Origin of the sequence: Pseudomonas rustica (assembly GCF_049959085.1) — a bacterium.
Classification (GTDB): Bacteria; Pseudomonadota; Gammaproteobacteria; order Pseudomonadales; family Pseudomonadaceae; genus Aquipseudomonas; species Aquipseudomonas rustica.
In genome coordinates, this window is the sequence record NZ_CP188200.1 from 3408496 (window position 1) to 3465410 (window position 56915).

The 56915-nt window shown below is 59.7% G+C and carries 48 protein-coding genes and 5 tRNA genes (2 of these 53 only partly in view); 14 read left to right on the top strand and 39 right to left on the bottom strand.

What is annotated here, in order from left to right; genetic code table 11:
* The 12 genes from ACP3TY_RS15565 to leuC all read right to left on the bottom strand — a co-directional run.
* Window positions 1–164, bottom strand: the beginning of a protein-coding gene (locus ACP3TY_RS15565; protein WP_282354448.1) for an SPOR domain-containing protein. Its footprint begins 499 nt before the window's first position; 164 of the gene's 663 nt are visible here — the first part of the coding sequence; it begins with the start codon at window positions 162–164; its stop codon lies beyond the left edge, outside the window.
* A complete protein-coding gene (folC, locus tag ACP3TY_RS15570) occupies window positions 148–1455 on the bottom strand; it encodes a bifunctional tetrahydrofolate synthase/dihydrofolate synthase (RefSeq protein ID WP_426617925.1) in 1308 nt (435 codons plus the stop codon). The genes ACP3TY_RS15565 and folC overlap by 17 nt, the downstream gene beginning before the upstream one ends.
* Complete coding sequence (gene accD, locus ACP3TY_RS15575) at window positions 1452–2372, bottom strand: acetyl-CoA carboxylase, carboxyltransferase subunit beta (protein WP_008083214.1); 921 nt, start codon at window positions 2370–2372, stop codon at window positions 1452–1454. The genes folC and accD overlap by 4 nt, the downstream gene beginning before the upstream one ends.
* Before the next feature lie 356 nt (window positions 2373–2728).
* Window positions 2729–3349 carry a phosphoribosylanthranilate isomerase gene (locus tag ACP3TY_RS15580; RefSeq protein ID WP_426617926.1) on the bottom strand — a complete coding sequence of 207 codons (621 nt, stop codon included), beginning with the start codon at window positions 3347–3349 and terminating at the stop codon, window positions 2729–2731.
* A 65-nt stretch (window positions 3350–3414) separates the two neighbouring features.
* Window positions 3415–4239, bottom strand: a complete 825-nt coding sequence (truA, locus tag ACP3TY_RS15585) for a tRNA pseudouridine(38-40) synthase TruA (RefSeq protein WP_077571926.1) — start codon at window positions 4237–4239, stop codon at window positions 3415–3417.
* A gap of 227 nt (window positions 4240–4466) precedes the next feature.
* Window positions 4467–7142, bottom strand: coding sequence for a FimV/HubP family polar landmark protein (locus tag ACP3TY_RS15590; RefSeq protein ID WP_426617927.1), 2676 nt, complete (start codon window positions 7140–7142; stop codon window positions 4467–4469).
* A gap of 208 nt (window positions 7143–7350) precedes the next feature.
* Window positions 7351–8361 (bottom strand): aspartate-semialdehyde dehydrogenase, encoded by a 1011-nt coding sequence (locus ACP3TY_RS15595; protein WP_426617928.1) that lies wholly within the window; start codon window positions 8359–8361, stop codon window positions 7351–7353.
* 244 nt (window positions 8362–8605) lie between these two features.
* Window positions 8606–9718 (bottom strand): aspartate-semialdehyde dehydrogenase, encoded by a 1113-nt coding sequence (gene asd / locus ACP3TY_RS15600; RefSeq protein ID WP_212550458.1) that lies wholly within the window; start codon window positions 9716–9718, stop codon window positions 8606–8608.
* Window positions 9719–9784: 66 nt separating this feature from the next.
* Complete coding sequence (leuB, locus tag ACP3TY_RS15605) at window positions 9785–10867, bottom strand: 3-isopropylmalate dehydrogenase (protein WP_053118931.1); 1083 nt, start codon at window positions 10865–10867, stop codon at window positions 9785–9787.
* A gap of 54 nt (window positions 10868–10921) precedes the next feature.
* Window positions 10922–11689 carry a class I SAM-dependent methyltransferase gene (locus ACP3TY_RS15610; RefSeq protein WP_400750451.1) on the bottom strand — a complete coding sequence of 256 codons (768 nt, stop codon included), beginning with the start codon at window positions 11687–11689 and terminating at the stop codon, window positions 10922–10924.
* Window positions 11690–11827: 138 nt separating this feature from the next.
* Window positions 11828–12472 (bottom strand): 3-isopropylmalate dehydratase small subunit, encoded by a 645-nt coding sequence (gene leuD / locus ACP3TY_RS15615; RefSeq protein ID WP_053118928.1) that lies wholly within the window; start codon window positions 12470–12472, stop codon window positions 11828–11830.
* A 10-nt stretch (window positions 12473–12482) separates the two neighbouring features.
* Complete coding sequence (gene leuC / locus ACP3TY_RS15620) at window positions 12483–13901, bottom strand: 3-isopropylmalate dehydratase large subunit (protein ID WP_053118926.1); 1419 nt, start codon at window positions 13899–13901, stop codon at window positions 12483–12485.
* 147 nt (window positions 13902–14048) lie between these two features.
* Here leuC and ACP3TY_RS15625 point away from each other — a divergent pair, with 147 nt between their 5' ends.
* Window positions 14049–14939 (top strand): LysR family transcriptional regulator, encoded by an 891-nt coding sequence (locus ACP3TY_RS15625; protein ID WP_053118923.1) that lies wholly within the window; start codon window positions 14049–14051, stop codon window positions 14937–14939.
* A 69-nt stretch (window positions 14940–15008) separates the two neighbouring features.
* Complete coding sequence (locus ACP3TY_RS15630; protein WP_053118921.1) at window positions 15009–18287, top strand: sensor domain-containing protein; 3279 nt, start codon at window positions 15009–15011, stop codon at window positions 18285–18287.
* 45 nt (window positions 18288–18332) lie between these two features.
* Here ACP3TY_RS15630 and ACP3TY_RS15635 read toward each other — a convergent pair whose 3' ends face one another.
* The 10 genes from ACP3TY_RS15635 to gltX form a co-directional block, all read right to left on the bottom strand.
* On the bottom strand, window positions 18333–18776 hold the full coding sequence (locus ACP3TY_RS15635) for an Hsp20 family protein (protein WP_426617929.1): 444 nt from the start codon (window positions 18774–18776) through the stop codon (window positions 18333–18335).
* 121 nt (window positions 18777–18897) lie between these two features.
* The gene (locus ACP3TY_RS15640) at window positions 18898–19857 is read right to left on the bottom strand and encodes a tRNA dihydrouridine synthase (protein ID WP_116031011.1); all 960 of its coding nucleotides are present in this window, start codon (window positions 19855–19857) and stop codon (window positions 18898–18900) included.
* Between the two features lie 164 nt (window positions 19858–20021).
* On the bottom strand, window positions 20022–20459 hold the full coding sequence (locus ACP3TY_RS15645) for an acyl-CoA thioesterase (protein WP_053118910.1): 438 nt from the start codon (window positions 20457–20459) through the stop codon (window positions 20022–20024).
* 45 nt (window positions 20460–20504) lie between these two features.
* Entirely contained in the window at window positions 20505–21338 is an 834-nt protein-coding gene (locus ACP3TY_RS15650; RefSeq protein WP_426617930.1) for an alpha/beta fold hydrolase, read from the bottom strand.
* Between the two features lie 30 nt (window positions 21339–21368).
* Complete coding sequence (locus tag ACP3TY_RS15655) at window positions 21369–21908, bottom strand: TetR/AcrR family transcriptional regulator (RefSeq protein WP_053118906.1); 540 nt, start codon at window positions 21906–21908, stop codon at window positions 21369–21371.
* 181 nt (window positions 21909–22089) lie between these two features.
* Window positions 22090–22165: transfer RNA gene (locus ACP3TY_RS15660), tRNA-Glu, on the bottom strand.
* Window positions 22166–22244: 79 nt separating this feature from the next.
* Window positions 22245–22320: transfer RNA gene (locus ACP3TY_RS15665), tRNA-Ala, on the bottom strand.
* Between the two features lie 52 nt (window positions 22321–22372).
* Window positions 22373–22448: transfer RNA gene (locus ACP3TY_RS15670), tRNA-Glu, on the bottom strand.
* A gap of 80 nt (window positions 22449–22528) precedes the next feature.
* Window positions 22529–22604, bottom strand: a tRNA-Ala gene (locus tag ACP3TY_RS15675).
* Between the two features lie 257 nt (window positions 22605–22861).
* Entirely contained in the window at window positions 22862–24343 is a 1482-nt protein-coding gene (gene gltX / locus ACP3TY_RS15680; protein ID WP_159812938.1) for a glutamate--tRNA ligase, read from the bottom strand.
* A gap of 228 nt (window positions 24344–24571) precedes the next feature.
* On the opposite strand from gltX, the gene ACP3TY_RS15685 reads away from it, so the two are divergent.
* Window positions 24572–25621: an HlyD family secretion protein gene (locus ACP3TY_RS15685; RefSeq protein WP_426617931.1), complete on the top strand. Its 1050-nt coding sequence runs from the start codon at window positions 24572–24574 to the stop codon at window positions 25619–25621.
* A gap of 49 nt (window positions 25622–25670) precedes the next feature.
* A complete protein-coding gene (locus tag ACP3TY_RS15690; RefSeq protein ID WP_178124178.1) occupies window positions 25671–27161 on the top strand; it encodes an MDR family MFS transporter in 1491 nt (496 codons plus the stop codon).
* Between the two features lie 120 nt (window positions 27162–27281).
* On the opposite strand, the gene uvrB is transcribed toward ACP3TY_RS15690, so the two are convergent.
* Window positions 27282–29297 (bottom strand): excinuclease ABC subunit UvrB, encoded by a 2016-nt coding sequence (gene uvrB / locus ACP3TY_RS15695; protein ID WP_008083013.1) that lies wholly within the window; start codon window positions 29295–29297, stop codon window positions 27282–27284.
* Between the two features lie 337 nt (window positions 29298–29634).
* On the opposite strand from uvrB, the gene ACP3TY_RS15700 reads away from it, so the two are divergent.
* Window positions 29635–30831, top strand: a complete 1197-nt coding sequence (locus tag ACP3TY_RS15700) for an amino acid aminotransferase (protein ID WP_426617932.1) — start codon at window positions 29635–29637, stop codon at window positions 30829–30831.
* A 228-nt stretch (window positions 30832–31059) separates the two neighbouring features.
* Window positions 31060–31260 carry a hypothetical protein gene (locus tag ACP3TY_RS15705; RefSeq protein ID WP_426617933.1) on the top strand — a complete coding sequence of 67 codons (201 nt, stop codon included), beginning with the start codon at window positions 31060–31062 and terminating at the stop codon, window positions 31258–31260.
* On the opposite strand, the gene ACP3TY_RS15710 is transcribed toward ACP3TY_RS15705, so the two are convergent.
* Both ACP3TY_RS15710 and ACP3TY_RS15715 read right to left on the bottom strand, forming a co-directional pair.
* On the bottom strand, window positions 31257–31487 hold the full coding sequence (locus ACP3TY_RS15710) for a hypothetical protein (RefSeq protein ID WP_028624759.1): 231 nt from the start codon (window positions 31485–31487) through the stop codon (window positions 31257–31259). The genes ACP3TY_RS15705 and ACP3TY_RS15710 overlap by 4 nt on opposite strands.
* Entirely contained in the window at window positions 31484–31705 is a 222-nt protein-coding gene (locus tag ACP3TY_RS15715) for a hypothetical protein (protein ID WP_212544444.1), read from the bottom strand. The genes ACP3TY_RS15710 and ACP3TY_RS15715 overlap by 4 nt, the downstream gene beginning before the upstream one ends.
* Window positions 31706–31715: 10 nt before the next feature.
* On the opposite strand from ACP3TY_RS15715, the gene ACP3TY_RS15720 reads away from it, so the two are divergent.
* A tRNA-Asn gene (locus ACP3TY_RS15720) sits at window positions 31716–31791 on the top strand.
* Between the two features lie 201 nt (window positions 31792–31992).
* On the opposite strand, the gene ACP3TY_RS15725 is transcribed toward ACP3TY_RS15720, so the two are convergent.
* Complete coding sequence (locus ACP3TY_RS15725) at window positions 31993–33516, bottom strand: nucleobase:cation symporter-2 family protein (protein ID WP_158834750.1); 1524 nt, start codon at window positions 33514–33516, stop codon at window positions 31993–31995.
* Window positions 33517–33770: 254 nt separating this feature from the next.
* On the opposite strand from ACP3TY_RS15725, the gene ACP3TY_RS15730 reads away from it, so the two are divergent.
* Together ACP3TY_RS15730 and ACP3TY_RS15735 are read left to right on the top strand one after the other, a co-directional pair.
* On the top strand, window positions 33771–34055 hold the full coding sequence (locus ACP3TY_RS15730; RefSeq protein WP_401242198.1) for a BrnT family toxin: 285 nt from the start codon (window positions 33771–33773) through the stop codon (window positions 34053–34055).
* Window positions 34056–34058: 3 nt separating this feature from the next.
* The gene (locus ACP3TY_RS15735; RefSeq protein WP_212550448.1) at window positions 34059–34379 is read left to right on the top strand and encodes a BrnA antitoxin family protein; all 321 of its coding nucleotides are present in this window, start codon (window positions 34059–34061) and stop codon (window positions 34377–34379) included.
* Here the strand turns inward: ACP3TY_RS15735 and ACP3TY_RS15740 are convergent.
* Both ACP3TY_RS15740 and xth read right to left on the bottom strand, forming a co-directional pair.
* Entirely contained in the window at window positions 34376–35209 is an 834-nt protein-coding gene (locus ACP3TY_RS15740) for an arylamine N-acetyltransferase family protein (protein WP_426617934.1), read from the bottom strand. The two genes, ACP3TY_RS15735 and ACP3TY_RS15740, sit on opposite strands and share 4 nt — an antisense overlap.
* A 101-nt stretch (window positions 35210–35310) precedes the next feature.
* Window positions 35311–36105, bottom strand: coding sequence for an exodeoxyribonuclease III (gene xth / locus ACP3TY_RS15745; protein WP_038363581.1), 795 nt, complete (start codon window positions 36103–36105; stop codon window positions 35311–35313).
* A gap of 129 nt (window positions 36106–36234) precedes the next feature.
* On the opposite strand from xth, the gene ACP3TY_RS15750 reads away from it, so the two are divergent.
* A complete protein-coding gene (locus ACP3TY_RS15750; protein WP_426617935.1) occupies window positions 36235–36816 on the top strand; it encodes a GNAT family N-acetyltransferase in 582 nt (193 codons plus the stop codon).
* 5 nt (window positions 36817–36821) lie between these two features.
* Here ACP3TY_RS15750 and ACP3TY_RS15755 read toward each other — a convergent pair whose 3' ends face one another.
* The 4 genes from ACP3TY_RS15755 to ACP3TY_RS15770 form a co-directional block, all read right to left on the bottom strand.
* Window positions 36822–38264 carry a mechanosensitive ion channel domain-containing protein gene (locus ACP3TY_RS15755; RefSeq protein ID WP_426617936.1) on the bottom strand — a complete coding sequence of 481 codons (1443 nt, stop codon included), beginning with the start codon at window positions 38262–38264 and terminating at the stop codon, window positions 36822–36824.
* Window positions 38265–38473: 209 nt separating this feature from the next.
* A complete protein-coding gene (gene ycaC / locus ACP3TY_RS15760; protein ID WP_212550443.1) occupies window positions 38474–39100 on the bottom strand; it encodes an isochorismate family cysteine hydrolase YcaC in 627 nt (208 codons plus the stop codon).
* A gap of 56 nt (window positions 39101–39156) precedes the next feature.
* A complete protein-coding gene (locus ACP3TY_RS15765; RefSeq protein ID WP_008084027.1) occupies window positions 39157–39840 on the bottom strand; it encodes an isochorismatase family protein in 684 nt (227 codons plus the stop codon).
* Window positions 39841–39926: 86 nt separating this feature from the next.
* Window positions 39927–40793, bottom strand: a complete 867-nt coding sequence (locus ACP3TY_RS15770) for a pirin family protein (RefSeq protein WP_426617937.1) — start codon at window positions 40791–40793, stop codon at window positions 39927–39929.
* Window positions 40794–40898: 105 nt separating this feature from the next.
* On the opposite strand from ACP3TY_RS15770, the gene ACP3TY_RS15775 reads away from it, so the two are divergent.
* Both ACP3TY_RS15775 and dkgB read left to right on the top strand, forming a co-directional pair.
* Window positions 40899–41807, top strand: a complete 909-nt coding sequence (locus ACP3TY_RS15775; protein WP_426617938.1) for a LysR substrate-binding domain-containing protein — start codon at window positions 40899–40901, stop codon at window positions 41805–41807.
* A gap of 231 nt (window positions 41808–42038) precedes the next feature.
* Window positions 42039–42842, top strand: a complete 804-nt coding sequence (gene dkgB, locus ACP3TY_RS15780) for a 2,5-didehydrogluconate reductase DkgB (protein WP_426617939.1) — start codon at window positions 42039–42041, stop codon at window positions 42840–42842.
* Window positions 42843–42846: 4 nt separating this feature from the next.
* Here dkgB and ACP3TY_RS15785 read toward each other — a convergent pair whose 3' ends face one another.
* The 7 genes from ACP3TY_RS15785 to ACP3TY_RS15815 all read right to left on the bottom strand — a co-directional run bounded on the left by ACP3TY_RS15785 (window position 42847) and on the right by ACP3TY_RS15815 (window position 53660).
* Window positions 42847–46065: an ATP-binding protein gene (locus tag ACP3TY_RS15785; RefSeq protein WP_426617940.1), complete on the bottom strand. Its 3219-nt coding sequence runs from the start codon at window positions 46063–46065 to the stop codon at window positions 42847–42849.
* Between the two features lie 10 nt (window positions 46066–46075).
* Complete coding sequence (locus tag ACP3TY_RS15790; protein WP_426617941.1) at window positions 46076–46702, bottom strand: response regulator; 627 nt, start codon at window positions 46700–46702, stop codon at window positions 46076–46078.
* A 142-nt stretch (window positions 46703–46844) separates the two neighbouring features.
* Window positions 46845–47279: a chemotaxis protein CheY gene (locus tag ACP3TY_RS15795; RefSeq protein WP_426617942.1), complete on the bottom strand. Its 435-nt coding sequence runs from the start codon at window positions 47277–47279 to the stop codon at window positions 46845–46847.
* 148 nt (window positions 47280–47427) lie between these two features.
* The gene (locus ACP3TY_RS15800; protein WP_007913384.1) at window positions 47428–48144 is read right to left on the bottom strand and encodes an MgtC/SapB family protein; all 717 of its coding nucleotides are present in this window, start codon (window positions 48142–48144) and stop codon (window positions 47428–47430) included.
* Window positions 48145–48304: 160 nt separating this feature from the next.
* Window positions 48305–51004, bottom strand: a complete 2700-nt coding sequence (gene mgtA, locus ACP3TY_RS15805; RefSeq protein ID WP_426617943.1) for a magnesium-translocating P-type ATPase — start codon at window positions 51002–51004, stop codon at window positions 48305–48307.
* A 704-nt stretch (window positions 51005–51708) separates the two neighbouring features.
* Window positions 51709–53043 (bottom strand): lysine N(6)-hydroxylase/L-ornithine N(5)-oxygenase family protein, encoded by a 1335-nt coding sequence (locus tag ACP3TY_RS15810; RefSeq protein WP_426617944.1) that lies wholly within the window; start codon window positions 53041–53043, stop codon window positions 51709–51711.
* A 134-nt stretch (window positions 53044–53177) separates the two neighbouring features.
* Window positions 53178–53660, bottom strand: a complete 483-nt coding sequence (locus ACP3TY_RS15815) for a sigma-70 family RNA polymerase sigma factor (RefSeq protein WP_053118866.1) — start codon at window positions 53658–53660, stop codon at window positions 53178–53180.
* A 323-nt stretch (window positions 53661–53983) separates the two neighbouring features.
* On the opposite strand from ACP3TY_RS15815, the gene ACP3TY_RS15820 reads away from it, so the two are divergent.
* Entirely contained in the window at window positions 53984–55156 is a 1173-nt protein-coding gene (locus tag ACP3TY_RS15820) for an efflux RND transporter periplasmic adaptor subunit (protein ID WP_159812919.1), read from the top strand.
* Window positions 55157–56915, top strand: the 5' portion of a protein-coding gene (locus ACP3TY_RS15825; protein ID WP_053118862.1) for a MacB family efflux pump subunit. 215 nt of this gene lie beyond the right edge of the window; 1759 of the gene's 1974 nt are visible here — the first part of the coding sequence; it begins with the start codon at window positions 55157–55159; the stop codon falls past the right edge of the window.

The window sequence follows — 56915 nt, forward strand, 5'->3', positions numbered from 1 at the left end:
ACTTGCGGCACGGTCGGGGCTTGCGGGGCAGCCGGTGCTTCCACGACAACCTGACGCTGTTCGTCCTGACGCGAAAACAGCATCGGCAGGAAAATCACCGCCAACGCCACCAGCACCAGAGCGCCCACCATGCGCTGCTTGTACGCTTTATCCAGCAAAGCCATTTGCCGCTTCCTCCGTGGAGCGCCGGGCCAACCATTCAAGGGCCTCGGCAACACAATAAAATGATCCGAACAACAGAATCTCGTCGTCGCTTGTCGCCACTGCGCATTGACCGTCCAGCGCGGCGGCGACACTGTCGTAAGACGTGACCGACGCACCAAGGTTCTGCAATGCCGCGTTTAATTCGGCCACCGGACGTGCGCGCGGCGAATCCAGCGGCGCAACGGCCCAATGCTCGACACTAGCATTCAATTCGCCGACAACACCATCCAGATCCTTGTCGGCCAACAAACCGAACACTGCCAGGCGCTTGCCGACCGGTGGCCGCGAGGCCAGCCGACGGGCCAGATACTCGGCCGCGTGCGGGTTATGCCCCACATCCAGCAACACATTGAGGCGTTTGCCGTTCCACTCGAACGAACGGCGATCCAGACGCCCGACCACGCGAGTCGCCTGCAAGGCGGCAATGATCTGCTCGGCATGCCACGGCAAACCGAGCAACAGATACGCCTGCAACGCCAGCGCAGCGTTCTCCATCGGCAGATCGAGCAGCGGCAAGTCACGCAATTCGACAGCCTGACCCTGCGCATCGGTACCGCGCCACTGCCAGTGCTGATCGGTGATACCGAGATCGAAATCACGCCCGCGCAGGAAGAACGGACAGGCCAGTTCGCGCGCCTTGTCGAGCAACGGTTGCGGAGGATTCAGATCGCCACACAAGGCAGGTTTGCCCTGACGGAAAATCCCGGCCTTCTCGAAAGCCACGGATTCACGGGTGTCGCCCAGATAATCGGCGTGATCGACGCCAATGCTGGTGACCAGCGCGATGTCGGCATCGACCACGTTGACCGTGTCCAGACGCCCGCCCAGCCCTACTTCCAGCACTACAGCGTCGAGTTTAGCCTGTTGAAACAGCCAGAACGCCGCCAGGGTGCCCATTTCGAAGTAGGTCAGGGAAGTGTCGCCGCGCCCGGCCTCGACCACAGCAAAGGCTTCGCACAGCTGTGCGTCAGTGGCTTCGACGCCATTGAGCTGCACCCGCTCGTTGTAACGCAGCAGGTGCGGAGAATTGTAGACACCCACGCTCAGGCCCTGCGCACGCAGCAATGAAGCCACGAATGCGCAGGTCGAACCTTTGCCGTTGGTGCCGGTGACCGTAATCACCCGAGGCGCCGGCTGGCCCAGCCCCATGCGGGACGCTACCTGTTGCGAACGCTCCAGACCCATGTCGATGGCCGACGGATGCAACTGCTCAAGGTAGGCGAGCCATTCGCCAAGGGTGCGCTCGGTCATAGGCCAGCAGGTACCGGTGGAACCACGATCGGCTCGATTGGCGCGGCGACGAATTTCGGCGTCGGCTTGCCAGTCATTTGTGCCAGCAGGTTACCCAGACGCGGGCGCAGTTCCTGACGGTGGATGATCATGTCGATCGCGCCGTGTTCCAGCAGGAATTCGCTGCGCTGGAAGCCTTCCGGCAGTTTTTCACGCACGGTTTGTTCGATAACGCGCGGACCGGCAAAGCCGATCAGGGCTTTCGGCTCACCGACGATCACGTCGCCGAGCATCGCCAGACTCGCGGAAACACCGCCGTAGACCGGGTCGGTCAGCACGGAGATGAACGGAATGCCTTCTTCACGCAGACGCGCCAGCACAGCCGAGGTCTTGGCCATCTGCATCAGCGAGATCAGTGCTTCCTGCATGCGCGCACCGCCGGAAGCGGCGAAGCAGATCATCGGGCAACGGTTTTCCAGCGCGTAGTTGGCAGCGCGGACAAACCGCTCACCAACGATGGCGCCCATGGAACCGCCCATGAAGCTGAATTCAAACGCCGAAACCACCACCGGCATGCCCAGCAGGGTGCCGCTGACCGAAATCAGCGCGTCTTTCTCGCCGGTCTGCTTTTGCGCAGCCACCAGGCGATCCTTGTACTTCTTGCCGTCACGGAATTTCAGACGGTCAACCGGCTCCAGATCGGCGCCCAGTTCGTTGCGACCTTCGGCATCGAGGAAGATGTCGATGCGCGCACGTGCGCCGATGCGCATGTGGTGGTTGCACTTGGGGCAAACGTCCAGGGTCTTTTCCAGCTCCGGACGATACAGCACAGCCTCGCAAGACGGGCATTTGTGCCACAGACCTTCAGGCACCGAGCTCTTCTTGACCTCGGAACGCATGATCGAAGGGATCAGTTTGTCTACTAACCAGTTGCTCATGCTTTCTTTCTCCAGTACCGGCGGCCCGAACCTTTCGATTCGCAACCCCGCGTATGCCCTTGAGCTAAATTCATGTGTGCGGCGATGGTTGGTGAACCGCCACGGTCAGCGCGAAACATGACCTGCGTGCAATCCGGACAACCCTCAGCCACGCTTGCTTTGTGCAAGTGCATTGATGGACGGCGGCAGACTGCCAGCCGTCACATCAATATCGGCACCGCCACTCTGTAAGAACTAGTAGGAACTTGTAGGAGCTGACGAGTGCAACGAGGCTGCGATCCTTTGATCTTGTTTTTTACGATCAAAAGATCGCAGCCTCGTTGCACTCGTCAGCTCCTACAGGTTCCTGCTGGTTCCTATTTCTCTTTTACTGCTTTGATAAATGCGCGAATTTTTGCGTGATCCTTGATGCCCTTGCTCGCCTCTACCCCGCCGCTGACGTCGACGGCATAGGGTTTTACCTGGGCCACGGCGCCCGCGACGTTTTCCGGGGTCAGGCCACCGGCCAGAATCAACGGCTTGCTCAAACCTTGCGGAATCAAAGACCAGTCGAACGCCTCACCGGTTCCGCCAGGCACGCCTTCAACATAGGTGTCGAGCAACACACCGCTGGCGCTTGGGTAGGCATCTACAGCTGCGGCGATGTCGTCGCCAGCCTTTACCCGCAACGCTTTGATGTACGGGCGATGCCAGCCTTCACAGTCTTCAGCGACTTCATCACCGTGGAACTGCAGCAGATCCAGCGGCACCGCATCGAGGATTTCCCCCAACTCGCAGCGGCTGGCATTAACGAACAGGCCTACGGTGGTCACGAACGGCGGCAACGCCTGGATGATCGCCCGCGCCTGTTGCACGGACACTGCGCGCGGGCTCTTGGCGTAAAACACGAATCCGATCGCATCCGCCCCGGCCTCGACGGCGGCCAGCGCATCTTCTATGCGGGTAATCCCGCAGATCTTGCTGCGAACGGCTGACATGTCGAGAAAAACTCCAAGGCAAAATCCGGGAAAGTCCCGGATGGTAACAAAAGCGTTCGAGGGCGTCAGCCGTCAAGTTCCGAGAATCCCGTAAGGAAATGTGGCCCGATAAAACGCTCGGGCAACGGGAATTCATCGTGGTACTCGACCTGCACCAGATACAGGCCGTACGGATGCGCTGTCACCCCACCGGAGCGGCGCTCACGGCTTTCCAGCACTTCCTTCATCCATTCGACCGGCCGCTCGCCCGCACCGATGGTCATCAGGACGCCAGCGATGTTGCGCACCATGTGATGCAGGAAGGCGTTGGCGCGGATGTCGAGGACGATCATCTTGCCGTGGCGGGTGACGCGCAGGTGATGCATCTTCTTGATTGGCGACTTGGCCTGGCACTGACCGGCACGAAACGCGCTGAAGTCATGGGTGCCGATCAAGTGCTGCGCGGCCTCGGCCATGCGCTCGACGTCGAGCGGGCGGTGGTTCCAGGTGATTTCTTCGTTGAGGTGCGCCGGACGGATCTGATCGTTGTAGATCACGTAGCGATAACGCCGGGCGATGGCCTTGAACCGCGCATGGAAATGCGCCGGCATCACCCGCGCCCAACTGACGCTGATGTCGTGGGGCAGATTGATGTTGGCGCCCATGACCCAGGCTTTCAGCGAGCGGTCGACCGTGGTATCAAAATGCACCACTTGCCCGCAGGCATGCACGCCGGCGTCGGTACGTCCGGCGCACTGCAAGGAAACCGGCGAGTTGGCGACTTTCGACAGGGCTTTTTCGAGCTCTTCCTGCACCGTGGCCACACCCGTCAACTGGCGCTGCCAGCCGCTGTAGCGCGAGCCTTTGTATTCAACGCCCAGCGCAACGCGGTAAAAGCCGTCGGGGGCCATTTCGGCGACCGGGTTATCTATGTTTGCCAAGGTGGGACAGCCTGCTGTTTTTGCAAAGGCGGGCATTATAAGGCCTCAAGATCAAAAGATCGCAGCCTTCGGCAGCTCCTACACAGAAATCCGCATTCCCCTGTAGGAGCTGCCGAAGGCTGCGATCTTTTGATCTAGAAAACCCAAACAAAAACGGCAACCTCTATGGGCTGCCGTTTCGTTTACCGCTGGACTGATTACAAGCTCGACAGCATGTCCTTGGCCTCGCCCCGCTGCTTCTCGTCACCCTCGGTCAACACTTCGTTGAGGATGTCGCGCGCGCCGTCACTGTCGCCCATGTCGATGTAGGCCTGAGCCAGATCGAGTTTGGTCGCCGCTTCGTCGGTGCCGGAGAGGAAGTCGAAATCGTCTTCGCCCAGATCAGCGTCCAGCGCCGCATCAGCTTCGGTAAACGTCGGCTCGGCGATGTTCTGCGACAGACGATCCAGTTCAGCGTTGACGTCATCCAGCTCCGCCGCGAACGCATCAGGCTCGGCCGGTGGATTGGAATCCATCTCGTCCGCCAGCGACAGATCGAAATCGGCCGGCAGCTCCAGATCGTCCTGCGGTACGTCAGCCACGACGGGCGGTTCAACCGGCGACAGGTCTTTCACGCCATCGTCCAGATCCAGCAGGAAGTCGTCTTCGGCCAGAGTGGCTGGCGACGGTTCGGCGCCGAGATCCAGATCCAGATCGAAGTCCGACAGGTCGTCCAGGTTTTCTTTGATGTCGGTCTGCTGTTGCAGCACCGATTCAAAACTCAGGTCGTCATCCGCCGGGAATTCGTCGAGTTCGGCCAGTGCTTCCGGCGTTTGCTGCTCAACAACAGGCGCAGGCTCGATCGGTGTGATGTTGTCGAGATCGTCCAGGCTCAGGTCAAACGCGCTGTCGAGATCATCTTCCGCCGGTGCCGGGGCAGCAGCAGGTGCTTCCGGCTCATCCAGCAGCAAATCTTTGACGTATTGCGCGTCCAATTCGGCAGCCACTGCAGCAGCGGCCAGACCACCGGCAGCGACAAGGGCCATGGCCGGGAAGCGGCTTTTCAGCTCTTCGACCTTGGCGAAGTTATCGCCATTGGCCACCAGTTGACGCTCCTGAGCGACGAACGCATCGCGATCGCCCTGCTGACCGTAGACTTCCATCAGTTTCAGGCGCAGGTCACTGCGTTGCGGCTCGAGGCTGACGCCCTCCTCCAGCAACGCCGCTGCCTGATTCAAGCGACCGGCATTGATGTGCGATTGCGCTTTGTCGAGCACGTCATCGGAACGCTCGGCGGCTGGAGAAACCAGCGGCGCCGCAATCGGCGTGGCCATGACCACTGGCGCAACAACCGCTGCCGGTGCAGGCGTTGGCGCCGGAGCCGGAGCCGGAGCCGGAGCCGGGGTATTGAGTGTGACGCTGGCGGCTGGTGTTTCCAGACCTTCGAAGCTGCTTTCCGGCAGATCCTGTTCAGCGGAGAACTCTTGTTCTTCGGACAAGGCACGCGCCATGCGCATGTGTTTCTCGGCTTCCTGCTGAGCTTTGCGGCGACGCGCCAGCAGCAACAGCAGAAGCAGCAGAACCACCGCACCGCCACCGATCAGTCCCAACAGGACAGGATTGGTCAGCAGCTCGTTGAAGGTTTTCTCATCATCGACAACCGGTTTTGGCTCGGCAGTCGGCGCCACCGGAGCATCGACTGGCGGTGCAATTGCCGATTCAGGCGTTGGCGACGCGGCCGCTTCTGCCGGAGTTGCAGGCGGTGTCGCAGCCAAATCTGCAGTGATCGCAGGCACCGCTGGATTTGCAGCGTTGGCCGCTGGCGCAGCGCCCGAGCCTTCAGCCTGCAGCTTCGCCAGTTGATTGTTCTTCAGCTCGATCAGTTTTTGCAGCTTGTCCATCTGACTTTGCAGATCGGACACGCGGCTCTTCAATTCCTCGTTGTCGCGACGGGTCGTGTCGAGGCTTTCCTGCGTGACGGCGAGTTTGTTGCTCAGCGCCTTGGCATCGCCGGCCGGGCCTTTACCGCGCGCCTTGGCGCTTTCGGCAGACACCAGGCTCAGATTGTCGCTGGTATTTGGCGCAGCGCCGCTATTGCCACGACCACGATTGGTCGCATCCAGCTGCTGCTGGCCAGTGCCAGGCTTGGCCACGTAACGACGGCCCGAGCGCCAGGCGTCGTTCTGCGCAGCGACTTCCGCAATGGCGGCGGTTTGTGGCAGCGCGGTGCTTTGTGTCGAATCCGGCAGACGCAGCACCTGACCGGTTTTCAAGCGGTTGATGTTGCCGCCGATAAACGCGTCCGGATTCAGCGCCTGAATCGCCAGCATGGTCTGCTGCACCGAGCCGCCATTACGCGCCTTCGCGGCGATTTCCCACAAGGTATCGCGGGCGGTCGTGGTGTATTGAGTCGAGTGCGTGGCGCCAGTGGTTGGGGCGGTGACGGTTTGCGACGGCGCCGATTGCGCAGCGGCATCAGCCGTCTGCGGCGAGAACTTCGACGGATCGAGCAGCACGCTGTAGTCGCGCAGCAGACGGCCGTTCGGCCACATCACCTGCACGAGAAATTTCACCATCGGCTCGGACAGCGGCTTGCTCGACGTCACGCGCAGTACGCTTTTACCGCTGGCGTTGAGCACCGGGGTAAACGTCAGGTCATTGAGGAAAGCCTGGCGATCGACGCCGGCCTTGGCAAAATCTTCAGGTGAAGCCAGACTCGGCACCACTTCGGCAGCGGTGAGATCCTTGACGTCGAGCAGCTCGATTTCAGCCACCAGCGGCTGGTTCAGGGTCGACTTCAGGGTCAGCTCCCCGAGCCCGAGGGCATGCGCCATACCGGAGGACAGCGCCGAGGCGGCCGCTATTGCTAACACCAGTTTGCGAACTTGAACCATAGCCTCATCCTTTGTTTGAACGTTCCTCGGCCAGCGAGAAGATATTGATTGTCGCTGCCGTAAGGCATTGCGCGCGACGACGACAGATGTCGCGCGCGATCATTTCTTTGATGCCCCGGAAAGTCCCGGAGGGTGACACGTTTTCAACTGCTCCGGGCAAGCATAGCGCTCACCTAGAATCAGTCGACAAATTGTTGCCAAGTATCTTTTACAGCAGGTCTTTTATCAACAATTCAGCTACCTGCACAGCGTTAAGGGCCGCGCCTTTGCGTACGTTATCTGACGTCAGCCACAGATTAAGTTCCGCCGGGTCGTCGACACCGCTGCGCACGCGCCCGACATAGACCACGTCCTGCCCTACTGCGTCACCGACCGCAGTCGGATAATCACCGGCCTCAACCAGCTCAATCCCCGGCGCCGCTTCGAGCGCCGCGTTGACCTTTTCCAGGTCGACGGCCTTCTTCGACTGCAAGGTCACGCTAAAGCTATCGCCAAAAAACACCGGGGCTTGAACGCAAGTTGCGGAAATCTTCAATAAGGGTTGCGCCAGCACCTGGCGCAGCTCACGCACCAGACGTTTTTCCAGCAGCGTGTGACCCTGCGCGTCCGGCGTGCCGACCTGAGCCAGCAGGTTGAACGCTACCTGCCGGTCAAAAAAGGTTGGCTCCAGCGGGCGCATGTTCAGCAGCTCGGCGGTTTGCCGCGCTAGTTCGGAAACGGCTTCGCGACCTTGCGCGGACATCGCCAGACTGGCGCTGACATTGACGTATTGCAGGTCGATCAGATCGAGCAACGGCGTCAATACCACCGCGAGCGTGGTGGCTGACGGGCTCGGGCTGCTGACCTGGAACGGCGCTTTCAGATTGGCGAGTACCGCGGCGTTGGCTTCGGGCACCACTTGCGGCGCCTGATCGGCCGGCAAGGCGCCGGACAAGTCGATCAGCGAGCAACCGGCAGCGTGAGCGCGCGCCGCGTAACTCAGGGTGATGGCCGGGCCAGCGGCGAAAAACACCAGTTTGACCTTGCTGAAATCGAACTCGTCGACCTCACGAACGCGCACGTTTTTGTTGCGGAACAGCACCGAGCTACCGGCGGATTCGCTGCTGGCCAGCAGGTGCAGGTTGCCGACCGGAAAGTCGCGCTCTTCGAGAATCTGTACGAGGGTTTCGCCGACAGTACCGGTGGCGCCGATTACGGCAATATCTAGGGTCTGGGTCATGGTGCGAGCCTCTGGCGAAACGGGGGGAGCGGCACTTTACCGGGTGACCGCCATGCAGGCAATTTCTGCCCACCCGGATCGTTCCCACGCTCCGCGTGGGAATGCCGCATCGGACGCTCCGCGTTCGGCTTGTAAAGGGACGCGGAGCGTCCCGGGATGCATTCCCACGCATAGCGTGGGAACGATCGGCATAAAAAAACCCGCACCTCTTTCAAGGCACGGGCTCTTTCATTGCTTCAAGCGATCAACGCTCGAGCAAAATCCGCAACATGCGACGCAGCGGTTCGGCCGCGCCCCACAGCAGTTGGTCGCCAACGGTGAACGCGCCGAGGAACTGCGAGCCCATGTTCAGCTTGCGCAGACGGCCGACCGGGACATTCAGGGTGCCGGTGACCTTGGTCGGGCTCAGCTCCTGCATGCTGATATCGCGCTGATTCGGTACAAGTTTGACCCAAGGGTTGTGCTGGCTGATCAGCCCTTCGATATCGGCGATCGGTACGTCTTTGTTCAGCTTGATGGTCAGCGCCTGGCTGTGGCAACGCATGGCGCCGATGCGCACGCAGATGCCGTCGACCGGGATCGGGCTCTTGAAGCGACCGAGGATCTTGTTGGTCTCGGCCTGAGCTTTCCACTCTTCGCGGCTCTGGCCATTCGGCAGTTCCTTGTCGATCCACGGGATCAGGCTGCCGGCCAGCGGTACGCCGAAGTTTTCGGTCGGGTACGCTTCGCTGCGCATGGCATCAGCAACGCGACGGTCGATGTCGAGGATCGCGCTGGCCGGATCGGCCAGTTGATCAGCGACAGCGGCGTGGGTCGCGCCCATTTGCTTGATCAGTTCACGCATGTTCTGCGCGCCGGCACCGGAGGCCGCTTGATAAGTCATGGCGCTCATCCACTCGACCAGACCGGCTTCGAACAGACCGCCCAAGCCCATCAGCATCAGGCTGACGGTGCAGTTGCCGCCGATGTAGTTCTTGGTGCCCGCATCGAGCTGCTGATCGATGACCTTGCGGTTCACCGGATCAAGAATGATCACTGCGTCATCGTTCATGCGCAGGCTCGAGGCCGCGTCGATCCAGTAACCCTGCCAACCGGCTTCGCGCAGTTTCGGGAACACTTCGCTGGTGTAGTCGCCGCCTTGGCAGGTCAGAATCACGTCGAGGGTCTTCAGCTCATCAATGCTGTAAGCATCCTTGAGCGGAGCAATGTCCTTGCCCACGGACGGGCCTTGGCCACCGACGTTGGAAGTGGTGAAAAACACCGGCTCGATTAGATCGAAATCCTGCTCTTCCAGCATCCGCTGCATGAGCACGGAACCGACCATTCCGCGCCAACCGATCAGACCTACACGTTTCATCGCAACTACACCTTCTTGAAAAGTGGGCCGCTGCTTTGTATTGAATTTCGCAGCGGGCCCGAGAGATTACAGATTCCGCAGCGCGGCGACTACTGCGTCGCCCATTTCCTGCGTACCGACTTTGGTGCAACCGGCCGAATAGATGTCGCCCGTGCGCAGACCCTGGTCGAGCACGACGCTGACGGCTTTTTCGATGGCATCGGCGGCATCCTGCAGATTGAAGCTGTAACGCAGCATCATCGACACCGACAGAATGGTCGCCAACGGGTTGGCAATACCTTTACCGGCGATGTCCGGAGCGGAACCGTGACAAGGCTCGTACATGCCCTTGTTGTTGGTGTCCAGCGACGCCGACGGCAGCATGCCGATGGAACCGGTGAGCATCGACGCCTGATCGGACAGGATGTCGCCGAACATGTTGTCGGTGACGATCACGTCGAACTGCTTCGGCGCGCGCACCAGTTGCATCGCGGCGTTGTCGACGTACATGTGGCTCAGTTCGACCTGCGGGTAATCCTTGGCCACTTCTTCAACAATTTCACGCCACAGCTGGCTGGACGCCAGCACGTTGGCCTTGTCCACCGAGCAGAGCTTTTTGCTACGCACCATGGCCATGTCGAAACCGACGCGGGCGATGCGGCGGATTTCGCTTTCGCTGTACGGCAGCGTGTCGTAGGACTGACGCTCGCCGTTTTCCAGGGTACGGGTGCCGCGTGGTGCGCCGAAGTAGATGCCACCGGTCAGCTCGCGAACGATGAGGATGTCCAGACCGGCAACAATTTCCGGCTTCAGGCTCGAAGCCTCGGCCAGTTGCGGGTACAGAATCGCCGGACGCAGGTTGCCGAACAGGCCCAGTTGCGCACGGATTTTCAGCAGGCCGCGCTCAGGGCGGATATCACGTTCGATGGTGTCCCATTTCGGGCCACCGACGGCGCCCAGCAGCACGGCATCGGCAGCGCGGGCACGGTCGAGGGTTTCGTCGGCCAATGGCACGCCGTGCTTGTCGATGGCCGCGCCACCGATCAGGTCATGGCTCAGCTCAAAGCCCAGGCTGTATTTGTCGTTGGCCAGTTCCAGCACCTTGACCGCTTCGGCCATGATTTCCGGACCAATACCGTCACCTGGGAGAATCAGAATCTGCTTGCTCATGCTTTCCTCGTGTCTTCAGTCGGTGCGCCATCTGAGGCGCGCCCGGAAAAATTCTTAGCGCTCAGCCATCAATACGATTACATCTGTACTGAACGAGCCGTCGGCATCAATCTCAAAATATTCGCGCACTTCGTTGCCCATCGACTGCTGCAACTGGCGGATCGCGGCGCGCATCACTTCGGGGGTGCGCATGCGCTCAACCCAGGTGGTGTACTCCAGACGCAGGCGCTGACGCGTAGTGCTACGCACATGCAAACCGGCCTCGCTGACCTGGCGCAACCATTCAGCGGCAGAATAATCGCGCACATGGCTGGTGTCGCGCAGCACTTCAACGCTTTGCAGGTAAGTGTCGAACAACGGACTGCCCGGTGACAACACGTCAACGAACGCCGCCACACCGCCCGGCTTCAGCACCCGACGCACTTCGCGCAGGGCCACACCGAGATCGCTCCAGTGATGCGCCGAATAACGGCTGAACACGAAGTCGAACTCGCCATCGGCAAACGGCAGACGCTCGGCGGCACCGTTGACCGTGGCAATGTTGCCGATACCGCGATCAATCGCAGCGGCGGCGACCACGTCGAGCATTTGCTGCGACAGGTCGTAAGCGACCACTTCCTTGACCAGCGATGCCACGTGAAAACTGACGTGACCGGCGCCGCAACCCAAGTCCAGCACACGAGCCTCGCCCTGCCCGGCCAGTTGAGCCTGTAGCAGCGCGAATTCGGTGCCTTGAGCGTGAACGGCGCTGCTCAGGTAGGCGGCGGCCTGCTCACCGAATTGCTTTTGTACGACCTGGGTGTGTTGGGCGGTGCTGGTCATGGTCACATCCTGTATTTGCGTTGTTTGGGCTGGCCCCTTCGCGAGCAGGCTCGCTCCCACATTTGAAATGCATTCCCCTGTGGGAGCGAGCTTGCTCGCGAAGGGGCCGGCCCTGACTACATCAATCCCAAATCTTGCTTATGCGTCGCGAAACAACCACGGCTGGCTAACCCGATGCCTGGCCTCAAACGTCGCAATCGCATCACCGTCCTGCAAGGTCAGCCCGATATCGTCCAGACCGTTCAACAGGCAATGCTTACGGAACGCATCAATCTCAAAGCTGTACACCTTGCCATTCGGGCTGGTCACGGTCTGCGCTTGCAGATCGACCTGCAATTGATAACCCGGCTCAGCCTCGACCTGCTTGAACAACTCATCAACCTCAGCGTCGCTCAAGATGATCGGCAACAAGCCGTTCTTGAAGCTGTTGTTGAAGAAAATGTCGGCATAGCTCGGCGCGATGATGCTGCGGAACCCGTATTCTTCCAGCGCCCACGGCGCGTGTTCACGGCTGGAGCCGCAACCAAAGTTCTCGCGGGCCAGCAACACGCTGGCGCCTTGATAACGCTCGGCGTTGAGGACGAAGTCCTTGTTCAGCGGACGCTTGGAGTTGTCCTGATACGGTTGCCCGACATCGAGGTAACGCCATTCATCGAACAGGTTCGGGCCGAAACCGGTGCGCTTGATCGACTTCAAAAACTGTTTCGGAATGATTTGGTCAGTGTCGACGTTGGCACGATCCAAAGGCGCGACAAGACCAGTGTGCTGGGTAAAAGCTTTCATGCTGCGCTCCTTAAATCAATTCGCGAACGTCGATGAAACGACCGTTCACCGCTGCCGCCGCCGCCATGGCCGGGCTGACGAGGTGGGTACGGCCACCGGCACCCTGACGGCCTTCGAAGTTACGGTTGGAGGTCGAGGCGCAATGCTCGCCGGACTCCAAACGATCCGGGTTCATCGCCAGGCACATCGAGCAACCCGGCTCACGCCATTCGAAACCGGCCTCGAGGAAAATCTTGTCGAGACCTTCGGCCTCTGCCTGCGCCTTCACCAGACCCGAACCCGGCACCACGATCGCTTGCTTGATGGTCGATGCGACTTTACGGCCCTTGGCGATCACCGCCGCAGCACGCAAGTCTTCAATGCGCGAGTTGGTGCAGGAGCCGATAAACACGCGATCCAGTTGAATGTCAGTGATCGCCTGATTGGCGGTCAAACCCATGTATTTCAGGGCACGGACGATCGAGTCGCGCTTGACCAGATCCATCTCTTTGGCTGGATCCGGCACGTTCTGATCAACGGCCAAAACCATCTCAGGCGAAGTGCCCCAACTGACTTGCGGCTTGATCTGAGTAGCGTCGAGCTCAACCACGGTGTCGAACCTGGCGTCGGCGTCGGAGACCAGATCTTTCCAGGACTCGACGGCCATGTCCCATTCCGCGCCTTTCGGAGCAAATGGACGGCCCTTCACGTAATCGACAGTCTTCTGATCCGCTGCCACCAAACCTACGCGGGCGCCGGCTTCGATGGACATGTTGCAGATGGTCATGCGGCCTTCAACGGACAAATCGCGGATCGCGCTGCCGGCGAATTCGATGGCGTGGCCGTTACCACCAGCGGTGCCGATTTTGCCGATCACTGCGAGGACGATGTCCTTGGCGGTCACGCCGAACGGCAATTGCCCTTCAACGCGCACCAGCATGTTTTTCATTTTCTTGGCGACCAGGCACTGCGTGGCGAGCACGTGCTCGACCTCGGAAGTGCCGATACCGTGCGCCAAAGCGCCAAACGCGCCGTGGGTCGAGGTGTGCGAGTCGCCGCAGACCACGGTCATGCCCGGCAAGGTCGCGCCCTGCTCCGGGCTGATCACGTGGACGATGCCTTGGCGGACGTCGTTCATCTTGAACTCGACAATGCCGTATTCATCGCAGTTGTCGTCGAGGGTCTGAACCTGCAAACGCGAGACCTGATCGGCAATGGCTTCAATGCCGCCCTTGCGCTCTGGCGTCGTCGGTACGTTGTGATCCGGGGTCGCGATGTTGGCATCGATGCGCCAAGGCTTGCGCCCGGCCAGACGCAGACCTTCAAAGGCTTGCGGCGAAGTCACTTCGTGAATGATGTGACGATCGATGTAGATCAGCGCAGAGCCATCGTCGCGCTGCTTGACCAAATGCGAATCCCAGAGCTTGTCGTAGAGCGTTTTGCCGGCCATCAGACGGTTCCTCATCAGCTTGTTTCTATGCCCCGGGCCTTGAACGTTTCAATAACCCTTTGGCTTGTGAGGTCGATCCTATGGGGTTACATTAAATAACTCAAATTCATATTTTTTATGCTTTGGATAACCAACTGGAATACCACCATGGATCTGGCCAACCTCAACGCTTTTATTGCCATCGCCGAGACCGGCAGCTTCTCCGGCGCCGGCGAACGCTTGCACCTGACGCAGCCGGCGATCAGCAAACGTATCGCCGGTCTGGAGCAGCAACTGAAGGTGCGTCTGTTTGATCGCCTCGGCCGGGAAGTCGGCCTGACCGAAGCCGGCCGCGCCCTGCTGCCACGGGCCTACCAGATTCTCAATGTGCTCGATGACACCCGCCGCGCATTGACCAACCTGACCGGCGAAGTCAGCGGGCGCCTGACCCTGGCGACCAGTCACCACATCGGCCTGCACCGTTTGCCGCCGCTATTAAGGGAGTTCACCCGCCGTTACCCACAGGTCGCGCTGGATATTCAGTTCCTCGATTCGGAAGTGGCCTACGAAGAAATTCTCCATGGCCGCGCCGAGTTGGCGGTGATCACCCTGGCGCCAGAGCCGCATGCGCTGGTCAAAGCCACGCCGGTGTGGGACGACCCGCTGGATTTCGTGGTCGCCCCGGAGCATTCGCTGATCAGCAACGGCGCCGTCAGCCTGGCGGACATTGCCGGCCATCCGGCGGTTTTCCCCGGTGGCAACACATTTACTCACCATATTGTCCAACGACTGTTCGAGGCTCAGGGCCTGACGCCGAACATCGCCATGAGCACCAACTATCTGGAAACCATCAAGATGATGGTCTCGATCGGCCTGGCCTGGAGCGTGCTGCCGCGCACGATGCTCGATGATCAGGTGGCAAGCATCGCTTTGCCGGGCATACAGCTGCGGCGCCAGCTAGGCTATATCTTGCACACTGAACGGACGCTATCGAACGCGGCTCGCGCCTTTATGGCCTTGCTGGACGCACAAATCGATCTGCCAGGGACTCTCGGCTGACTTGTGCTACTCCTATAGAGCCGCGTTTCCCTGTGCCTAACGCATAAACCAGCTCAAGGCCCGTAACCAATGCCGAAATCTGTTGACCGTATCCCGCCGATGCCGCGCATTCAGGCAATTGATCCACGGCATTCCGAGCAGAGCTGGGAAAGTGCGCCGCAATTGCTCGCGGCGCTCAACGGCGCCCGGCTCGGCGCCTGGTATTGGGACATCGAGCGCGGGCAGATCAGTTGGTCGCGGGGCACGCAGGCATTGTTCGGCTTCGATCCACGCCAGCCGCTGCCGGCCGACCTTGAATACCTCGATTTATTGCCTCCGGAAGATCGCGCGAAAACCGTGCGCGCCTTCCACGCGGTGATTGCCGGTGCGCCGCTGGAGCAAGCGATGCACCACCGCATCCAATGGCCTGACGGCAGCCTGCACTGGCTGGAGATCAGCGGGAGTCTGCTGCCGGACAAAAACGGCCGCCCCCGAATGATCGGGGTGATTCGCGAAATCACCCACCAGCGCCAACGCGAGCAAGCGCTGAGCAGCTCGGAGAAACGTTTCGCCACACTATTTCACCTATGCCCCAACATGGTTTTGCTCACCCGCCAGGAAGACGGACTGATCAGCGAGGCCAATCAGTATTTTGAAAGCCTGTTCGGCTGGCCGGTGCAGAGCGCCATCGGCCGTACCACGCTGGAACTCGGTTTGTGGGTGCATCCCGAACAACGCGCCGAGCTGGTCAAAAAGACCAACACCAAAGGCGAACTGATCGCCATGGAAGTGCAGTTCCGTGCGAGCAACGGCCAGATCCACGACGGCATTCTCAGCGCGCAGAAGGTCGAACTCGAAGGCCAACCCTATCTGCTCAGCACCTTCCTCGACACCACCGAACGCAAAGCCGCCGAACACGCCTTGAAGGACAGCCAGGAACGTCTCGACCTCGCGCTGGACTCGGCGCAACTCGGCACGTGGGACTGGCACATCCCCAGCGGCATGCTTTACGGCTCGGCGCGCGCCGCGCAGTTGCACGGGCTTGAAGCGAAACCGTTCCATGAATCGTTCGATGAATTTTTCGAAGGCGTGCCCGGCGAAGAACGCGACAGCATGCGCGACGCCTACCGCAGCCTGCGCGAAGGCCCGGCAGGTAATTATCAACTGACCTATCGCGTGCAACTGCCGGACGGCAGCTCGCGCTATCTGGAAAGCCGCGCCCGCCTCTACCGCGACGACAACGGCGCGCCGCTGCGCATGGCCGGCACGTTGCTGGACATCACCGATCAAGTCGAACGCGAACAGCGCCTGGTCGCCTCAGAAGAAAAATTCGCCACGCTGTTCCAGGTCAGCCCCGACCCGATCTGCGTCACGCGCCAGGACAGCGGCGAATTCATCGAGATCAATAACAGCTTTACCCAGACTTTCGGCTGGAGTGCCGGCGACGTAATCGGCCACACCGCCGAAGAAATCGGCCTGTGGGACGCTTCGGCAAAAAGTCTGCAACGCATCGAGCGGGTGATCCGCGAACAGGGCCTGAGCAACGTCGCGATCATCGTCCAGCACAAGGACGGCCAGTCGCTGACCTGCGTGATTTCCAGCCGGCAGATCAGCGTTGGGGATCAACCGTGCATCGTCACCACCCTGCGCGACATTACTCAGCAACAACGTTCAGAGGCCGCACTGAAGGCCAGCGAAGAGAAATTCGCCAAGGCGTTTCACTCAAGCCCCGACGCGATCACCATCACCGAACGTGATTCCGGGCGCTATCTGGAAGTTAACGACGGTTTCTGCCGGCTTACCGGTTATCGCGCTGAAGAGGTCGTCGGTAAAACCGTGTATCAGGTTGGCATCTGGGCCGAGGAGAAACAGCGCTCGGCGCTACTCGCCGAGTTACAAATCAAGGGCCGCGTCCACCATCAGGAAATGCTTGGGCGCAACAAGCGCGGGGAAATGCTCACGGTCGAAGTCTCGGTCGAGCCGATCACCCTCAACGAAACCGCGTGCCTGCTGCTGACCGCCCGCGACGTCAGTCTGCTGAAAAATGCCGAAGCACAAATTCGCCACTTGGCTTACCACGACCCACTGACCAACCTGCCCAACCGCGCCTTGCTGATGGATCGTCTGAGCCAGCAGATCGCCCTGCTCAAGCGCCACAACCTGCGCGGTGCGCTGCTGTTTCTCGACCTCGATCACTTTAAACACATCAATGATTCCCTCGGCCATCCGGTCGGCGACACGGTGTTGAAGATCATCACCGCGCGCCTTGAAGCCAGCGTACGCATGGAAGACACGGTCGCGCGCCTCGGTGGCGATGAGTTCGTGGTGCTGCTCAGCGGTCTGGAAGGTTCGCGCAACGAAGTCAGTGCGCAAGTGCGCGAGCTGGCCGACACCATCCGCGAATTGCTTTCGGAACCGATGTTCCTCGATGGCCAGCGCCTGCAAGTGACGCCGAGCATCGGCGTGGCGCTGATTCCCGATCACGGCTCGACCCCGACCGATCTGCTCAAACGCGCCGACATCGCGCTGTATCGGGCCAAGGATTCCGGGCGCAACACCACGCAGATGTACCACAACACCATGCAGAAAGCCGCCAGCGAGCGGCTGCGCATGGAGACCGATTTGCGTCTGGCGCTGTCGCGCGGTGAATTCAACGTGCACTTCCAGCCGCAGATCGATGCCCGCAACAACCAGATCATCGGCGCCGAAGCACTGGTGCGCTGGAACCACCCGGAACTCGGCGCGCAATCGCCCACCGAATTCATCAAGGTTCTGGAAGACAGCGGCCTGATTCTCGAAGTCGGCACGTGGATCCTCGACGAAGCCTGCGACGCCTTCAAACAGCTGATCGGACTGAAACTGGTCGACCCGCTCAACTTCAGCCTGTGCGTGAACATCAGCCCGCGGCAGTTCCGCCAGAACGACTTCGTCGAACGAATCGAACACAGCATGATCAGCCACGGCTTGCCCTGCTCGCTGCTGAAACTGGAAATCACCGAAGGCATCGTCATCCAGAACCTGGAAGACACCATCAGCAAAATGCGTCGTCTGAAAAAACTCGGCGTGAGCTTCGCCATGGACGATTTCGGCACCGGTTATTCGTCGCTGACGTACCTCAAGCGCTTGCCGGTGGACACGCTGAAAATCGACCAGTCGTTTATTCGTGATGCGACGACGGATCCGAACGATGCCGAGATCATCCGCGCGATCGTGGCGATGGCGCGCAGCCTGGAGCTGGAGGTGATTGCCGAGGGGGTGGAGACGCCGGAGCAGTTGGCGTTTTTGCAGGGATTAGGTTGCCATTTGTATCAGGGTTATCTGCACAGCCGGCCGGTGGCACTGGATGATTTGAAGGTGTTGCTGGAATAGCGGGCACAAAAAAGGGTGCCATTGGCACCCTTTTCATTGCTCGGCTTACTGCAACGCCGGCTTCTGCCCCCCATTGATCGGGATGCGTTTGGCTTTCGCTTCTTCCGGAATCACGCGCAGCAGGTCGATGCTCAGCAGGCCGTTGCTCAGATCCGCTGCCTTGATCTCGATGTGATCGGCCAGGCGGAAGGACAGCTTGAAAGCACGCTGGGCAATGCCCTGATGCAGGAAGGTTACGCCTTCGTTGGCATCACGCTTGCCGCCACTGATGGTCAGCACACCTTTCTCGACTTGCAGTTCCAGGTCTTCTTCCTGGAAGCCGGCTGCCGCTACAACGATGCGGTATTGGTCGTCACCGTGTTTTTCCACGTTGTAAGGTGGGTAGCTGCTGCCTGGCTCATTGCGCAGGGCGGTTTCGAACAGGTCGTTGAAACGGTCGAAGCCCACCGAGGAACGGGACAGTGGCGCAAGGGAAAATGCAGTACTCATGGTTCAAATCTCCTGAAAACAATCAGCAAGTTTTTTTGACTCCGCGACCCGAATTCGGCATCGCGTAACCCCTAGATAGGGACCGCTGATTTGTTTTCAAGAGACTGTTTGCAGATTTTTTTCAGGCGGCTTCTGCTACCGGCAAACCCAGCAAACGCGAAACATGATCCGGCTCAGTCTCACGGCGCAGCACGGTAAACAGTTCGGTCGCCTCCGGATAATTGCGCGTCAGCATCGCCAGCCATTGCTTCAAACGGCCCGGCGATTGGCGAGCGGTCATCTGTGCTTTGGCTTGCAACCAGAAGTCTTGGATCAGCGGCATCAGTTCCGCCCAAGTCATTTCAACCACTTCTTCCCCGGCACGGGCCGCGGCGATTTGTTTGGCCAGATCCGGGCGCGACACCAGACCGCGACCGAGCATGATGTCTTCGACGCCACTGATTTCGCGGCAACGGCGCCAGTCTTCGACGCTCCAGATATCGCCATTGGCGAACACCGGCACCTTTACCACGTCCTGCACGCGCGGGATCCACTCCCAGTGCGCCGGCGGTTTGTAGCCATCCATTTTGGTTCGCGCGTGAACCACGATGTGTTCGGCGCCGCCTTCGGCCAATGCCGTGGCGCATACCAGCGAGCCGTCGGGGCTGTCGAAGCCGAGGCGCATTTTCGCGGTCACCGGAATGTGCGCAGGCACGGCACGGCGCACGTGTTCGACGATCTGGTTGAGCAACTCGGGCTCTTTCAGCAGCACGGCGCCACCACGGGATTTGTTCACGGTTTTGGCCGGGCAGCCGAAGTTGAGGTCGATCACTTCGGAGCCGAGTTCGCAGGCCAGCGCAGCGTTTTCCGCCAGGCACACCGGGTCGGAACCGAGCAATTGCACGCGCAGCGGCACGCCGGAAGCGGTGCGGGCGCCGTTGAGCAGCTCGGGGCCGAACTTGTGGAAGTACGCCGGGGTGAGCAACTGGTCGTTGACCCGAATGAATTCGGTCACGCACCAGTCGATGCCGCCAACGCGGGTTAGCACGTCGCGGAGGATGTCGTCGACCAACCCCTCCATGGGCGCCAGAGCAATTTGCATGGGGAAAACACTACTTAAGGAAAAAACGTGCGGCAGTTTACTGGATATCGCGGGAAACCGCAGATCCCTTGTAGGAGCTGCCGAAGGCTGCGATCTTTTGATGTTGTTTTTTATAGGTCAAGATCAAAAGATCGCAGCCTTCGGCAGCTCCTACAGGGATCGGGTCAGGCTGGGGTCAGGATCGCAGGGCCATAGCCTTCGATAAACTCGGCCGGCATGCGCTTGGGTTTGCCGGTGGACAGTTCGATGCAGACAAACGTGGTTTGAGCACGCAGCAGCGTGGTGTTGTCGCTTGGGCGGATCAACTGAAAGTGCCGGGTCATCTTCAAGCGCTGATCCCAATCGACGATCCATGTCGCCAATTGCAACTCGTCGCCTTCATACGCCGCTGCCAGATAATCGATCTCGTGGCGCACCACGGCCATCGCCCGGTCCAGCCGCCGATATTCGACCAGATCCAGCCCCAGACGCTGCGAGTGGCGCCAGGCGCAGCGCTCGAGCCAGGTTACGTAGACCGCGTTGTTCGCGTGGCCCAGCCCGTCGATGTCTTCGGCGCCTACTTGCAGATCAATGGTAAACGGCGTTGCCCGATCCCAGCCCATGCCCCACTCCCGGTCAGTTATTCAACCGGGGCAGTGTAACGGAGCTCACGCCGATTGGCGCGCCTGAAGGCTACGGCCGGCGAGCAGTGATAACACCCCATCAATCAGGCGCGGGTCGGCGAGCACGCGCTGATGACCACCGCCCTCAAGGCGCAGCAGACGGCTGTCGAACCAGGATTCGTGGATCAGCTGCGACTCTTTGACCGAGACGAAATTGTCGTCCTCGGCGTGCACGATCAGGCCGGGCATATCCAGTTGATAGTGGGCAACGTCAAGGGTCGCGGCGCGCATGCCGACGTCCTGCTCGACCTGACGGATGAAAGCCGAACGTGCTCGCGGTGGCATGCCCATGTAGCGAGCGAATCCGCGCAACACACCAAGAATGCGTGCCGGCGCGGCGATGCTGACGAGGGTTTCGGTGCGCAAGCCCAATTGCACGGCGAGCATGGCGCTGGCGCCGCCCATCGAGTGACCGATGACCGCTTGCAGCGGCGGAAGCTCGGCAGCGGCCTCAAGCATGGCGCGGGCGAACAGGACGACGTTGGCTTCACGCCCCGGTGAGCGACCGTGTGCCGGGCCGTCGAGTGCTACGACGGTGTAACCGGCATCGACGAGCGCCGTGATCAGCGCGGCGAACTGGGTGGGCCGCCCTTCCCAACCGTGCATCAGCAGCACCGCAGGGCCTTGGCCCCAGCGCAATGCCGAGAGGCCGAAACGCAAAGTAATGCGTTCAGCACTGGCGAGCATCGGCAGTTCCCAGTCGCGCAGTGGCAGCGCGCGCGGCGTCATGAACGCCAGGCGCATTTTGCTCGCCACTAATTTCGGTGCAAACCAGCCTAAGGTGCCATTAACGCCACGAACCCATTTCAACGTGCTCATCGCTCTCTCCTCAGGCGTGTTGCCTTCAGGTCAACGCACCGCCGACTTGGCAGCGCGCAGCAATCGATCGGATAAATCTCCAGGGCCGAGCGCTCTTGCGAGGGCCAGGCCACCCACCATCAAGGCCACATCAGCCAGGGCTTTGTCGGTGTCCTCAGGGCTGGACGCCAACTGCGCAATCATCAATTCCAGGTGTTCGTTCAGCGCGATGCGGAACGATTCCGGCAGACGCCCCAACTCACCGATCGACGCCGGAATCGGGCAGGCCGCTTCGCTGGAGTCACGGTGCTTGCGCGACAGGTAGAACGCAGCAACCAGCGCGCGGCGTTCTTCACCGGTCAGTTCGGCATCCATGTCGGCAATCAAGTCGCGGCGGCGGCCTAGAAGCTGTTTGAACGCTTCGAGCATCATCGCGTCCTTGCTTTCGAAGTGCGCGTAGAAGCCGCCAACCGTCAGGCCGGCTGCGCCCATCACTTCGCCCACGCTAGGATCTGCCGGGCCGCGCTGGATCAGTGCAGCGCTGGCAGCCTTGAGGATGCGTTCGCGGGTTTGAGCTTTTTTATCGTTCATCGTTGCCTCCGAATATTACGACTAGAATATTATTCGCATAATAATATTCTGCAAGTCAAGGATATGACCGCTGGTCTGAAGCACAGTTTAGGAAATAAGAGAATTGGCCAAACGCCAGACAAACAAAAGGGCCATTCAATAATTGAATGACCCTTATAAAATCCCGCAGAGCGGGTAATCGTGGCGTCCCCTAGGGGACTCGAACCCCTGTTACCGCCGTGAAAGGGCGGTGTCCTAGGCCACTAGACGAAGGGGACACAAACCTTCTATACAACTGATCAGTGCTGAGTGCTGATCGATTCAAGGCCGGTGTGGCCAGACCTTGAACTGTAAAATTGGTGGAGCTTAGCGGGATCGAACCGCTGACCTCCTGCATGCCATGCAGGCGCTCTCCCAGCTGAGCTAAAGCCCCGATTTATCGCCTCGCGGCGGAGTGACATTTTGCAACATCACTTCTGTAAAACTGGCGTCCCCTAGGGGACTCGAACCCCTGTTACCGCCGTGAAAGGGCGGTGTCCTAGGCCACTAGACGAAGGGGACGCAAACCCTTCTATACAACAGACCAACACTGAGTGCTGATCGCTTCAAGGCCGGTGTGGCCAGACCTCGAAGTGTAAAATTGGTGGAGCTAAACGGGATCGAACCGTTGACCTCCTGCATGCCATGCAGGCGCTCTCCCAGCTGAGCTATAGCCCCTCATCGTTGATGTCATCGCTGAGGACGGGGCGAATCTTAAGGGCGTATCGAAAGCCTGTCAAACTTATTTTTGAAAAATTTCAAAGTTTTTCGTCGGCATAACAATCACTTACCGCCCTCCCCCCGTAAATTCGGGACTCGGGATGTCACACAGACCTGTAGGAACTGCCGCAGGCTGCGATCTTTTGACTTTATCTTTTTAAAACAAGATCAAAAGATCGCAGCCTTCGGCAGCTCCTGCAGGGAAGGCAAAGCGTTTAGGCGATAGCGGCCAGGAGCTTTTCCCACTCTTTGTTTTCTTTCTTCGACACGCCGCCCAGCAGGTCAATCGCCTGACGCAGACGGAAGCGGGTCAGATCCGGGCCAATGATTTCCATCGCATCGAGCACCGACACCGAGCTTGCCTGACCGGTGATCGCCGCAAACATCAGCGGCATCGCGTCACGCAGTTTCAATTCCAGCGATTCAACCACTGCCTGAATCGTTGCGGTGATGTTGTCTTTCTCCCACTGACGCAGGCTTTCCAGTTTCCACAGGATCAACTGCATCAACTGACGAACCTGATCGCCCGAGAGCTTTTTCGATTCGAACAGTTTGGCATCCGGATTGACGCCACCGGCGAAGAAGAACCCGCCCAGCGGTGCAACCTGGCTGAAGGTTTCAACGCGACCCTGCACCAGCGGCGCGATCTTCATCATGTATTCCGGGTTCAGCGCCCAGGTCTGCAAACGACTGGCGAATTCTTCCACCGGCAGATCACGCAGCCACTGGCCGTTGAGCCACGACAGCTTCTCGATGTCGAAGATCGGCCCACCGAGCGAGACGCGCTTGAGGTCGAAGTTGTCGACCATCTCCTGCAGCGAGAACTTCTCGCGCTCGTCCGGCATCGACCAGCCCATGCGGCCGAGGTAGTTGAGCATCGCTTCCGGCATGAAGCCCATGCGCTCGTAGAACGTCACCGAAGTCGGGTTCTTGCGCTTGGACAACTTGCTCTTGTCCGGGTTACGCAGCAGCGGCATGTAGCACAGCTCCGGTTGTTCCCAGCCGAAGTACTCATAAAGCAGAATCAGTTTTGGTGCCGATGGCAGCCACTCTTCGCCGCGCAGCACGTGGGTGATGCCCATCAGGTGATCGTCGACCACGTTGGCGAGGAAGTACGTCGGCAAGCCGTCGGTCTTCATCAGCACTTGCATGTCCATGCGATCCCATGGGATCTCGACGTCGCCACGGAGCATGTCCGGCACCACGCAAACGCCTTCGCTCGGCACTTTCATGCGGATCACGTGGGGTTCGCCAGCGGCCAGACGGGCTGCGACTTCTTCTTTCGACAGCAGCAGCGCGCGGCCGTCGTAGCGCGGGGTTTCACCGCGAGCCATTTGCTCGGCGCGCATCTGATCCAGCTCTTCAGCGGTGCAGAAGCATGGGAACGCGTGGCCCATTTCGACCAGTTGCTGGCAATACTTCTGGTAAATGTCGCCGCGTTCGCTCTGGCGATACGGGCCGTGCGGGCCGCCAACGTCCGGGCCTTCGCTCCAGTCGATGCCCAACCAGCGCAGAGCGTCGAAGATCTGCTGTTCGGACTCGCGGGTCGAACGCAACTGGTCGGTGTCTTCGATCCGCAGGATGAACTCACCGCCGTGCTGCTTGGCAAAGCAGTAGTTGAACAATGCGATGTAAGCGGTACCTACGTGGGGATCCCCGGTAGGCGATGGCGCGATGCGAGTGCGGACGGTGGTCATGGCATGTCTCGAAAATAATGAAAAGCAAAACAATCAAGCGGCGAATGGTAACAGGCGACACCCGCCCCGCTCCAGCAGGCAGGGCATTTAAGCCAAGTTTGCGTCTGTAACGCCCGTACGCCGTGGTGAATGGGCAAATATCAGCGCTTGGCATTTACCGTTTATCGGCTGTATGCGAGATTCACCGGCTGATAACTTTCCTTACAATTCCTCGACTACAGTTTGCCCATGCCTGCCCAACTCAAGCGTCGCCTGTTTATTTTCCTGCTGCTCGTCCTGCTGATTGCCGGGGGCTTCTTCGCCCACTGGTTTTTCAAAGGACGCTTTTATGAAAGCACCGACAACGCCTATGTCCAGGGTGAGATCACACGTGTGTCGAGCCAATTGGGCGCGCGCATCGATGAAGTGCTGGTGCAGGACAATCAGCACGTGGAAAAAGGCCAGTTGCTGGTACGCCTCGAACCGAATGATTTCCGCCTCGCGGTAGACCGCGCCAATGCCGCCCTCGCCACCCGCGAAGCCGAACGCCTGCAAGCGCAAAGCAAACTGACCCAACAATCGAGCCTGATCGCCGCCAGCGATGCGCAAGTGGCAACCACCCAAGCCACGCTTGGCCGCTCGCAGATGGATTTGTCGCGCGCTGAAACCCTGCGCAAACCCGGTTACGTTTCCGAAGAACGCGTGACCACCCTCTCCGCCGACGCCCACATTGCTCGTTCGCAAGTGGCTAAAGCACAGGCTGACGCGCAAGGTCAGCGTCAGCAGGTCAACGCCCTGAACGCTGAAATTAAACGCCTCGACGCACAGATCGCCAACGCCCACGCCGATATTGCGCAAGCCGAACTCAACCTGACCCGCAGCGAAATCCACGCACCGATCAGCGGCCTCGTCGGTCAACGCGCCGCGCGCAATGGTCAAGTGGTGCAGGCCGGCGCCTATTTGCTGTCGATCGTTCCGGACGAAGACATCTGGGTACAGGCCAACTTCAAGGAAACCCAGATCGGCCACATGCAGCCGGGACAAAAAGCCGAGTTAACCTTCGATGCCTATGGCGACACGCCGATCGACGCGCGGGTCGAGAGCCTGTTCGCCGCATCTGGCGCGCAGTTCAGCCTGCTGCCACCGGACAACGCCACCGGCAATTTCACCAAAGTCGTGCAACGGATCCCGGTAAAACTGACCTTCAAAGCCGATAACCCGCTGCACGGCAAAATCCGTCCGGGCATGTCAGTCACCGCGACTGTGAACATCAAAGACGCCGCTGAAGATGGCCGGTGATTCGCTGATCCGCCCGGTCGGCGAACCGACCCGGCGCGATTGGATTGCGGTGATGAGCGTGATGCTCGGCGCCTTTATGGCCGTGCTCGACATCCAGATCACCAACTCTTCGCTCAAAGATATTCAGGGCGCGCTGTCGGCGACGCTGGAAGAAGGTTCGTGGATTTCCACCTCCTATCTGGTCGCGGAAATCATCATGATTCCGCTGACCGCGTGGCTGGTGCAGTTGCTGTCGGCGCGACGACTGGCGGTTTGGGTGTCGCTGGGCTTTCTGGTTTCATCGCTGCTGTGCTCGATGGCCTGGAGCCTGGAGAGCATGATCGTCTTCCGCGCGATGCAGGGTTTCACCGGCGGCGCACTGATCCCGCTGGCGTTCACCCTGACCCTGATCAAACTCCCCGAACACCACCGCGCCAAAGGCATGGCGATGTTCGCCATGACCGCGACGTTTGCGCCGTCAATCGGCCCGACGCTGGGCGGCTGGCTCACGGAAAACTGGGGCTGGGAATACATCTTTTATATCAACATTCCGCCGGGGCTGATCATGATCGCCGGTTTGATGTACGGTCTGGAGAAGAAAGAAGCGCACTGGGAATTGCTCAAAAGCACCGATTACACCGGCATCCTCACGCTGGGCATCGGCCTCGGTTGCTTGCAGGTTTTTCTCGAGGAAGGCCATCGCAAGGACTGGCTGGAATCGAGCCTGATCGTGACGCTGGGCAGCATTGCGCTGGTGAGTCTGATCACCTTTGTCATCGTGCAGATTTCCAAACCCAATCCGCTGATCAACCTTGGCATTCTGCGTAATCGCAATTTCGGTTTATCGAGTATTTCCAGCCTGGGCATGGGTGTCGGGTTGTACGGCTCAATTTATCTGTTGCCGTTGTACCTGGCGCAGATCCAGAACTACAACGCCCTGCAGATCGGCGAAGTAATCATGTGGATGGGCGTGCCGCAGCTGTTTCTGATTCCGCTGGTACCGAAGCTGATGAAGATCATTTCGCCGAAATGGCTGTGCACGCTGGGGTTCGGCTTGTTTGGTCTGGCGAGTTTTTCATCGGGAGTGCTCAACCCGGATTTCGCCGGGCCGCAGTTCAATCAGATTCAGATTGTCCGAGCACTTGGGCAGCCGTTGATCATGGTGACCATTTCCCTGATCGCCACGGCGTACATCCTGCCGCAGGACGCGGGGTCGGCATCGAGCCTGTTCAACATTCTGCGCAACCTTGGCGGTGCGATTGGCATTGCCTTGCTGGCGACGCTGCTGGATGCGCGCACCAAGACCTACTTCGATTATTTGCGCGAGGCGGTAGTGCCGACCAATCCGCAGGTGGCCGAGCGGTTGGCGTCGATGACGGATCGGTTTGGCAGTGACACGGCGGCGCTGGGCAAGTTGAGTGAGATCGTCCATCAGCAGGCGGCGATCATGGCTTACAACGATGCGTTTCACTTTGTCGGGATTGCGCTGGGGATCAGTATGCTGGCGATTCTACTGACCAAAAAGCTCCCGGCGGGGCTAAAGGCCGGCGAATCTCACTGATCCGACTCAATCCTGTAGGAGCTGCCGAAGGCTGCGATCTTTTGACTTTGATTGTAAAAACAAGATCAAAAGATCGCAGCCTTCGGCAGCTCCTACAGGTTTGAAGTCAGGGCGTATTGATCAAACAGCCAAAAGCCGCTCGCGCAATTTGGCAATCTCATCGCGCATCTGCGCCGCGGCTTCAAACTCCAGATCCCGCGCCAGCTGATACATCTTCTCTTCCAGCGCGCGAATGCGCTTGGTGATCTCGCTCGGCGAACGCAGTTCGGCTTCGTACTTGGCGTTCTCTTCGGCAGCCTTGGCCATGCCTTTGCGCTTCTTGCTGCGCGAGCCCGGCACGGTGGCGCCTTCCATGATGTCGGCGACGTCCTTGAATACGCCTTTCGGGGTGATGCCGTTTTCCAGGTTAAACGCGATCTGCTTATCGCGACGACGTTCGGTTTCACCAATCGCCCGCTCCATCGAACCGGTCATGCGGTCGGCGTAGAGAATCGCCCGACCATTGAGGTTACGCGCCGCGCGGCCGATGGTCTGGATCAACGAACGCTCGGAGCGCAGGAAACCTTCCTTGTCCGCATCAAGAATCGCTACCAGCGACACTTCCGGCATGTCCAGACCTTCACGCAGAAGGTTGATGCCGACCAGCACATCGAACGTACCAAGGCGCAGGTCGCGAATGATTTCGACGCGCTCAACCGTGTCGATATCCGAGTGCAAATAGCGCACGCGCACGCCGTGGTCGGCGAGGTAATCGGTGAGGTCTTCGGCCATGCGTTTGGTCAGCGTAGTGACCAGCACGCGCTCTTCGATCGCTACGCGCTTGGAGATTTCCGACAGCAGATCGTCGACCTGAGTCAGCGCCGGACGCACTTCAATCTGCGGATCGACCAGCCCGGTCGGACGCACCAGTTGCTCGACCACGCGCCCGGCGTGCTCGGCTTCGTAGTTGCCCGGCGTCGCCGAAACGAAAATGGTCTGCGGGCTCACCCCTTCCCACTCATCGAAACGCATCGGCCGGTTATCCAGTGCGGACGGTAGGCGAAAACCATATTCGACGAGGGTTTCCTTACGCGAACGGTCGCCCTTATACATCGCGCCAACCTGCGGCACGCTGACGTGGGATTCGTCGATCACCAGCAAGGCATCCGCCGGCAGATAATCGTAAAGGGTTGGCGGCGCGGCACCGGCCGGACGTCCGGACAGATAGCGCGAGTAGTTTTCGATGCCGTTGCAGTAACCCAGTTCGAGGATCATCTCCAGGTCGAAACGGGTGCGCTGCTCAAGGCGCTGGGCCTCGACCAATTTGTTGTTGCTGCGCAGGTATTCAAGGCGCTCCTGCAATTCGACTTTGATGTGTTCGATGGCGTCGAGCAGGGTTTCCCGTGGCGTCACATAGTGGCTCTTCGGGTAGAACGTGAAGCGCGGCATCTTGCGGATGACTTCGCCGGTCAGCGGGTCGAACGCGGAAATGCTTTCGACCTCGTCATCGAACAACTCGATGCGGATCGCTTCCAGATCGGATTCCGCCGGGTAAATGTCGATCACGTCGCCGCGCACACGGAAGGTCGCGCGGGCGAAATCCATGTCGTTGCGGGTGTATTGCAGGTCGGCCAAACGGCGCAGCAATGCGCGTTGATCGAGTTTGTCACCGCGATCAACGTGCAAGACCATTTTCAAATAGGTTTCCGGGCTACCCAGACCGTAGATGCACGACACCGTGGTGACGATGATCGCGTCTTTTCGCTCCAGCAACGCTTTGGTCGCGGACAGGCGCATCTGCTCAATGTGGTCGTTGATCGATGCATCCTTCTCGATGAAGGTGTCGGACGACGGCACATAGGCTTCGGGCTGGTAGTAGTCGTAGTAGGAAACGAAGTATTCAACGGCGTTGTTCGGGAAGAACGCCTTAAACTCGCCGTATAACTGCGCGGCAAGGGTTTTGTTCGGCGCCAGCACCAGCGTCGGGCGCTGAATCTGCGAGATGACATTGGCGATGCTGAAGGTCTTGCCCGAGCCGGTCACACCGAGCAGCGTCTGGTGCGCCAGCCCGGCTTCGATACCCTCGACCAATTGGCGGATGGCTTCCGGCTGATCGCCGGCGGGCTCAAAGCGAGTGACGAGCTGGAATTCGGACATATACACCTCTGGGATCGCGGCGTTCCGCGCAAAGCGGAGCACCACGGGGACAACCGCAAACGACCGGTGTCGCGCAAGAAAAAACCTGGATTGTGCTCAATGTGGTGGCGATTGCCTCTGCTTTCAAGGCAAACGTCCTACATCCGGTAAAGTCTCTGACACGGCCAATCGACTAACGGTCAAGAAATAATCGCAAAAACTTACCTGAAAAGCCGAATCGCCTGTCGCCATTGCTCGCAGATGGCCTCTATACTAGCTCCCCGTTTGTGCACCGCTCTAGTGCATTCGGCTGGAGCGCCACACGTCCCTCCACTATCCATTCAGAGCCGCCGTAATAATGAGCCTGTTCTCCGCTGTCGAAATGGCACCCCGCGATCCAATCCTGGGCCTCAACGAAGCATTCAACGCCGATACCCGGACCACCAAGGTCAACCTGGGCGTTGGCGTTTACTGCAACGAAGAGGGGCGAATTCCACTGCTGCGCGCCGTAATTGAAGCCGAGACGATTCGCGTCGCTCAACACGCTTCGCGGGGTTACCTGCCGATCGATGGCATCGCTGCCTACGACCAGGCCGTGCAGAAACTGCTGTTCGGCAATGACTCGCCGCTGATCAGCGCCGGTCGCGTCATCACCACTCAGGCCGTCGGCGGTACTGGCGCCCTGAAAATCGGTGCTGACTTCCTCAAGCAACTGCTGCCGAACGCCGTCGTGGCGATCAGCGACCCGAGCTGGGAAAACCACCGCGCGCTGTTCGAAACCGCCGGTTTCCCGGTGCAGAACTACCGTTACTACGACGCTGCCACCCACGACGTTAACCGTGCCGGCATGCTCGAAGACCTCAACGCCCTGCCGAACGGCTCGATCGTTATCCTCCACGCTTGCTGCCACAACCCGACCGGCGTCGACCTGACCCCGGCGGACTGGAACAACGTGCTGGACGTGGTTAAAGCCAAAGGTCACGTGCCGTTCCTCGACATGGCGTACCAGGGTTTTGGCGACGGTATCGACGAAGACGCCGCCGCTGTGCGCCTGTTCGCTGAATCCGGCCTGACTTTCTTCGTCTCGAGCTCGTTCTCCAAGTCGTTCTCGCTGTACGGCGAGCGCGTTGGCGCGCTGTCGATCATCAGCGAATCGAAAGAAGAAAGCGCGCGAGTGCTGTCGCAAGTCAAACGCGTAATCCGCACCAACTACTCCAACCCGCCGACTCACGGTGCAAGCATCGTCGCTGCGGTGTTGAACAGCCCGGAACTGCGTGCACAGTGGGAAGCGGAACTGGCGGAAATGCGTCAGCGCATTCGCGGCATGCGTGAGCAGATGGTTGCCCTGCTGGCCGAGAAAGCCCCGGGCCGCGACTTCAGCTTTGTGGGTCGTCAGCGCGGCATGTTCTCTTACTCGGGCCTGACCACTGAACAAGTGCATCGCCTGCGAAACGAGTTCGGCATTTACGCACTGGATACCGGTCGCATCTGCGTGGCTGCGTTGAATCAGAGCAACATCAAGGCTGTAACGGACGCGATCGTTCAGGTCATCTGATAACGCTGCGTGATGAAAAACGGGAAGCCTTGGGGCTTCCCGTTTTTTATTTGTCCGAAGGAATGCAACATTCGCTCTAAACTGCACACAAATCCAAATTGTAGGAGCAAAGCTTGCTCGCGATAGCGGTGGTTCAGCCAGTGATGATGGCGACTGACCAGACGCCTTCGCGAGCAAGCTCTGCTCCTACAGGTTATGAGTCAACCTGCGAATTCTGCGAGAAACCCAATGAAAAACGACAACCTGCGCGCCGACCGTGACGATCTGGATGATTTCATCCCCCGCGCCTCGGCCAAACGCGAAAAAAGCCTGGTGCTGCAAGTGGCGGCCGGGGTGTTTCTTGGCGGTCTGGTGCTGTGGCTGGTGCAACTGGCAGCCACGGCGACTTACGCCAAACTGATGCTCGGCACCATTACCTTCGGCAGTTAAGCCAATTCGGTGGCGCGCTGACTGGCGGCATCGTCATACGCGACGTACAGCGATTCGGCGATCTGGCTCTTGATCGCCTTGGCGCTTTCCAGACCGAGGACAAAACCTTCGGCTTTGCCGCCAGCGCGATTCAGTTCTTCAGCGGTGCCGGCCTGAGTGATCGCATCGAGGAGTTTTTCGGCGTGAGGGCCGACGCCTTTCGGCAGGCTGATTTGCGCGATGCTCATGCGAACACCTCGCTGTTGCGGGACTGACAGATCATGTGATGCATGGCGCGTACCTTTTCGGCGGATGGCCGGTAGCGCGTGTTACCACTTCCGGGCGGCCATGGTAGACCTCTGGCGAGAATCTGGTAACCGCCAATCGCTGACAAACCACCATTCATCCCGGCAAATCGTTCAATTTCACAATCGGCGCTTGACTTCTCTTTTTGAATCAGTAACATACGCACCAATTCCGCAATAGCTCAGTTGGTAGAGCAAATGACTGTTAATCATTGGGTCCCTGGTTCGAGTCCAGGTTGTGGAGCCAAATAGCAAAGCCCCTGAATTGAAAGATTCAGGGGCTTTTTTGTGTGCGCTCGAAAAGATCAAAAGATCGCAGCCTTCGGCAGCTCCTACATGAAAACACCTATCCCCTGTAGGAGCTGCCGAAGGCTGCGATCTTTTGATCTTCAAACAAAAAGGGCCGATCTGATTAACAGATCGGCCCTTTTCCATTCAGCTACAGCGGTCAGACATGCTCGCTGCTTTTCACCTGCACTTTCGGCGCGCCATGCCCATGATCATGGTCATCCGGCTCGATCACCGGCACTTCATTGCCGTCGCAGTCATGCAGTTTGCCGTCGCTGAAGTAATCGCCTTCGCGCAGCGCATCCAGATCGCGATAACGCAGAGTCCGCTCTTCCGCCGCCGCAAACACCGACTGTTGATCGGAGTTGCCGGTGGTGAAATGGTTGAACGCCAGGTTCAGCAGGATCGCCATGATCGCCGACGAGCTGATGCCCGAGTGGAAAATGGTCGCAAACCAGCTTGGGAAGTGATCGTAGAAGTTCGGCGCGGCAATCGGGATCATGCCGAAACCGATCGAGGTGGCGACGATGATCAGGTTGACGTTGTTGCGATAATCAACCTTCGACAGCGTACGAATACCACTCGCTGCCACAGTGCCGAACAGCACGATACCGGCGCCGCCGAGTACCGAAGTCGGCACCGCTGCGATAACCCGACCCATGAACGGCAGCAGGCCAAGGATCACCAGGAATACGCCGCCGGTGGCCACCACATAACGGCTCTTGATCCCGGTCACCGCCACCAGACCAACGTTCTGGGCAAAAGCGCTCTGGGTGAACGAACCGAAGATCGGCGCGAACATACTCGACAGCATGTCTGCCCGCAGGCCATTGCCCAGGCGTTTGGAATCGACTTTGGTGCCGATGATTTCACCGACGGCGAGGATGTCCGCCGAGGTTTCCACCAGTGTCACCATAACCACGATGCACATCGACAAAATCGCGGCAAAGTGGAACGTCGGCATGCCGAAGTGGAACGGCGTCGGGAAGCCGAACATCGGCCCGGTGGTGACGTTGGAGAAGTCAGCCATACCGAGGAATACCGCCAGTATCGTACCGATCACCATGGCCAACAGGATCGACAGACGCGAGATGGTTGAGCTGCCCACCTTGCTCAGCAGCAACACCAGCACCAGCGTCACCGCCGCCAGACCGATGTTTTGCATGCTGCCGAAGTCCGGCGCGTGGCTGTTGCCGCCCATCGCCCAGCGTGCGGCCACGGGCATCAGCGTCAAGCCGATGGTGGTGATCACAATACCGGTGACCAATGGTGGGAAGAACTTGGTAATGCGCGAGAACACCGGTGTGATCAGCAAGCCGATCAGCGATGCCGCAATGACGGCGCCAAGCACCGACTGGAAGCCGCCCTCCCCGCCGCTGCTGACGATCGCGACCATGGTCGCCACGCCGGAGAACGACACGCCCTGTACCAGCGGCAACTGACAGCCAAAAAACGGTAGACCCAGGGTTTGCAGCAGCGTCGCCAGCCCCCCCGCAAACAATGAAGCAGCAATCAACAAACCAATGTCTGCCGGCGACAGGCCGGCCGCCTGGCCGATGATCAGTGGCACCGCAACGATACCGCCGTACATGGTCAGAACATGTTGCAGGCCGTAAGCCATATTCGCGCCGACCCCGAGATTTTCGTCCTCGGGCCGTTGGTGTGAAACATGGGGCGTTTTCATGGTGGGGGGTTCCCTGGTTTTTGTTATGCGCACACTGTATTCAATACTCAGGACAAATGTCCATAGAGTTGTATACAACTTGTCAGTCACAAAATGGATAGGTAGCCATCCAAGCTTCTAGTCCGCGCCTCGCAACGCCCACAAATCCGGCAACACATCCCTGCCTGCATCTGCGTCAACGCCCACTAGGCTGAAGTGTTCATGGCGACCGACGGTGTGGTCGCGGTCTTTTTTATACATATAAAGTATGCATAATGCAGTTAATCGATATTCAGTTCGACAAAAGCAAGAACGCAGCCAACAAACTCAAGCACAGGGGCATCAGCCTCGCCGAGACCGAAGCGGTCTTTTACGACGAACGAGCAATAACTGTTGAAGACAACGATCACGACGAACAACGCTGGATCACGATCGGTCTCGACGCCAAGGGACGCTTGCTGGTCGTCGCATACAGTTATCGCGAGCCGAATGTCGTTCGAATCATTTCTGCACGTGTCGCCACACCGAGCGAGCGTTGCGCCTATTTTCTGGAGGCTTGACCGATGAAAGACGAATATGACTTCTCCCAAGGCAAACGCGGCGCTGTGGCGTCGACCAAGGGCAAAACCCGGATCACCATCATGCTCGACGATGCCGTCATCGACGCCGCACGCACGGTGGCGGAGAACGAGGGGTTTGGTTATCAGACGGTGATCAACAACACGCTGCGCCATGCCTTGCTCGATGCCGAAAAGCACGACCAGGACGATCCGCTGCAATTCAGCAAAGGCATTACCGCCGCCGACCTCAAGAGTCTTGAGAAAAAATTGTCGGCAGCGGCCGGGGAAATTCGCCGGGTGCTGGAACCGGATGCCAAGCCTTAGGCTTTGGCCGGTACGATCATTCGTTCGAGGGAATGCCGTGTATGCGGCACGTCCGGCAGGTGAATGTCGAACTCCTGAACCAGCAGTTCGATCAATGCCGCCACCTCGGTGATTTCGCGCCGCTCGCTGCTCGCGCCCATGCGATGAAGGGCGAAACTGCCGTTGTTGAGGGTTTTGCGCCAGCCATCACCGGTACGCGCCGCCATCAGGCGCTGAGTAAACGGTGAGTCGGGATGGGCCGAGACGTACCAGTTGCCAATGGTGAAATCGATGTCTTCCTGGCGCTGTAGATCAAACAGATACATCGATCGCCATTCGCCCGCGACGTTGGCCTGCAGCATGTAGCCATCGGCTTGTTTGTCGATGCGATAGGGTTCGTGCGGGGTGGTTTGTTCTGCCTCGGTATCGAGAAGCAGCGGCGCCGTCGGCACCATGCCGCCGAAACCGACGTCGGTGACGTAGCGCACACCGTCCAGCGTGACCAGACTCAAGCGGTGCGTGCGCGCCGTCCAGCTGCCTTCCGGCTGATTCATCACCACGCGGCCGCTGATGGCGCGAGCGTCGAAGCCCAGCTCAAGCAGCAGGGTGAAGAACAGATTATTCAGCTCATAGCAGTAGCCACCGCGACCGCCGAGCAGGATTTTTTCTTCAATGGACGGCAAATCGATCAGCACCGGTGCGCCAGTAATCGTCGCCAGATTCTCGAAAGGAAAGACGCCGGTGTGGCGCCATTGCAGCAGCCGCAAATTTTCCAGCGTCGGCGCTGGCGGTGCATCAAAACCCAGACGTTGCAGGTACAGCTTCAGGTTCGTCAGGCGTGGCTCGCTCATTGCTCAATCCTTTTGCATGGGGCCGCAGTTCACTGCGTTGATGGTCGCCATGTATACGGGATCAGCCACTGATTTCGACAATTGATTTCGCCAATCGCCTGCTAGCGCTTTTTACGTGAGCCGATGCGAATCCACGTTGGCGCATGGTCACTGGCGTGCGGTTCATTGCGCACCCACGCGTCTACGCCGGCCTCGTGCAGATACGGACTTAATGCCGGATTAAGCAGCAGATGATCGATGCGCAAACCGGAGTTGGTTTGCCAGTGTTGGCGGAAGTAATCCCAGAAAGTGTAGAGGCGATCCTCGGGATACAGATGCCGCAGCGAATCCGTCCAGCCTTGATCGAGCAAGCGCTGATAACACTCGCGGCTTTCGGGTTGCAGCAAAGCGTCCTTGAGCCATGAGCGGGTGTTGTAGATGTCCATGTCGGTGGGCACGACGTTGTAATCACCGGCCAGCACCACCGGGTGATCGCTGCTTTGCAGGTCTTTCGCATAGCTGATCAACCGTTCGAACCACGCCAGTTTGTAATCGAATTTCGGCCCCGGTTGCGGATTGCCGTTAGGCAGGTACAGGCAACCGACCAGCACGCCGTGCACCGCCGCTTCCAGGTAGCGACTGTGCTTGTCGTCGGGATCGCCCGGTAAACCGCGACGGCTCTCCAGCGGCTGCGCATCTCGGGCAAGAATCGCCACACCATTCCACGCCGCCTGCCCTTGCCAGATCGCCCCATAACCGGCGGCTTCCAGTTCGGCGGCGGGGAATGCCGTGTCGACCGATTTGAGTTCTTGCAAGCAGGCGATGTCCGGTTGCTCGCGTTTGAGCCAATCGAGCAGATTCGGCAAACGCGCGCGTAAACCGTTGACGTTGTAGGTGGCGATCCGCAGGTTTTTCATCGGCTGAGGCTCCTGCCCGTGGGCTGTGAAAATTGTGACCGCGTGAACATCGCAGCGGTTGCATCGGATCCGTCCGCTGCGGCGTAATAGGCGCTCGCCTTTCGCCCGCTCTGCCGAGACCTGAATCCCATGCCAACCATGCTGCAAGGTCAGCGCATCCTTCTGCGCCCGCTTGAGTATTCCGACGCCGCCGCCCTGCTCCATGCGGCTGCCGACGGCGAATTGTGGAACCTCACCGTGACCGTCGTGCCATCAGCCAGCACCGTCGACAGCTATATGAAAAAGGCCCTCGACGGCCGCGAGGCCGGCACGGTGATGCCGTTTGTCATCGTCTTGAAGGAGACCGGCGAGGTGATCGGCTCAACACGCTTCTGGAAGATCGATCCGCTCAATCGCAAGCTGGAAATCGGCAGCAGCTGGATCTCGGCGAGCTGGCAGAAATCCTTCGTCAACACCGAAGCCAAGTACCTGATGCTGCGTCACGCCTTCGAAGTGCTGGATTGCGTGCGCGTGCAGTTCACCACCGACGAGAACAACCAGAAGTCACGTAACGCGATTCTGCGCCTTGGCGCGCAACAGGAAGGCATCGTCCGCCACGAGCGGATCATGCCGGACGGACGCAAGCGCAACTCGGTGCGTTTCAGCATCATCGACGACGAATGGCCGCAAGTGCGCGCGCACCTGGAACAGAAACTCACCGCCTACGCATAAACCATTCAGGCGCGACTGCGCAGCCATTGCAGGAAGCCTTTTTTCGCCACCACCACCGGCGCTTCCTCGGTCAGCGATTGCGCCTTGTGCAGGCGATAATCGAGCAAGGTTTTCATCGCATCGCTGATGTCGTGACGAGCATCGAGGCACGGCTTCAGGTAAGTCTTTTCGATGCGATAAAGGGCGCAGAAGGTTTTCGCGGCAAACTTGGCCGGCACCGAGGAATCGGACAGTATCCCCGCCTCGCCGATCACTTCGCCCGGGCCCATGCGCCCTGACTCGAACGGCGTGCCGTGGCGGGTCAGCGTCACTGTGACCACGCCCGACTCGATGATGAACAAGTGATCGCTGACCTCGCCCGCCTCCAGGATCGTCTCGCCAGTGCGGAAATTTTGCAGGGTCATGTTCTGGCTGAAGGTTTCTTTCTCTTCCTGACGCAGCGTCGAGAAGATCGGCGAACTGTCGAGCAATGCCCGTGGCCGCGACAGGTTGCTCGGCGCGCTGCTTTCATCGCTCGACAGCAGATTGACCCCGGACGCCTGCAAGTGCCGGTACGCCAGATCGAACAGTTGATTGCGCACCACGCGCTTCTCGCCCATCGACGCAACGAAACCGCTGATCTCGTATTCCGCACCGATGCTGCCGGAGCTTTTCAGCGCGACACTCGGCGCCGGGTTGTCGAGCAACTGCCGACAGCCCTGCATCGCCCGTTCCAGCGATTCGATCACTGAACTGGGCCGCGCATGCGGGCTGACCTGCACGCTGACCGCGACGCCGAACATATTGCTCGGCCGACTGAAGTTGATGATCTTCGCCTTGGCCGCCAGCGAGTTGGGAATCACCGCCATGCTGCCCTGACTGGTTTGCAGGCGCGTGGCCCGCCAATCGATATCGGTGACCCGACCTTCGGTGCCGTCGATGGAAATCCAGTCATCCAGTTGATAAGGCTTGGTGGTATTGAGGACGATCCCGGAAAACACATCGCTGAGCGTGCTCTGCAAGGCCAGACCGACGATGATCGCCAAGGCGCCGGACGTCGCCAGCACGCCTTTGACCGGCAGATCGAGCACGTAGGCCAGCGCCGCGATAATCGCGATAAGGAAAATCACCGCGCCGAGCAAATCCTGCAACAACCGCCCGGTGTGGCCGACCCGTTGCATCATCACCGCGCCGATCAACACCGTCAGGGTGCGCGCGCCAAACAGCCACCAGCCGATCTGCAACCCGGTCGCCGCCAGGTGCAACGGCACGTTGTCGGCCCACGGCGCGGGCTCCATCGGGTTGAGGCCTTCGTTGAACAGCAAGATGCTGAACAGGGTGAAAATCAGCACGCGCACCAGCAGTTTCCACTCGCTGCCACGGGAACTGATCAGGCGCCACAGACCGAGATCAAGGAGGATCAGGACCAACGCGCAAAACAACGGGTGTTCAGTCAGCAGAGACAGCATCAAACAACTCCGACGGGGGCCAATCGCGAGAAGATCGCACAGATTGGGGAGAGTGTAGGAGTAATTGATTTCACAGCATGAACACACCCGCAAAAAACCCACAAAACCCTGTAGGAGCTGCCGCAGGCTGCGATCTTTTGATCTTCAAAAACCAAGTCAAAAGATCGCAGCCTGCGGCAGCTCCTACGGGGGTTTGCGGGTGGCGTGGGTTATTTGTCGTTAGACAAGCTGTTATAGCTGGTGAACAGGTTGCGGTAATCCGGGATGTGGTTGGAGAACAGGGTGCCCAGCCCTTCAACGTCGTTGCGCCAGTCGCGGTGCAGCTCGCAGGCCAGACCGAACCAGGTCATCAACTGCGCGCCCGCGCTGGACATACGATTCCACGCCGATTCGCGGGTCAATTCGTTGAACGTGCCCGAGGCATCGGTCACCACAAACACATCAAAACCTTCCTCTATCGCCGACAGTGCCGGGAATGCCACGCAGACCTCGGTCACCACGCCAGCAATGATCAGTTGCTTCTTGCCCGTCGCCTTGATCGCCTTGACGAAATCTTCGTTGTCCCAAGCGTTGATCTGGCCTGGACGAGCGATGTACGGCGCATCCGGAAACAGTGCTTTCAGCTCAGGCACCAGCGGGCCGTTGGGGCCGGTTTCGAAACTGGTGGTGAGGATTGTCGGCAGTTTGAAGTACTTGGCCAGATCGGCCAGCGCCAGCACGTTGTTCTTGAATTTGTCCGGATCGATGTCGCGCACCAGCGACAGCAGCCCGGCCTGGTGATCGACCAGCAGCACCGCAGCGTTGTTCTTGTCCAGACGTTTGTATTGAGTGGTCATTGCAGTAATCCTCGCGTGTTGTCGAGGCCGACGGGGGTCGGCCTCGGGAGACTCGATCAGCGTTGGGAATCCAGCACTTCGTGTTCGTTCGCGACTTGCTGAGCCTTGAGGTAGCTCTCGATCAGCAATTGATAATGCGGCATGGCCTGGGCGTAGACGGCCGCCCACTGCTCGGCATCGGGACGGTTCCACGAGCCTTGCAGCTCGGAAAGCGTAGCCATGATGTCGATCGGCACCACCCCGGCCTGGGCCAAACGGGCAACTGTCAGATCAGTGGCCAGTTTGGAGTGATTGCCGGACGCATCGACCACGGCAAAAACCTTGTAGCCTTCGTGCACGGCTGCGATGGACGGGAACGCCAGGCAGACGCTGGTCAAGGTGCCGGCGATCACCAGGGTTTTCTTGCCAGTGGCTTTGACTGCCGCGTGAAACTCCGGGTTATCCCACGCGTTGATTTCGCCCTTGCGCGCCACGTATTGCGCATGCGGCGCGGCTTCGTGAATTTCCGGAATCAACGGCCCGTTCGGCCCTTGCGGCACCGATGCAGTGGTAATCACCGGCATCTTCAGCAGGGTCGCCGCTTTCGCCAGCGCTACGGCATTGGCGCGCAGTTGCGGCACGTCCATGTCCTTGACGATCTGGAACAGACCGCTCTGGTGATCGATCAGCAGCATGGCTGCGTCGCTGGCATCGATGGTCGGTTTCTGGCCGTCGAAGTTCGCGGCATTGACAGTGTTCATGTGCGTGTCCTCTTTTCTTTAGACAACAGCCATCCCTGGCCTTCGAACCGGCCTACGCGTCCTGTGTAGAGCGGAGTGGTTGTGCGTTAAGCGTGCATCTGGCCGAAGCGGCCGGACTGGAAGTCGGCGAAGGCCTGGTGGATTTCCTGCTCGGTGTTCATCACGAACGGGCCGTGGCCGACGATCGGTTCGTCAATCGGTTCGCCGCTGAGCAACAACACCACCGCGTCCTGGCTGGCTTCAAGGGTCAGTTGCTTGCCATCACGTTCGAACAGCGCCAACTGCCCTTCGCGCACCGATTCCACACCGTTGACCTGCACCGAGCCTTTCAATACCACCAGCGCGGTGTTGCGGCCTTCGTGCAAATCCAGCGTCAGCAACTTGCCGGCGTTCAGACGCAGATCCCACACGTCGATTGGCGTGAAGGTACGCGACGGGCCGGTATGGCCATCGAACTCACCGGCGATCAGACGCAGGCTGCCGGCGTTGTCCTTGAGCGCGATGCTCGGGATGTCGCTGTCGAGAATGGTCTGGTAGCCCGGCGCGGCCATTTTGTCCTTGGCCGGCAGGTTGACCCACAGCTGCACCATTTCCAGTTTGCCGCCGGTTTTGGCGAAGTCATCCGAGTGAAACTCCTCGTGGAGGATCCCGGACGCCGCCGTCATCCATTGCACATCGCCCGGGCCGATGACGCCGCCACTGCCGGTCGAATCGCAGTGCTGCACTTCACCGTCATAAACGATAGTCACAGTTTCGAAACCACGGTGCGGATGCTGACCAACGCCACGACGATCGGTCGTCGGGGTGAAATCGGCGGGGCCGGCGTGATCGAGCAGCAGGAACGGGCTGATGTGTTTGCCCAGGTTGTCGTAGGAAAACAGCGTGCGAACCGGGAAACCATCGCCGACCCAATGGCCGCGTGGGCTGGTGTAGATACCGATGATGTTTTTCATGGTTGTCTCCAATTGGGGTGAGTGATGCGATGGATTAAGCTTAAATCCATGACCATTAATGCACTAGACTGCAAAAATCAGCCTTAGCGTTCTATCTGGAGAACGATGGTGGAAGACCTCAACACCCTTTACTACTTCACCCAAGTGGTCGAACACCACGGATTCGCCGCCGCCGGCCGTGCGCTGGACATGCCCAAATCGAAGCTCAGTCGGCGCATTGCCGAGCTGGAAGAACGCCTCGGTGTACGCCTGCTGCACCGCACCAGCCGCCATTGTTCGCTGACTGAAATCGGCCAGGCCTATTACCAGCGTTGTCTGGCCATGCGCATCGAAGCCGAAAGCGCCGCCGAACTGATCGAACGCAACCGCTCCGAGCCGCAAGGGCTGGTGCGCCTGAGTTGCCCGACGGCGCTGCTCAACTCGTGGGTCGGGCCGATGCTCACGCGCTACATGCTCAAGTATCCGCTGGTTGAGTTGTTCATCGAGAGCACCAATCGTCGCGTCGACCTGATTCACGAAGGTTTCGATATCGCTTTGCGCGTGCGCTTTCCGCCACTGGAAAACACCGACATGGTGATGAAGGTGCTGGGCAACAGCATGCAATCGGTGGTGGGCAGTCCGCAGTTTGTTGAACGCCTGTCGTCACCGCCCTCGCCCGCTGACCTCAACGGTTTGCCGAGCCTGCATTGGGGCGCGGCGCAGCGTGAGTATCAGTGGGAACTGCTCGGGCCGAATGAAAACACGGCGCTGATCCGGCACACGCCGCGCATGGTTACTGATGATTTGATTGCGTTGCGTCAGTCAGTGATTGCCGGGGTCGGCGTGGCGCATTTGCCGAGTGTGGTGGTGCGTGAGGACATTGCCGCCGGGCGCGTGGTGGAGTTGATTCCGGGGTGGGCACCGAAGTGTGGGGTGGTGCATGCGATTTTTCCGTCGCGGCGGGGGTTGCTGCCGTCGGTGCGCACGTTGATTGATTTTCTCGGCGAGGAATTTGCGCGTAGCGACATTGCCTGAATCCGCAGCGCGGCCATCGCGAGCAGGCTCACTCCTACAGAGGGACTTTAAGCGACACAGATCTTCTGTAGGAGTGAGCCTGCTCGCGAAGAGGCCAGCCCAGACACAGAAAATCCAAAATTCTGATTCATGACTTCTGCTCAACACTGCTTTGCCCCGGCAGCGGTTTTTCTCAAGGATGCACACGCGGATACTCGACCGCATTCCCACTGCAATCCCCTGGAGTCCTTCATGTCTGTTCCCGCTTTTGGCCTCGGTACCTTTCGCCTGCAAGGCCAGGTGGTCATCGACTCGGTGAGCACCGCCCTCGAACTCGGTTACCGCGTCATCGACACCGCGCAAATCTACGAAAACGAAGCCGACGTCGGCCAAGCCATCGCCGCCAGCGGCATCCCCCGCGAAGACCTGTTCATCACCAGCAAAATCTGGATCGCCAACTTCGCCAAAGATCGCCTGATCGACAGCCTCAAATCGAGCCTGCAAAAACTGCAGACCGACTACCTCGACCTGACGCTGATTCACTGGCCATCGCCGGAAGACCAGGTGCCCGTCGAAGAATTCATGGGCGCTCTGTTGGAAGCCAAACGTCTGGGCCTGACCCGGCAGATCGGCGTGTCCAACTTCACCATCGACCTGATGAAGCAAGCCATCAAAGCCGTCGGCGCCGACAACATCGCCACCAATCAGATCGAATTGTACCCGTACCTGCAAAACCGCGCGGTGGCTGAGTTCGCCAAAAGCCAGGGCATTCACATCACCTCGTACATGACCCTCGCTTACGGTGAAGTCTTGAAGGATCCGGTGATCGAGCAGATCGCCGCACGCCTGCACGCCACCCCGGCACAAGTCACGCTGGCGTGGGCCATGCAATCGGGTTACGCGGTGATTCCGTCGTCGACCAAACGCGCCAACCTGCAAAGTAACCTCGGCGCCACCGCCCTCAAGCTGAGCGATGCCGACATGGCGCAAATCGCCACGCTGGAGCGCGGCCACCGCCTGACCAGCCCAAAAGGCATCGCGCCCATCTGGGATTGATCGCTCAGGCCTGAAGCCGTTGCGCGAGACCTTGCATGGCCTCGCGCAATGCGCTGGCGCTAACCCCCAGCGTAGCGCTTTCAGGATCGCGGCAGGCGTGTTCGAGGTCGGTACACGCCAACACCACGCGCGCGGCGCCGACCATTTGTGCACCGCCCTTGATGTGATGGGCCAGATCGCGCAGGCCGCCACGGTCAGGGGTTTGCAACAGATCGTCGAGGCGCAGCAAATCGGCGTGCAGGCTGTTCAGTACTTCTTTGCGCAGGTGAACGATGAGGGCGCGGTTATTCCCCGCCAACTGCTCCAGCGCGCTGAGGTCGAACTCAGCCAGCGGCGGATTCTCTGATCGCTCGATACCTCGCTCAATGTGGCTGGCGCCGCTCAACGCCACACTCAGATCGTGCAAACGGATCGGCTTGAACAGGCAATCGTCCATGCCCGCTGCGAGGCAACGGGCTCTTTCCTCGACCAGCGCATTGGCCGTAAAACCAATAATCAAACGTCGACCGACACCTGCGAGCGCTTCGTCCTGACGAATCGCGCGCGCCAGTTCATAACCGCTGCGCCGGGGCATGTTGCAGTCGGTGATCAGCACGTCAAAAGGTTGCTCGCGCCACAGTTTCAAGCCCTGCTCGCCGTCTTCAGTGTCGACCGTCCGGTGCCCCAACTCACTGAGTTGCCAACACAGCAACAAGCGGTTCACCGGGTGATCGTCCACCACCAGAATGCTCAGCGATTGCACGGGTTCGGAGGCGATTGGCGTAGGCGCATGGTTTTGTTCGAGCGCTTCCAGCAACGCCACCTCAAGCCGAACGGTGACTCGCGTGCCGACGCCGGGTTTGCTCTCGAGTTGCAACTCGCCGCCCATCATTTCGCACAGGCTGCGACTGATGACCAAGCCCAACCCCGAACCACTGCGCGCCGCATGTGGGTCATTGCCGGCCTGCACAAACGGACTGAACAAACGCTGCCTGTCTTCAGGGCTGATGCCAATGCCGCTGTCTTCGATAATTACGCAGACCGCCAGTTGCCCGGCCTCCAAAGCATTCACGCGCAGTTGCAAACTCACTTCGCCGGTCTCGGTGAACTTGATCGCATTGCTCAGCAGATTGGACAGCACCTGCTTGAACCGCGTCGGGTCGATCAGCACATCAACGTCGCTGCCAGCCTCTAGATCAATGTGCCAGAGCAAGCGTTTCTGTCGCGCCAAACCTTCGAAAACCCTGCACACCGAACTGACCAGTTCACGCAGATTCGCGCGTTCGGGCGCCAGCGACAAATGCCCGGATTCAATCCGCGCAATATCAAGAATGTCGCCAATCAGCGCCAGCAATTGCTGCCCGGCACTGGATGCGACCTGAATCGCCAGGCGATCGGTCACGCCCTCCTCCGCACGTTTCAACGCCAGTTCAAGCATGCCGATCAAGGCGTTCATCGGCGTGCGGATTTCATGACTCATGGTCGCCAGAAACGTGGTTTTCGCGCGATTGGCATCGTCGGCCATATCCTTGGCCTCCTGCAATTGCTGCAACCATTGCTGACGTTGACGGATCTGCCGGCGCTGAAAACCGATCCAGGCCAGTGCCAATAACAGCAACACCGCAGCGCCGATAAAACCGCGCAAAATCTCCCCGCGATGACGCAGCCAATAACTGTCATCGACCACCATGTCATGGCTCCAGCGGCCGACCAGTTCATCGATTTCCTGCGGCGCGATGCTCAGCAATGCCTTGTTCAGAATCGACTGCAGCTCAGCCGCCTGCGGCACCGTGGCCAAGGCGATTCTGGCGGGTTGATCACCGACTGTGGTGACAATGCGCACGCGCTCACGGTAATGACGGGCGATCAGATAACGCGCCACCAGCAGCGAACTCAGGGTCGCGTCTGCCTGGCCTTTACCGATCATGTCCATGCCCGCCGCCGGGCTGGGCACTTCGACCAATTTCACCAGCGGCGCATGTTCGAGCAGATAACCACGCAACGGATGCCCGCGATAAATCGCCAGGCGTTTGCCGGCCAGATCATCGAGGCTGCGCGGGCTGTCCACACCTGCTGCCGTGACCAGCACGAACGGATTGCTCAGATACGCCCGGGTGAAACGCAATTCGGCTTCACGCTCACTGCTCGGCGTCACCACTGGCAGCACATCGAGCTCGCCAACCTTCAATTGCTCGATCTGGCGATCCAGCGAGCGACCGCGCACCACCTCGAACGTCAGGCCGCTGCGCTGACTGATCAGACTCAGCAACGGCGCCGCGAGCCCGCTGAGGCGACCTTCGGCATCAAAAAACGACAGCGGCGCAAAATCATCGATAACGCCGACCCGCACACGCGGATGCTGGTCGAGCCAGCGCTGTTCTTTGGCACTCAGGCGCACTTGCGACTGCTCGGCCATTTCCGCGCGCCCGGCGCTCCAGCGTTGCTCGATAATCTGGCGCTGGAGCAGAGGAATGGCGACCAGCGCCTTGTCGATGATCCGTTTCAATCGCGCATCCGTGCGGCGCAGTGCGAAGCCGAACGGGTTGGCATCCAGCCCGGACGGCCCGGCCAGTTGCACGTCGTTGCGGTAATTGGTGTTGATCAGGTAGTTGGCACTGATGAAGTCGCCGAGGTAGGCATCGTCTCTGCCGAAGGCCACGGCGCCGAGTGCGTCCATGGCTGAGTGGTAACGTTGAATATGCGTCTGTGGATAAAAGCCCTGCACGGTCGCCAGTGGTAAATAGTCCTCGGCCATTGCCAGACGTTTGCCGGCCAGATCAGCCAGCGGCGCTTCTCCGAGCCGGGTCACCAGCATCGGCTGATCTTCGGCGTATGCGCGAGACAGCACCAGCTCAGGGTCAGCCAGTTCAAAATTGTTCGAGGTGCCGAGTACGTCCAGCTCGCCCCGTTTGAGCGCGGTAATGGCCGCTTCCCGATTGGCGTAACGCAGCACTTCGACACGCATATTCAGCAGTTGCGCGAGCAGATCAGCGTAATCGGCGCTGAGCCCTTCCAGTTGATGGTGGTTGCGGGTCAATTCGAACGGCGGGTAGTCCGGCCCGGAAATGCCCATGCGCAATACAGGGTGCTGGCGCAACCATTGCCGGTCGGTGCCGTCGAGCCGTACTTGAACATTCTCCAGCCGGGTTCGCGTGAGGATCTCCAACGTCGTTGGCGCCGTTTCGGCCAACGCGGTCAGCGCCCACGCCGCCAATGCAATCACAACCCAGCGGCCGATGCGCATGTGCGGCCTCTCAGATCAAGTGATTGCGCTTGGCGAAATCACGCAAGTGAACGCCGGAAGAGACGCCCAGTTTTGTCATCAATCGGGTTTTGTAGGTGCTGACAGTCTTGTGGCTCAGGTGCATGTCTTCGGCGATGGTCTTGTTGGGCGCTCCTCGCGCCAGTTGCACGAATATGCTCAGCTCCCGATCGGAAAGCTGATCGATCATCTGCTTCTCGGTGTAGTGCAGAGCGTTCGATGCGTTTGCCTGATCAGGCAATGCCGTGAAGTAGGTGTACCCCGACATCAGCGCCTGAATCGCCTTGTGCAACTGCTCCAGCTGATTGGTCTTGGGCACAAACGCCATGGCGCCAGCGCGCAAGCAGCGCTCCTGATAAAAACGCGCTTCACGCGAGGTGAAGATCAGCACCCGACAGTTCAGATCATTGGCCTTGATCCGCGCCAGCACTTCGAGACCATCCAGGCCAGGCAAATTCAGATCGAGTATCAGCAGATCCGGCTGGTGTTGGCGAATCAGTGCCAAAACCTCAAGACCACTGGAGGTTTCGTGGATAACTTTGAAGCCTTCGGCTTGCAGCACGATTCTGACGGCGGCAAACACCACCGGATGATCTTCGACGACCAGCGCTGACTTCATGAACACTCCCGATGGCAAGACCAGACGATGGCGCCCCGCTGTCGCGTTGAGCGGACAGGGTGGCTGCGCAAAGACTGTTGCACGGGAACGACGGCGAATCTACCTGTCAGGTTTGACAGTTGCGGCCATTGAATATTTGTGTCTAAGCCTGACGTTTCAACGCTGGAACACGCATCAAGTCAGCGCAGGCTCCAGGTTTTGGCGCATCGGCCAGCGCCGCCAACTGCTCGATCATTCGCGCATTCGGCAGCACGCAATGGCTGATCTGCACATTATCCTGCGCAAAACCCGGAGTCGCCCGTGATGGCGCAGTAGGTTCGTTGTAGATCAAGGCGTGGCGAACATGCGGGTTATCGAGGAAAAACCCCAGAAGATCCAGTGAGCCAGCGGCCATTTCAGCGTTGATCACCACGACATCAAAGGGTTCGCAGCCGTAATCGACCAGGGTCAGCAGGTCGACGAGGCTTTGCACCGGGGCCACGCGGTAATAGCCGAGGCCGTTGAACTCGCGCTCGATTTTCATGCGGTGAAAATGTTGCGGATCGGCGATCAGAATGCGCAGGGCTTTGTTGTTCATCGTAAACCTCACGGGTTAGACGGCTTCAAATGAATGCAAGCCTACGGAGGCCAAACGGAAGATGCTGTAGGACGCGTCCTAAAAAGACTGGTGGTAATTCCTTGATTCACGCGCTCGGCCACGCAAGGCCGGTGCCAATAAAGTGCCGCTATTCGGTGGTACTCGGACTCCAGAACGCCTGCACCACCAACGCAGACGTCGAGATCCGCGCGACCAGTGCGTCCAGCTCATCGCCGTCCACCGACGTTGTCGCCAATGTCGCTTCGATCTCGATTTCGTCCGCACCGAAGGCATGCACGTCGACATCACTGGCCGGGTAATTACTGCGTTCCAGCTCCGCTTCGAGCAACGCGAACACCGCCGTTTGCTGCGAACGCCGGGCGATAACGTAGACGATGTTGGTGACTTCCGCCGACACCACGTCCAGCGGTTGGCGGTTGATGTTGTTGACGATCGGCCGCAGCAAGGTGTTCGCGGCCAGAATGAACAGCGTGCCGAGCACGGCTTCGGCGAGCAGGTCGGCGCCGGCGCAGGCGCCCACTGCCGCAGACGTCCACAGGGTGGCGGCGGTGTTGAGGCCGCGCACGTTGCCCTCTTCACGCATGATCACCCCGGCGCCGAGAAAACCGATGCCGGAGACCACGTAAGCGACCACACGCACCGCGCCTTCAGCGCCGGCGAGACGGTTGGCCATGTCGACGAAAATCGCTGCGCCGACGGCGACCAGCACGTTGGTGCGCAGGCCGGCGGTGCGTTGCCGGTATTGCCGTTCGAAACCGATCAGGCCACCGAGGATGAACGCGGCGCTGAGGCTGACGAGGGTGTCGAGCAGTGAATCGAGGTTGAGGTTGTTGATGGCTTGCATCGTCATCTCCCTGAAAAAAACACAAACCCCCTTGTGGGGCCTGCTTGAAACGAGCCCCTGTAGGAGCTGCCGAAGGCTGCGATCTTTTGATGTTGCCTTTTGAAACAAGATCAAAAGATCGCAGCCTTCGGCAGCTCCTACAGGGGAACCGGTGTTGCTGTTATTGCCAGCCGAAGCGGCAGATGTAGAAGCCTTTCACCGCTTGGGTCAGCGCCATGTACGCCAGCAGAATCACCGGCAGAAACACGAAGTACAGCGACGGCAGCGCCTGCAATTTGAAGTAGTGCGCCAGCGGCCCCATCGGCAGGAAGATCCCCACCGCCATGATGATTCCGGTCATCACCAGCAGCGGCATGGCGGCACGGCTTTGCAGGAACGGAATCTTCGGCGTGCGGATCATGTGCACGATCAGCGTCTGGGTCAGCAACCCGACCACGAACCAGCCGGACTGGAACAGGGTCTGGTGATCCGGGGTGTTGGCATCGAAGACGTACCACATCAAGGCGAACGTGGTGATGTCAAAGATCGAACTGATCGGGCCGAAAAACAGCATGAAGCGCCCGACGTCGCCCGGCTGCCAGCGTTGTGGTTTTTTCAGCATTTCCTCGTCGACGTTATCGAACGGAATGGCGATCTGCGAAATGTCGTAGAGCAGGTTCTGCACCAACAGGTGCATCGGCAGCATTGGCAAGAACGGAATAAACGCACTGGCGACCAGCACCGAGAACACGTTGCCGAAGTTGGAGCTGGCGGTCATCTTGATGTACTTGAGCATGTTGGCGAAGGTGCGCCGCCCTTCGAGCACGCCCTCCTCCAGCACCATCAGGCTCTTTTCCAGGAGGATGATGTCGGCCGCTTCCTTGGCGATGTCCACCGCGCTGTCCACGGAAATACCGATGTCGGCGGTACGCAGCGCAGGCGCATCGTTGATGCCGTCGCCCATGAACCCGACCACGTGACCATTGCCTTTAAGGATGCGCACGATGCGCTCCTTGTGCGACGGCGTCAGTTTGGCGAAGACATTGGTGGTCTCTACCGCCACCGCCAGTTCGGCATCGCTCATGCGCTCGACGTCGTTGCCCAGCAGCAGGCCTTGTTGCGCGAGGCCGACTTCACGGCAGATCTTCGCGGTCACCAGTTCGTTGTCGCCGGTCAGCACTTTCACTGCCACGCCATGTTCGGCCAAGGCTTTGAGCGCTGGCGCAGTGCTTTCCTTCGGTGGATCGAGGAACGCCACGTAACCAATCAGCGTCAGTTCCTGTTCATCGGCCAGGCTGTAAATCTCGCGACCTTCAGGCATCGAGCGTGCGGCCACGGCCACCACGCGCAAGCCTTCAGCGTTGAATGCTGCGGTGACCTGACGAATCTTGGTCAGCAATTCATCGCTCAAGGCTTCATCGACGTCGCCGTGACGCACGCGGCTGCAGACCGCCAGCACTTCTTCCACCGCGCCTTTGCAGATCAGCTGATGCGGTTGGCCACGCCCTTCGACCACCACCGACATACGCCGACGATTGAAGTCGAACGGGATCTCATCGACCTTGCGAAACGCCGTGCCGACTTTCAGTTCGCGGTGGATTTCCACATGCTCCAGCACCGCGACATCCAGCAGGTTTTTCAGGCCGGTCTGGTAGTAGCTGTTGAGGTAGGCCATTTCCAGCACGTCATCGGAATCGGCGCCCCACACGTCGACATTACGCGCGAGGAAGATCTTGTCCTGCGTCAGCGTGCCGGTCTTGTCGGTGCACAGCACGTCCATCGCGCCGAAGTTCTGGATCGCATCGAGGCGTTTGACGATGACTTTTTTGCGCGACAGAAACACCGCGCCTTTGGCCAGCGTCGAGGTGACGATCATCGGCAGCATTTCCGGGGTCAGGCCGACGGCAATCGACAGTGCGAACAGTAATGCTTCCGTCCAGTCACCCTTGGTGAAACCGTTGATGAACAGCACCAGCGGCGCCATCACGAACATGAAACGGATCAACAGCCAGCTGACTTTGTTGACGCCCTGCTGGAACGAAGTGACCGCGCGATCGGTTGCGCCAACCCGCTGGGCCAGCGCACCGAAATAGGTGCTGTTGCCGGTGGTCAGGATCACCGCCACTGCTGTGCCGGACACCACGTTGGTGCCCATGAACAGGATGTTGTCCAGCTCCAGCGGGTTGCGTGTGTCGCGATCAGCCTGGCGTGGAAACTTCTCCACCGGCATCGATTCGCCGGTCATTGCAGCTTGGCTGACGAACAGATCCTTGGCGCTGAGCACGCGGCAATCGGCAGGAATCATGTCACCGGCCGAGAGCACGATCAGGTCGCCCGGCACCAATTGTTTGATCGGCAATTCGCTGCGTGGCGCGTCTCGGCGCATCACGGTGGCGGTGTTGCTGACCATGGCTTTCAGTGCATCGGCGGCCTGGTTGGATTTGCTTTCCTGCCAGAAGCGCAGCAGCGTCGACAGCACCACCATGGAGAAAATCACCACGGCTGCCTTGAGGTCTTCGGTCAGCCACGAGATCACCGCCAACAGGGTCAGCAGCAGGTTGAACGGGTTTTTGTAGCAGTGCCACAGGTGAGTCCACCACGGCAGCGGCTGCTCGTGTTCGACTTCGTTGAGGCCATATTGCGCACGCAGCGCATCGACTTCGAAATCGGTGAGGCCATCGGAATGCGTGCCCAATGACGACAGCAGCACACCGCTGTCGCAATGCGCGGCATCGACCAGAGTGTTGGCCAGAGTCGGCGGGACTTCACGGCTGACCGTGGTGTCGTTGATCGATTCCAGCAACGCCAGGCGACGAAAGTGCCGGGCGATGTGGCGGGTGCGCAGGAAGCCTGCGAAAAATTCCTTGAGCGTAAGTTTCATGGCTGTTGCCCCTGTGGTCAGCCGGGAAACCGTCAAGCAGGTACGGCCGCGCCTCGTCCGCCGGAAAAACCGGCACGGCAAGGCTTGGCGCGCCGGTCAGAAAAGACAGGCGTGTCGATAGGGCTGCGATCACGACAGTAAAGTCGAAACCACGCTCTGTTCAGCGTCGATGAGAAGGACGTCTAGCCATGGCCCAGGACGGGTCATGCACGGGATGCCGCTGCTCGCTTTTACGGCGAGACAACGACAGAGAAAGTCTGCGCGTTATCTTGCCGAGAATCTGCCGGTTACCGAGACCGGCCGACAACTGTCACTCGAACAAGTACCCACTGTGGGTCTCCGCTATTGATGAAAACGCGCGAAGCTTACGCCTCGATGATTGGAGAGTAAACCCGCAAAAGGCAGTGCGTTGGGGAATGTGGGGGATGTTCAGGAAGGGTTCAGGATGATCATTCCCACGCTCTGCGTGGGAATGCAGCCCGGGACGCTCCGCGTCCCTGTCGAAGGCCGAACGCGGAGCGTCCGTTGAGGCATTCCCACGCAGAGCGTGGGAACGATCTTGAATTTTCGGTGCTTCTGCTGGCCTCTTCGCGAGCAAGCCCGCTCCCACATTGGATCTTCATCTGACACAAAATCTGTGTTCACTGAAAATCCCCTGTGGGAGCGGGCTTGCTCGCGAAGGCGGTATGTGAGGCGCTAAAAAATCAGCTGGCAGTCGCCAGTAGTAAATCCGCCATCGACCGATGTCCGCGGTTTTTGCCATGCTCATACAGCGAGCCAGCAATCTCGTCCGCACGAATCGGCAGCACCGACAGCAGCGTGTCGCTCAAACCATGGCTCGCCTGGCAGAATCCCTGCATGTAGATGCCGGCCTTGCAGCGCTCGTCGGTGATCAGTTTGTAATTACGGTCGACCTCGAAATCACCGAGGTACTCTTCCAGCGGCGCCAGCAGTTTGCGGTGCATCTGCCGCTCGTAACCGGTGGCCAATACAACCGCGTCGTAGTTGCGCACAGTGACTTCGCCGGTGGCGTTGTTGCGCACGGCCAGTTCGATACCGTTTTCCGTCGCAGTAGCGCTCTCGACCGTGGTCAGGGTGCGGAACGCATGACGGGCAATCCCGGAGACCTTCTGGCGATAGAAGATGCCGTAGATGCGCTCGATCAGGTCGATGTCGACCACCGAGTAGTTGGTGTTGTGGTACTCATTGACCAGACGCTCACGCTCGGCGCTGTTCTGCTGGAACACCAGGTCGGTGAACTCCGGCGAAAACACCTCGTTAACGAACGGGCTGTCGTCCGCAGGTTTCAGTGCCGAGCCGCGCAGGATCATGTCGACCTGCACCGACGGGAACGAATCATTCAGATCAATAAACGCTTCCGCCGCGCTCTGCCCGCCACCGATGATTGCGATGCTCATCGGCTGATTGTTCACGCACGGCTGCTTGGCCATTTGCGACAGGTATTGCGAATGGTGGAACACACGGCTGTCGCCCTTCAGCGCTTTGAACGCCTCGGGAATACGCGGCGTGCCTCCGGCGCTGACCACCACCGAACGGGTGGTGCGCACATGTTGCTGGCCGTCGCTGCCACGGGAAATCACGCGCAGCGCTTCAACCTGATGGTTGTGCAGCACCGGCTCGATGGTCAGCACTTCTTCGCCGTAGCGGCTCTGCTCGGTGAACTTGCCGGCGACCCAGCGCAGGTAGTCGTTGTACTCCATGCGGCACGGGTAAAACGTGCCGAGGTTGATGAAGTCGACCAGACGGCCGTGATCCTTCAGGTAATTGACGAACGAGTACGGGCTGGTCGGATTGCGCAGGGTCACCAGATCCTTGAGGAAGGAAATCTGCAACTCGCTTTGCGTCGACAGGGTGTTGCCGTGCCAGCTGTAATTGGCCTGCTTGTCGAGGAACAGCACATCCAGCTCGCCATGGATCGGGCCGCGCTCTTGCAGAGCGATGGCCAGCGCCAGGTTCGAAGGGCCGAAACCGATGCCGATCAGGTCGTGAACGATGGGCGATGCAATTGCCTGAGTCATTTCCAGTGTCCTCTGGAGGAACCCCTCAACAAGGGGCATGGAGAGCCTAAGTGACCTGACCGGCCTTGAGCAGGACAGCAGGTCGTCTGTTGAGTAGGAACGAGGACAGTGAAATAAAATTTAACGAAGTCGGCTCAATGGGCATCCCATTGTTTGATCCGCACGCGGCAATGTTTCATCGCATTGACGATGTGTTTTTCCACCAGCGCCTTGGAAATGCCCAGCTGTTCGGCGATTTCCGGGTGCGACAGGCCTTCGATCTTGCGCAGCAGAAAACTGTCGCGACACAGCGGCGGCAGTTCTGCCAGCGCGCGCTGGAGCATTTCCAGACGCTGGCCGTGATCGAGGGTGCTGTGGGGCGACGGGGTGAAATAGCGCTCTTCGTTGTCGAGCACATCGAGTGACTCGACCTGGCGCAAGGCATTGCGCCGATGGTCGTCGATGACCAGGTTCAGCGCCGTGCGATAAAGAAACGCGCGCGGTTGCTCGATCGGGGTATCGCTGGAACGTTCCAGCACCCGCAGATAGGCGTCATGCACCACATCTTCGGCAATCTGACGATTGCCGAGCTTGGCGTTGAGGAAACACACCAGCTCGCGATAGTAGTTTTCCAACATGACTCCCGGCCGCAAACGTGCGGTTTCTGTCCTTGAGCACACCGATTGACGACGGCGTGAAACGCAGTAGCAAGATAGTGGCAACTTGAGGTGCGTAATTTATAGTAATTCTCATATAGATTTAAAGTGGTGTTTGCCGTTGCCCGATAAATAGTGCTGCGCTATAGCTGTTACTTCGTGTGTCAGCGCTTAAATTCCGCCGCCCTTTCCTCGTTTACAGGACAGCTCCCCGTGTCTGTCGCGCCCCGCGACAGCGTTCAGCGCTGCCCCCTCTGTGCGCGGCGGCCGGATGACGGGCCGAATTCCACTGGCCGGAACCCTGCATGAAACGTCCCCGCCCCGCCCGACGCGCCCTGCTCGTAGTCCTTTGTCTGATCCCCGTCGTCGGCTATGCCGCGTGGCAAATGTTGCCGCCGGGCCGGGATAAATTCGCCACCGTGCAAGTGTCGCGCGGCGATATAGAAAGCAGCGTCACCGCCCTCGGCACCCTGCAACCGCGACGTTATGTGGATGTCGGTGCGCAGGCTTCTGGACAAATCCAGAAGATCCACGTCGAAGTCGGTGACGTGGTCAAGGAAGGCCAGTTGTTGGTGGAAATCGACCCGTCGACGCAAAAGGCCAAACTCGACGCCGGGCGCTTCTCGATCGAAAACCTCAAGGCGCAATTGCAGGAACAGCGCGCGCAACATGAGCTTGCGCAGCAGAAATATCAGCGTCAGCAAAACCTCGCTGCCGGCGGCGCAACCCGCGAAGAAGACGTGCAAACCGCTCGCGCCGAACTGAAAGCCACGCAAGCGCGCATCGACATGTTCCAGGCGCAGATCCGCCAGGCCGAAGCGAGCTTGCGCAGCGATCAGGCCGAACTCGGCTACACGCGCATTTACGCGCCGATGGCCGGCACCGTGGTCGCTCTCGATGCACGCGAAGGCCAGACCCTCAACGCCCAGCAACAGACACCGCTGATTCTGCGCATCGCCAAACTGTCGCCGATGACCGTGTGGGCCGAGGTTTCCGAGGCGGATATCGGTCACGTCAAACCGGGCATGAGCGCTTACTTCACCACGCTCAGCGGCGGTAATCGGCGCTGGAGCAGCACCGTGCGGCAGATCCTGCCGGTGCCGCCCAAACCCCTCGATCAAACCAGCCAGGGCGGCGGCAGCCCGACCAGCACCAGCAAAAGCGGCAGCGCCCGCGTGGTGCTCTACACCGTTCTGCTTGATGTCGATAACGCCGACAACGCGCTGATGGCGGAAATGACCACGCAGGTGTTCTTCGTCGCCAATCAGGCCAAAGACGTGCTCACCGCGCCAGTCGCCGCCCTGCAAGGCGGCGTCAAAGCTGACCGGCAGACCGCGCAAGTGGTCGCTGCCAACGGCAACATCGAATCGCGCGAAGTGCGCACCGGCATCAGTGATCGGCTCAAGGTGCAGATCCTCGATGGCCTCAATGAAGGCGATCACTTGCTGATTGGCCCGGCCACTGGCAGCGGGGGTTGAATGCAAACGCCCCTGATCGACCTGCAGGACATTCGCAAATCCTACGGTGGCGGCGACGCGCCTGAAGTTCACGTGCTGCGCGGCATCGACCTGTCGATCCACGCTGGCGAATTCGTCGCGATTGTCGGCGCCTCCGGCTCCGGCAAATCGACGCTGATGAACATCCTTGGCTGCCTCGATCGACCGACCTGTGGCGAATACCGTTTCGCCGGGGAAAACGTCGCCGGGCTCGACAGCGATGAACTGGCCTGGCTGCGCCGTGAAGCCTTCGGTTTCGTGTTTCAGGGTTATCACCTGATTCCATCCGGCTCGGCCCAGGAAAACGTCGAGATGCCGGCGATCTATGCCGGCACTCCGGCCACCGAACGGCATGCCCGCGCCGCCGCCCTGCTCGACCGTCTCGGCCTCGCCGAACGCACCGGCAACCGTCCGCATCAGTTGTCCGGCGGTCAGCAGCAACGGGTGTCGATTGCCCGCGCCTTGATGAACGGCGGCCACATCATTCTCGCCGACGAACCGACCGGCGCCCTCGACAGCCACAGCGGCAAAGAAGTCATGGCGCTGCTCGACGAGCTGGCCAGTCAGGGCCATGTGGTGATTCTCATCACCCACGACCGCGAAGTGGCGGCGCGAGCCAAACGCATCATCGAAATCAGCGACGGCCTGATCATCAGCGACAGCGCCAAAGACAACCCCGACGCCCAGACCAGCGCCAACCCCGGCGCCTTGCAAGCGGTCGACTTGCGCAAGCGTCTGAGCGAAGGTGCCGAAGCCACTGGCGCCTGGAAAGGCGAACTGGTCGACGCCCTGCACGCGGCGTGGCGAGTGATGTGGATCAACCGCTTCCGCACCGCGCTGACGTTGCTCGGCATCATCATCGGCGTGGCTTCAGTGGTGGTGATGCTCGCCGTCGGTGAAGGCAGCAAGCGTCAGGTCATGGCGCAAATGGGCGCGTTTGGTTCGAACATTCTGTACCTGAGCGGCTCGGCGCCGAACCCGCGCACGCCACCGGGCATCATCACCCTCGACGATGTACGCGCGCTGGCGAGCCTGCCGCAAGTGCAACGCATCATGCCGGTGATCGGCACCGAGGCTGGCGTGCGTTACGGCAATGCTGACCACTTGAGTTACGTCGGCGGCAACGACACCAACTTCCCGGCGATTTTCAATTGGCCGGTGGTGGAAGGCAGTTACTTCACCGAGCAGGACGAGCGAAACGCCTCGGCCGTCGCGGTGATCGGCCATAAGGTGCGCAACAAATTACTCAAGGACGTGGCCAACCCGATCGGCCAATACATCCTTATCGAAAACGTGCCGTTTCAGGTGGTCGGCGTGCTCGCGGAAAAAGGCGCCAGTTCCGGTGATTCCGACAGTGACGACCGCATCGCCGTACCCTATTCGGCGGCCAGCGTGCGCCTGTTCGGTACCCACGATCCGGAATACGTGGCCATCGCCGCCACCGATGCGCGCAAGGTCAAAGAGGCCGAACACGCCATCGAACAGCTGATGCTGCGCTTGCACAACGGCAAAAAGGATTTCGAACTGACCAACAACGCCGCGATGATTCAGGCCGAAGCGCGCACGCAAAACACCCTGTCGCTGATGCTTGGTTCGATTGCCGCGATCTCGCTGCTGGTCGGCGGCATCGGTGTGATGAACATCATGCTGATGACCGTCCGCGAACGTACCCGCGAGATTGGTATTCGCATGGCCACCGGCGCGCGCCAACGCGACATCCTCCGCCAGTTCCTCACCGAAG

Excerpts from the sequence above, each read along its gene's own strand:
- ACP3TY_RS15640 (WP_116031011.1), bottom strand. The coding sequence starts at position 19,857 with ATGCAAATTGCTCTGGCGCCCATGGAGGGGTTGGTCGACGACATCCTC.
- ACP3TY_RS15725 (WP_158834750.1), bottom strand. The coding sequence starts at position 33,516 with ATGAAAACGCCCCATGTTTCACACCAACGGCCCGAGGACGAAAATCTC.
- ycaC (WP_212550443.1), bottom strand. The coding sequence starts at position 39,100 with ATGACCACTCAATACAAACGTCTGGACAAGAACAACGCTGCGGTGCTG.
- ACP3TY_RS15755 (WP_426617936.1), bottom strand. The coding sequence starts at position 38,264 with ATGCTGTCTCTGCTGACTGAACACCCGTTGTTTTGCGCGTTGGTCCTG.
- leuC (WP_053118926.1), bottom strand. The coding sequence starts at position 13,901 with ATGGCCGGCAAAACGCTCTACGACAAGCTCTGGGATTCGCATTTGGTC.
- ACP3TY_RS15740 (WP_426617934.1), bottom strand. The coding sequence starts at position 35,209 with ATGAGCGAGCCACGCCTGACGAACCTGAAGCTGTACCTGCAACGTCTG.
- ACP3TY_RS15790 (WP_426617941.1), bottom strand. The coding sequence starts at position 46,702 with ATGAAGTCAGCGCTGGTCGTCGAAGATCATCCGGTGGTGTTTGCCGCC.
- ACP3TY_RS15635 (WP_426617929.1), bottom strand. The coding sequence starts at position 18,776 with ATGAGTACTGCATTTTCCCTTGCGCCACTGTCCCGTTCCTCGGTGGGC.
- ACP3TY_RS15610 (WP_400750451.1), bottom strand. The coding sequence starts at position 11,689 with ATGACCAGCACCGCCCAACACACCCAGGTCGTACAAAAGCAATTCGGT.
- mgtA (WP_426617943.1), bottom strand. The coding sequence starts at position 51,004 with ATGAAACTTACGCTCAAGGAATTTTTCGCAGGCTTCCTGCGCACCCGC.
- ACP3TY_RS15775 (WP_426617938.1), top strand. The coding sequence starts at position 40,899 with ATGGTGGAAGACCTCAACACCCTTTACTACTTCACCCAAGTGGTCGAA.
- asd (WP_212550458.1), bottom strand. The coding sequence starts at position 9,718 with ATGAAACGTGTAGGTCTGATCGGTTGGCGCGGAATGGTCGGTTCCGTG.
- ACP3TY_RS15630 (WP_053118921.1), top strand. The coding sequence starts at position 15,009 with ATGCCGAAATCTGTTGACCGTATCCCGCCGATGCCGCGCATTCAGGCA.
- truA (WP_077571926.1), bottom strand. The coding sequence starts at position 4,239 with ATGGCCCCCGACGGCTTTTACCGCGTTGCGCTGGGCGTTGAATACAAA.
- dkgB (WP_426617939.1), top strand. The coding sequence starts at position 42,039 with ATGTCTGTTCCCGCTTTTGGCCTCGGTACCTTTCGCCTGCAAGGCCAG.
- ACP3TY_RS15770 (WP_426617937.1), bottom strand. The coding sequence starts at position 40,793 with ATGAAAAACATCATCGGTATCTACACCAGCCCACGCGGCCATTGGGTC.
- ACP3TY_RS15810 (WP_426617944.1), bottom strand. The coding sequence starts at position 53,043 with ATGACTCAGGCAATTGCATCGCCCATCGTTCACGACCTGATCGGCATC.
- ACP3TY_RS15650 (WP_426617930.1), bottom strand. The coding sequence starts at position 21,338 with ATGAGCACGTTGAAATGGGTTCGTGGCGTTAATGGCACCTTAGGCTGG.
- xth (WP_038363581.1), bottom strand. The coding sequence starts at position 36,105 with ATGAAAAACCTGCGGATCGCCACCTACAACGTCAACGGTTTACGCGCG.
- gltX (WP_159812938.1), bottom strand. The coding sequence starts at position 24,343 with ATGACCACCGTCCGCACTCGCATCGCGCCATCGCCTACCGGGGATCCC.
- ACP3TY_RS15750 (WP_426617935.1), top strand. The coding sequence starts at position 36,235 with ATGCCAACCATGCTGCAAGGTCAGCGCATCCTTCTGCGCCCGCTTGAG.
- ACP3TY_RS15685 (WP_426617931.1), top strand. The coding sequence starts at position 24,572 with ATGCCTGCCCAACTCAAGCGTCGCCTGTTTATTTTCCTGCTGCTCGTC.
- ACP3TY_RS15590 (WP_426617927.1), bottom strand. The coding sequence starts at position 7,142 with ATGGTTCAAGTTCGCAAACTGGTGTTAGCAATAGCGGCCGCCTCGGCG.
- ACP3TY_RS15820 (WP_159812919.1), top strand. The coding sequence starts at position 53,984 with ATGAAACGTCCCCGCCCCGCCCGACGCGCCCTGCTCGTAGTCCTTTGT.
- ACP3TY_RS15715 (WP_212544444.1), bottom strand. The coding sequence starts at position 31,705 with ATGTTACTGATTCAAAAAGAGAAGTCAAGCGCCGATTGTGAAATTGAA.
- ACP3TY_RS15705 (WP_426617933.1), top strand. The coding sequence starts at position 31,060 with ATGAAAAACGACAACCTGCGCGCCGACCGTGACGATCTGGATGATTTC.
- ACP3TY_RS15785 (WP_426617940.1), bottom strand. The coding sequence starts at position 46,065 with ATGCGCATCGGCCGCTGGGTTGTGATTGCATTGGCGGCGTGGGCGCTG.
- leuD (WP_053118928.1), bottom strand. The coding sequence starts at position 12,472 with ATGAAAGCTTTTACCCAGCACACTGGTCTTGTCGCGCCTTTGGATCGT.
- ACP3TY_RS15795 (WP_426617942.1), bottom strand. The coding sequence starts at position 47,279 with ATGAACAACAAAGCCCTGCGCATTCTGATCGCCGATCCGCAACATTTT.
- ACP3TY_RS15710 (WP_028624759.1), bottom strand. The coding sequence starts at position 31,487 with ATGAGCATCGCGCAAATCAGCCTGCCGAAAGGCGTCGGCCCTCACGCC.
- ACP3TY_RS15765 (WP_008084027.1), bottom strand. The coding sequence starts at position 39,840 with ATGAACACTGTCAATGCCGCGAACTTCGACGGCCAGAAACCGACCATC.
- ACP3TY_RS15625 (WP_053118923.1), top strand. The coding sequence starts at position 14,049 with ATGGATCTGGCCAACCTCAACGCTTTTATTGCCATCGCCGAGACCGGC.
- uvrB (WP_008083013.1), bottom strand. The coding sequence starts at position 29,297 with ATGTCCGAATTCCAGCTCGTCACTCGCTTTGAGCCCGCCGGCGATCAG.
- ACP3TY_RS15815 (WP_053118866.1), bottom strand. The coding sequence starts at position 53,660 with ATGTTGGAAAACTACTATCGCGAGCTGGTGTGTTTCCTCAACGCCAAG.
- ACP3TY_RS15800 (WP_007913384.1), bottom strand. The coding sequence starts at position 48,144 with ATGCAAGCCATCAACAACCTCAACCTCGATTCACTGCTCGACACCCTC.
- ACP3TY_RS15730 (WP_401242198.1), top strand. The coding sequence starts at position 33,771 with ATGCAGTTAATCGATATTCAGTTCGACAAAAGCAAGAACGCAGCCAAC.
- ACP3TY_RS15595 (WP_426617928.1), bottom strand. The coding sequence starts at position 8,361 with ATGACCCAGACCCTAGATATTGCCGTAATCGGCGCCACCGGTACTGTC.
- ACP3TY_RS15645 (WP_053118910.1), bottom strand. The coding sequence starts at position 20,459 with ATGGGCTGGGATCGGGCAACGCCGTTTACCATTGATCTGCAAGTAGGC.
- accD (WP_008083214.1), bottom strand. The coding sequence starts at position 2,372 with ATGAGCAACTGGTTAGTAGACAAACTGATCCCTTCGATCATGCGTTCC.
- ACP3TY_RS15580 (WP_426617926.1), bottom strand. The coding sequence starts at position 3,349 with ATGTCAGCCGTTCGCAGCAAGATCTGCGGGATTACCCGCATAGAAGAT.
- folC (WP_426617925.1), bottom strand. The coding sequence starts at position 1,455 with ATGACCGAGCGCACCCTTGGCGAATGGCTCGCCTACCTTGAGCAGTTG.
- ACP3TY_RS15700 (WP_426617932.1), top strand. The coding sequence starts at position 29,635 with ATGAGCCTGTTCTCCGCTGTCGAAATGGCACCCCGCGATCCAATCCTG.
- leuB (WP_053118931.1), bottom strand. The coding sequence starts at position 10,867 with ATGAGCAAGCAGATTCTGATTCTCCCAGGTGACGGTATTGGTCCGGAA.
- ACP3TY_RS15655 (WP_053118906.1), bottom strand. The coding sequence starts at position 21,908 with ATGAACGATAAAAAAGCTCAAACCCGCGAACGCATCCTCAAGGCTGCC.
- ACP3TY_RS15735 (WP_212550448.1), top strand. The coding sequence starts at position 34,059 with ATGAAAGACGAATATGACTTCTCCCAAGGCAAACGCGGCGCTGTGGCG.